At 38.1% G+C, this 57,671-nt stretch carries 47 protein-coding genes and 1 pseudogene (1 of these 48 running past the window's edge); 18 read left to right on the top strand and 30 right to left on the bottom strand.

Going from position 1 to position 57,671, the window contains the following annotated elements; translation table 11 throughout:
* The 6 genes from JWG40_RS16400 to JWG40_RS16375 form a co-directional block, all read right to left on the bottom strand.
* A protein-coding gene (locus JWG40_RS16400; RefSeq protein ID WP_205286851.1) for a TonB-dependent receptor plug domain-containing protein crosses the window boundary here: on the bottom strand, positions 1-151 show its beginning. The gene continues 2,366 nt to the left of window position 1, outside the view; the window shows 151 of its 2,517 coding nt (coding positions 1-151); it begins with the start codon at positions 149-151; the stop codon falls past the left edge of the window.
* Positions 123-464 (bottom strand): hypothetical protein, encoded by a 342-nt coding sequence (locus tag JWG40_RS16395; RefSeq protein ID WP_205286850.1) that lies wholly within the window; start codon positions 462-464, stop codon positions 123-125. Before JWG40_RS16395 ends, JWG40_RS16400 begins: the two co-directional genes overlap by 29 nt.
* Positions 461-859: a hypothetical protein gene (locus tag JWG40_RS16390; protein ID WP_232369440.1), complete on the bottom strand. Its 399-nt coding sequence runs from the start codon at positions 857-859 to the stop codon at positions 461-463. Before JWG40_RS16390 ends, JWG40_RS16395 begins: the two co-directional genes overlap by 4 nt.
* 8 nt (positions 860-867) lie before the next feature.
* On the bottom strand, positions 868-1,239 hold the full coding sequence (locus JWG40_RS16385; protein WP_205286849.1) for an LIC20211 family lipoprotein: 372 nt from the start codon (positions 1,237-1,239) through the stop codon (positions 868-870).
* A 128-nt stretch (positions 1,240-1,367) separates the two neighbouring features.
* Entirely contained in the window at positions 1,368-2,105 is a 738-nt protein-coding gene (locus JWG40_RS16380) for a LytR/AlgR family response regulator transcription factor (RefSeq protein WP_205286848.1), read from the bottom strand.
* Between the two features lie 9 nt (positions 2,106-2,114).
* On the bottom strand, positions 2,115-4,040 hold the full coding sequence (locus JWG40_RS16375) for a PP2C family protein-serine/threonine phosphatase (protein WP_205286847.1): 1,926 nt from the start codon (positions 4,038-4,040) through the stop codon (positions 2,115-2,117).
* Positions 4,041-4,132: 92 nt separating this feature from the next.
* Here JWG40_RS16375 and JWG40_RS16370 point away from each other — a divergent pair, with 92 nt between their 5' ends.
* From JWG40_RS16370 to ahpF, 3 genes are all read left to right on the top strand, one after another.
* On the top strand, positions 4,133-5,050 hold the full coding sequence (locus JWG40_RS16370; RefSeq protein WP_205286846.1) for a hydrogen peroxide-inducible genes activator: 918 nt from the start codon (positions 4,133-4,135) through the stop codon (positions 5,048-5,050).
* A 114-nt stretch (positions 5,051-5,164) separates the two neighbouring features.
* A complete protein-coding gene (ahpC, locus tag JWG40_RS16365) occupies positions 5,165-5,728 on the top strand; it encodes an alkyl hydroperoxide reductase subunit C (RefSeq protein WP_002979255.1) in 564 nt (187 codons plus the stop codon).
* A 44-nt stretch (positions 5,729-5,772) separates the two neighbouring features.
* Complete coding sequence (ahpF, locus tag JWG40_RS16360; protein ID WP_205286845.1) at positions 5,773-7,332, top strand: alkyl hydroperoxide reductase subunit F; 1,560 nt, start codon at positions 5,773-5,775, stop codon at positions 7,330-7,332.
* Here ahpF and JWG40_RS16355 read toward each other — a convergent pair.
* Together JWG40_RS16355 and JWG40_RS16350 are read right to left on the bottom strand one after the other, a co-directional pair.
* Entirely contained in the window at positions 7,318-9,696 is a 2,379-nt protein-coding gene (locus tag JWG40_RS16355; protein ID WP_205286958.1) for a PAS domain-containing protein, read from the bottom strand. The genes ahpF and JWG40_RS16355 overlap by 15 nt on opposite strands.
* A 44-nt stretch (positions 9,697-9,740) precedes the next feature.
* Positions 9,741-10,175, bottom strand: coding sequence for a hypothetical protein (locus tag JWG40_RS16350; protein WP_205286844.1), 435 nt, complete (start codon positions 10,173-10,175; stop codon positions 9,741-9,743).
* Between the two features lie 146 nt (positions 10,176-10,321).
* Between JWG40_RS16350 and JWG40_RS16345 the strand changes: the two genes are divergently transcribed.
* From JWG40_RS16345 to JWG40_RS16335, 3 genes are read left to right on the top strand one after another with little or no spacing between them, the layout of a single operon-like run.
* Complete coding sequence (locus JWG40_RS16345) at positions 10,322-15,391, top strand: alpha-2-macroglobulin family protein (RefSeq protein WP_205286843.1); 5,070 nt, start codon at positions 10,322-10,324, stop codon at positions 15,389-15,391.
* Complete coding sequence (locus JWG40_RS16340) at positions 15,388-17,577, top strand: transglycosylase domain-containing protein (RefSeq protein WP_205286842.1); 2,190 nt, start codon at positions 15,388-15,390, stop codon at positions 17,575-17,577. The genes JWG40_RS16345 and JWG40_RS16340 overlap by 4 nt, the downstream gene beginning before the upstream one ends.
* Positions 17,564-19,207: a sulfatase-like hydrolase/transferase gene (locus JWG40_RS16335; RefSeq protein ID WP_232369438.1), complete on the top strand. Its 1,644-nt coding sequence runs from the start codon at positions 17,564-17,566 to the stop codon at positions 19,205-19,207. The genes JWG40_RS16340 and JWG40_RS16335 overlap by 14 nt, the downstream gene beginning before the upstream one ends.
* On the opposite strand, the gene JWG40_RS16330 is transcribed toward JWG40_RS16335, so the two are convergent.
* Positions 19,204-19,875, bottom strand: coding sequence for a TetR/AcrR family transcriptional regulator (locus JWG40_RS16330; RefSeq protein WP_205286841.1), 672 nt, complete (start codon positions 19,873-19,875; stop codon positions 19,204-19,206). The two genes, JWG40_RS16335 and JWG40_RS16330, sit on opposite strands and share 4 nt — an antisense overlap.
* Positions 19,876-20,109: 234 nt before the next feature.
* Here JWG40_RS16330 and JWG40_RS16325 point away from each other — a divergent pair, with 234 nt between their 5' ends.
* Complete coding sequence (locus JWG40_RS16325; protein ID WP_205286840.1) at positions 20,110-20,520, top strand: DUF5329 family protein; 411 nt, start codon at positions 20,110-20,112, stop codon at positions 20,518-20,520.
* A gap of 177 nt (positions 20,521-20,697) precedes the next feature.
* A complete protein-coding gene (locus JWG40_RS16320; protein WP_205286839.1) occupies positions 20,698-21,870 on the top strand; it encodes a YncE family protein in 1,173 nt (390 codons plus the stop codon).
* A 48-nt stretch (positions 21,871-21,918) separates the two neighbouring features.
* On the opposite strand, the gene JWG40_RS16315 is transcribed toward JWG40_RS16320, so the two are convergent.
* Positions 21,919-22,767, bottom strand: a complete 849-nt coding sequence (locus tag JWG40_RS16315; RefSeq protein WP_205286838.1) for an NmrA family NAD(P)-binding protein — start codon at positions 22,765-22,767, stop codon at positions 21,919-21,921.
* Between the two features lie 147 nt (positions 22,768-22,914).
* Here JWG40_RS16315 and JWG40_RS16310 point away from each other — a divergent pair, with 147 nt between their 5' ends.
* Positions 22,915-23,811 carry an AraC family transcriptional regulator gene (locus JWG40_RS16310; RefSeq protein ID WP_205286837.1) on the top strand — a complete coding sequence of 299 codons (897 nt, stop codon included), beginning with the start codon at positions 22,915-22,917 and terminating at the stop codon, positions 23,809-23,811.
* Here JWG40_RS16310 and JWG40_RS16305 read toward each other — a convergent pair.
* From JWG40_RS16305 to JWG40_RS16280, 6 genes are all read right to left on the bottom strand, one after another.
* The gene (locus JWG40_RS16305) at positions 23,779-24,648 is read right to left on the bottom strand and encodes an RNA polymerase sigma factor (protein ID WP_205286836.1); all 870 of its coding nucleotides are present in this window, start codon (positions 24,646-24,648) and stop codon (positions 23,779-23,781) included. The genes JWG40_RS16310 and JWG40_RS16305 overlap by 33 nt on opposite strands.
* Entirely contained in the window at positions 24,645-25,022 is a 378-nt protein-coding gene (locus JWG40_RS16300; RefSeq protein ID WP_205286835.1) for a DUF1304 domain-containing protein, read from the bottom strand. Before JWG40_RS16300 ends, JWG40_RS16305 begins: the two co-directional genes overlap by 4 nt.
* A gap of 132 nt (positions 25,023-25,154) precedes the next feature.
* On the bottom strand, positions 25,155-26,762 hold the full coding sequence (locus JWG40_RS16295; RefSeq protein WP_232369437.1) for a hypothetical protein: 1,608 nt from the start codon (positions 26,760-26,762) through the stop codon (positions 25,155-25,157).
* Between the two features lie 193 nt (positions 26,763-26,955).
* Positions 26,956-28,554: a hypothetical protein gene (locus JWG40_RS16290; protein ID WP_205286834.1), complete on the bottom strand. Its 1,599-nt coding sequence runs from the start codon at positions 28,552-28,554 to the stop codon at positions 26,956-26,958.
* A gap of 247 nt (positions 28,555-28,801) precedes the next feature.
* Positions 28,802-30,316 (bottom strand): hypothetical protein, encoded by a 1,515-nt coding sequence (locus tag JWG40_RS16285; RefSeq protein ID WP_205286833.1) that lies wholly within the window; start codon positions 30,314-30,316, stop codon positions 28,802-28,804.
* Between the two features lie 55 nt (positions 30,317-30,371).
* Complete coding sequence (locus JWG40_RS16280) at positions 30,372-31,802, bottom strand: glycogen/starch synthase (RefSeq protein ID WP_205286832.1); 1,431 nt, start codon at positions 31,800-31,802, stop codon at positions 30,372-30,374.
* 70 nt (positions 31,803-31,872) lie between these two features.
* Here JWG40_RS16280 and pckA point away from each other — a divergent pair, with 70 nt between their 5' ends.
* The 3 genes from pckA (at position 31,873) to JWG40_RS16265 (ending at position 35,602) form a co-directional block, all read left to right on the top strand.
* A complete protein-coding gene (gene pckA / locus JWG40_RS16275; RefSeq protein WP_205286831.1) occupies positions 31,873-33,465 on the top strand; it encodes a phosphoenolpyruvate carboxykinase (ATP) in 1,593 nt (530 codons plus the stop codon).
* Positions 33,466-33,577: 112 nt separating this feature from the next.
* Positions 33,578-34,630 carry a Gfo/Idh/MocA family protein gene (locus JWG40_RS16270; protein ID WP_205286830.1) on the top strand — a complete coding sequence of 351 codons (1,053 nt, stop codon included), beginning with the start codon at positions 33,578-33,580 and terminating at the stop codon, positions 34,628-34,630.
* A 15-nt stretch (positions 34,631-34,645) separates the two neighbouring features.
* Complete coding sequence (locus tag JWG40_RS16265; protein WP_205286829.1) at positions 34,646-35,602, top strand: Gfo/Idh/MocA family protein; 957 nt, start codon at positions 34,646-34,648, stop codon at positions 35,600-35,602.
* A gap of 2 nt (positions 35,603-35,604) precedes the next feature.
* Here JWG40_RS16265 and JWG40_RS16260 read toward each other — a convergent pair whose 3' ends face one another.
* The 4 genes from JWG40_RS16260 to JWG40_RS16245 all read right to left on the bottom strand — a co-directional run bounded on the left by JWG40_RS16260 (position 35,605) and on the right by JWG40_RS16245 (position 38,927).
* Positions 35,605-36,306 (bottom strand): SGNH/GDSL hydrolase family protein, encoded by a 702-nt coding sequence (locus JWG40_RS16260; protein WP_205286828.1) that lies wholly within the window; start codon positions 36,304-36,306, stop codon positions 35,605-35,607.
* 154 nt (positions 36,307-36,460) lie between these two features.
* Positions 36,461-36,877, bottom strand: coding sequence for a DUF1761 domain-containing protein (locus tag JWG40_RS16255; protein ID WP_205286827.1), 417 nt, complete (start codon positions 36,875-36,877; stop codon positions 36,461-36,463).
* 89 nt (positions 36,878-36,966) lie between these two features.
* Positions 36,967-37,731, bottom strand: coding sequence for a helix-turn-helix domain-containing protein (locus tag JWG40_RS16250; protein ID WP_205286826.1), 765 nt, complete (start codon positions 37,729-37,731; stop codon positions 36,967-36,969).
* A 284-nt stretch (positions 37,732-38,015) separates the two neighbouring features.
* On the bottom strand, positions 38,016-38,927 hold the full coding sequence (locus tag JWG40_RS16245) for a hypothetical protein (RefSeq protein ID WP_205286825.1): 912 nt from the start codon (positions 38,925-38,927) through the stop codon (positions 38,016-38,018).
* Between the two features lie 221 nt (positions 38,928-39,148).
* Between JWG40_RS16245 and JWG40_RS16240 the strand changes: the two genes are divergently transcribed.
* The 5 genes from JWG40_RS16240 (at position 39,149) to JWG40_RS16220 (ending at position 44,591) form a co-directional block, all read left to right on the top strand.
* Positions 39,149-39,799 (top strand): TetR/AcrR family transcriptional regulator, encoded by a 651-nt coding sequence (locus JWG40_RS16240; protein ID WP_232369436.1) that lies wholly within the window; start codon positions 39,149-39,151, stop codon positions 39,797-39,799.
* Between the two features lie 283 nt (positions 39,800-40,082).
* A complete protein-coding gene (locus JWG40_RS16235) occupies positions 40,083-41,693 on the top strand; it encodes an FAD-dependent monooxygenase (RefSeq protein ID WP_205286824.1) in 1,611 nt (536 codons plus the stop codon).
* A complete protein-coding gene (locus JWG40_RS16230) occupies positions 41,690-42,802 on the top strand; it encodes a VOC family protein (RefSeq protein WP_205286823.1) in 1,113 nt (370 codons plus the stop codon). Before JWG40_RS16235 ends, JWG40_RS16230 begins: the two co-directional genes overlap by 4 nt.
* A 17-nt stretch (positions 42,803-42,819) precedes the next feature.
* Positions 42,820-43,770 (top strand): fumarylacetoacetate hydrolase family protein, encoded by a 951-nt coding sequence (locus tag JWG40_RS16225; protein ID WP_205286822.1) that lies wholly within the window; start codon positions 42,820-42,822, stop codon positions 43,768-43,770.
* Positions 43,767-44,591: an SDR family oxidoreductase gene (locus tag JWG40_RS16220; RefSeq protein ID WP_205286821.1), complete on the top strand. Its 825-nt coding sequence runs from the start codon at positions 43,767-43,769 to the stop codon at positions 44,589-44,591. The genes JWG40_RS16225 and JWG40_RS16220 overlap by 4 nt, the downstream gene beginning before the upstream one ends.
* Positions 44,592-44,602: 11 nt before the next feature.
* Here JWG40_RS16220 and JWG40_RS16215 read toward each other — a convergent pair whose 3' ends face one another.
* From JWG40_RS16215 to JWG40_RS16170, 10 genes are all read right to left on the bottom strand, one after another.
* Complete coding sequence (locus tag JWG40_RS16215) at positions 44,603-45,340, bottom strand: nuclear transport factor 2 family protein (RefSeq protein ID WP_205286820.1); 738 nt, start codon at positions 45,338-45,340, stop codon at positions 44,603-44,605.
* Positions 45,341-45,760: 420 nt separating this feature from the next.
* Positions 45,761-49,156 carry an FN3 associated domain-containing protein gene (locus tag JWG40_RS16210; protein WP_205286819.1) on the bottom strand — a complete coding sequence of 1,132 codons (3,396 nt, stop codon included), beginning with the start codon at positions 49,154-49,156 and terminating at the stop codon, positions 45,761-45,763.
* A 256-nt stretch (positions 49,157-49,412) separates the two neighbouring features.
* On the bottom strand, positions 49,413-49,619 hold the full coding sequence (locus JWG40_RS16205; protein WP_205286818.1) for a helix-hairpin-helix domain-containing protein: 207 nt from the start codon (positions 49,617-49,619) through the stop codon (positions 49,413-49,415).
* Between the two features lie 5 nt (positions 49,620-49,624).
* On the bottom strand, positions 49,625-50,131 hold the full coding sequence (locus JWG40_RS16200; RefSeq protein WP_408611543.1) for a DUF1993 domain-containing protein: 507 nt from the start codon (positions 50,129-50,131) through the stop codon (positions 49,625-49,627).
* Between the two features lie 145 nt (positions 50,132-50,276).
* Positions 50,277-51,215: a hypothetical protein gene (locus JWG40_RS16195; protein WP_205286816.1), complete on the bottom strand. Its 939-nt coding sequence runs from the start codon at positions 51,213-51,215 to the stop codon at positions 50,277-50,279.
* A 142-nt stretch (positions 51,216-51,357) separates the two neighbouring features.
* Positions 51,358-52,965, bottom strand: coding sequence for a TPM domain-containing protein (locus tag JWG40_RS16190; protein ID WP_205286815.1), 1,608 nt, complete (start codon positions 52,963-52,965; stop codon positions 51,358-51,360).
* Between the two features lie 150 nt (positions 52,966-53,115).
* The gene (locus JWG40_RS16185) at positions 53,116-53,631 is read right to left on the bottom strand and encodes an Ig-like domain-containing domain (protein WP_205286814.1); all 516 of its coding nucleotides are present in this window, start codon (positions 53,629-53,631) and stop codon (positions 53,116-53,118) included.
* 145 nt (positions 53,632-53,776) lie between these two features.
* Positions 53,777-54,601, bottom strand: a complete 825-nt coding sequence (locus tag JWG40_RS16180) for a carboxypeptidase-like regulatory domain-containing protein (protein ID WP_205286813.1) — start codon at positions 54,599-54,601, stop codon at positions 53,777-53,779.
* 111 nt (positions 54,602-54,712) lie between these two features.
* Positions 54,713-55,525 carry a hypothetical protein gene (locus tag JWG40_RS16175; protein WP_205286812.1) on the bottom strand — a complete coding sequence of 271 codons (813 nt, stop codon included), beginning with the start codon at positions 55,523-55,525 and terminating at the stop codon, positions 54,713-54,715.
* Positions 55,526-55,540: 15 nt separating this feature from the next.
* Complete coding sequence (locus JWG40_RS16170; RefSeq protein WP_205286811.1) at positions 55,541-56,359, bottom strand: LA_0442/LA_0875 N-terminal domain-containing protein; 819 nt, start codon at positions 56,357-56,359, stop codon at positions 55,541-55,543.
* Positions 56,360-56,630: 271 nt separating this feature from the next.
* On the opposite strand from JWG40_RS16170, the pseudogene JWG40_RS16165 reads away from it, so the two are divergent.
* Positions 56,631-57,611: pseudogene (locus JWG40_RS16165) on the top strand (amino acid permease); the annotation flags it as partial.
* Positions 57,612-57,671: the final 60 nt, after the last annotated feature.

Here is a 57,671-nt window from a genome sequence, read left to right as displayed (position 1 = left end):
AAATTAAAACGGATAGGTTCTTCTCTGCAATTTCTTTTTTTGGATTGATCAGTTTGGCACGAATACTCACTGCAAACAGTGGGGATCCAATACAAAAAAGGAAAATTCCAAATAAGATAGGGTTATTTAATTTGAATTTTACTGAGTTCATTGAAGTTTAAATACCAAGGGAGGTCTCCCGTTTCTTTTTCGAGGTAAATGAGAGTACAGGGTAAGGGATAACCGAGAAACGGACATTCCGTACGCGTAATCGCAATCGTACAAAAATCCAAATTCCTTTGGATTGGTTTATTCAATATCACCAAAGGTGGATTTGGGATGGGGTTTCCACATTTTTCAGATGCAAATTTTGCAGCAGCATACACTTGACTTTGTGCATCATTTGTTTCTACACGATCCACACCGGGCCCACAATGATAAGTTAACCCTACCGTGAGTATAAATATTCCAAACCAAAATTTCATTTGGTACCTTTTGTTCCTGGGCTTTCCGCCTCTTCCGGTTGTCCAACGACATCAGCCGTTACATTTACCACTGTAACCAATCCTAAAGGGAAATATGCTTTGTCTTCTCTTTGGATTTTGATATTGATCAAAGTTTTTCCAGTAGGATATTTTTCTAAAATTTGACTCATCGCTAATTCTACATTAGGTGCTTTTGTTACTGGAAACATTCCGAGTAAATAAAAAGCAGAGTCTTGTCCTGTCCCTTTACCTAGAATTTTATATTCTGTGGAACGTACAACTGTCGCTGAATCAAATAAATGAATATCCTTCGGAACATGTGAACCGATACAACCCATTGCCATAATTAAGGCCGACAGGAAACTGATAAAGATTTTGGGAATCGAGGTTTTCATTCGTTATTTTATCTTTTGTTTTTATTCGTTGATTGCGTCGGGAATCGTACCAAGTCACCTTTGATGGTAAATCGATAACGTGTTAATGGTCCAAAAATTGATTTATCATTCCAGTAACGAATGTTAACGAGTGCATCCCCTGCATCCTCTTCCATCACTCTTTCGTATAAGTCAGTAATAGGTGGTTCGGTGAAAGGTAGACCAAAAATAATAAAGTCTAGTGCGTACCATGTAAAGGTTTTCTCTACAGTTTTTACTGTTTCGTAAGGTGTGTTTGGGATCGGTTTATTACTAGTAGCAATTCCAACGGAAGAAGAGGCACAATTGAATGAACCTAAAGTTAAAAGGAAGATGCTTGCAGTAGCGATAAAATGTTTCATAAAAAAACTCCGTCTTTGAGTCCAGATACTATTTTTATGGCTTTGGTCAACGGAATAATTGGGCTAACGACGATTAACTACCTAACTTGGAATGAACGCTACATATTCGGGAGTGAAATCAGAATCTGTTACAGTTTGAGTGCTTCTTTGAGATTTTGAGCAAAGGACCTACCAACCGGAAGGGTGGTTTCGTCCTCATTCTTTAGTTGGATGGTATAAGATCCACCCTTATCATAGCGTAGACTTGTCACGTAATCTAAATTAACCAAAAAACCCTTATGGATTCGAATGAACTGTTCAGTAGGTAATTTTTCTTCAATTTCCTTCAGCAATTTTGAAGTTTCGTAATCTTTCTGTGTAGTATGAATCACACAACTTTTGTTATTTGCCGAAATGAATTGTATGTCTTGAAACGCTAATAAAAATACAGCAGAATCTGATTGAATTTTGAGATTAGTTATCTTTTCCTTAGAAGTGCTTTTGATTTGTTTCGATTCTTGTAGAAATCGTAAAGCTTTATCCACAGATTTTCGAAATCGATCAAAAGAAAAGGGTTTGAGCAAATAATCAGTCGCATCTAAATCAAATGCCTCTACAGCATGTTCACTATACGCAGTGGTGATTATGAAAAAAATGGATTTATTATGCTCCTTTCTTAAAATATCCATTCCATTAACTGCGGGGAGGTTGATGTCCATAAAAACTAGATCAAATTGTTTTTCTTGGAGTAAGTGCAATGCCTTATCACCACTTTCAGCAATCCCTGCAAGTTTTAACTCGGCACAGTTCATAATATAATCCATCATAAGCATCCTTGCTGGATACTCATCTTCGATGATTAGAACTGAATAAGTGGAGGAGCCCATGAATTTAATTTATGTTACATCAATAAAGAAAAAAGTGACATCGTCTTTTAGTTCTTCTTCCGAAAATTTCGAAATTTGAACAATGATTTCTTGTGACAATGTTTTTATGTCCTTGTTTTTCCCTTTTTCCAGTAGATCAAGTATTTTGCTTTCACCGAACAATTTATTTTCTGCACGAGCTTCTGTTACACCATCTGTGAAAAAAAAGTAGCGATCACCAGTTTCCATTTTATGCGTCCATTCAGCGTAAGTAAAGGAATCTCGCCATCCAATGATGGGACCTTTTACATTCATAAATTCGAATTTACCTCGGATTCGATTGTAAATGAGTGGGTTGGGATGACCCGCTGAGGAAAAGATAATATTTTTTTCTTTTGTATCAATGAGAGCACAACATGCCGTAATAAAATATCTACTGACTAGTGATGTCAATGCTTGGTTCATATGTTCTAAAACATCTTTGGGTGAATTGATATTTTTTGTAGATTCCCTAAACTGCACTTTTACCATCGAAGATACAAAAGCAGCAGGAACTCCGTGCCCGGCTACATCAGCAATTAACAAAAGCAAGCGATTGTCGTCTAACTCTACCCAATCATACAAATCACCACCCACTTGTTTCATAGGAAGGTAAGTTGTATGAATTCGAATTCCAATTGTATTTGGATGTTCTTTTGGAAGAAGGTAACTTTGTAGTTGGGAGGCAAAGAATAAGTCTTGTTCTAAGTCCTGGTTTTTTTCCCTGAGTTCAATGGTTCTTTCGCGAACACGAATTTCCAAATCCTTGGTTAGTATAGAAAGTTCTTTTTCATTTTTTGCATGTCTGTAAGAGATAGCGACTCCTGAAAGAATCATTAGAATCAAAAATCCGTATTGCGTTAAATAAATATTTTTTCCTGAAGTAACATCGATGATGATATCAATCGTAGCACCGGTGCAAATACAGATAAAACCAACAGCTAAAAAGTAAGCTTCTGCTTTTTTTGCCTTTGCCGCTCTAATGACCCCTCTAATGATAAAGAAAATAACCAATAACAAAGAAAACTCCCAAATCCGGAGTAGTAATATTCTTGTTGGTATTTCAATTTCCCATGTTTGCGCAAATGCAATACCGAGAAGGAAAAATACAAGTAACCTTTCTTTTATGTGGAATTTGGTTTGGAATAAAGAATAACTAAACAGAAAGATCGAAACAGGAAGCAAAGTTTGAGCTGTAAAAAAAACCTTTAACCAAAAGAAAAATGAGAAGTTTGTATATGTATAACTAATGTTTAATAGGGGTAATCTCCACATAACAAATATTAATGTGGATAATAAAAGATAGAAGTTTGCTTTTGCCTGTCTTTTTAATATTATCGAAAAAATTTGGTAAGCACCAATTCCGAAGAATAACATAATAAAACAAAAATCTCTCCCATCCTCTCGGATGATGAATTCCTGTAATTGTTCGTAATTTCCCAATACAGGAACTTTTCGAAACAAACCACCTTGGAATGTTTTATTCCGGAAGTGGATTTCAATTTCTAGTTCGTTCGCTTCATTGACTTTGAGAACAGAACTAGGGATAAAATATAATCGTTTGTAATACCAGTTGGGTAAATACAATCCATCTGCAGATACACTACCAGTCTCTCCTAACAATATTCCATTCACAAAAAGTTTGTCGACCTCTTGGACTCTGTCTAAATAGATGCCAAGTGGTTTGTTGTCTGGTTCGTAATAAAAACTGGTTTTGTAAGAACCGTGAACCGGTGGGTTCATTCCTTGCAAAGAGAGGCCTTTTCCGACTTGGATTGGTTTTGTTTCCCCTTGGGACGTAAAAGTCCAACCTTCCGACAAAGTCGTAAGATATTGGGAACTTACTTTCAATGGTTCCGAGGAAAGCGAAAATACCGCAGTAAGTAAAATGGGGAAAATAAATGAGAGGGATCTCATCACTATCGGCTAAAGGTAGTTCTGAACAGGGAGAATGCAAGTTGATTTTCAATCTCTTATATAGTTTAGTTAATTTTTTGGAGAGAATCTAAATGACAATCACTCAACTTCGATATATCGTCGCTTTGGATCAGTTCAAAAGTTTTGCAAAAGCCGCCGAACATTGCTTAATCGCTCAACCTACATTGAGTTTACAAATTCAAAAGGTGGAGCAGGAGCTTGGTTTCGAATTATTCGATAGAAAGAAAAATCCGGTCATTACCACAAAATTAGGTAAAGCTGTAGTTGATCAGGCAAAAAATACTTTAAAAGAAGCTGATAAGCTCTTTGAAATTGTCGGCCAATGGAAGGATGAACCTGCTGGCAATATTTCTATTGGAATCATTCCTACAGTCAGTAATTATTTAATCCCTTCTATTTATCAGAGTTTACAGACTGAGTTTTCGAAAGTGAACTTTCGGATTTCGGAATTACCAACACTTTCCATTATCGAAAAATTAGAATCGGAAGAAATTGATTTAGGGATTCTCGCAACTCCGCTAAAGATTTCAAACATCGTTGAACACCCGCTCTACTACGAGCCCTTTGTTGTTTACTATCCCAAAGATGCCAAAGAAAAATCAGCCTCTGTTTCCATGAAACATATCGAAAAATATCCTCTCCTTGTGCTTGGAGAGGAACATTGTTTTCGCCACCAGTCCTTAAAAATCTGTAATCGTAATTCGCTTGCGAAAATTGAAAGTGGAAGTGTGGAAACTCTCAAACGAATGGTCGATATGGGAATTGGGATCACTCTTTTGCCTAAATTGTCCGTGGACCAATCTTCGGAACGGATTGTTCCTTTTGATTCCCCGGAGCCTGCTCGGGAAATCAGTTTGGTTTACAAAAAGGGATTTTACAAAACCAAAATTCTAAAAAAACTCACAAGTTTGATTCTCGGTGTGATTCCTAAAGAATACCATAGTAAAGAAAAATATAAAATCATAGGGGTGTCTTTAAACCAAGATTAGAGATCTTCGCTGGATTTATGTCATAGCTTTTGTAAATCTCGTAATTTATAGTATTTATTTTACAAATGATCCGTTTGCGAGTATATTCTTCTTAACAACAAAGGAGGATATTCAATGTCCAATATCAACACTCAAATTCCTGACTTTACCACGGAAGCCTTCCATAACGGTGCTTTTAAAAAAATTAGCAAAAAAGACGTTCTTGGAAAATGGTCCGTATTTGTTTTTTACCCTGCGGATTTTACTTTTGTTTGTCCAACCGAACTTGGTGACGTAGCAGATTATTATGCAGAACTCCAAAAAATGGGAGTGGAAGTGTATTCCGTTTCTACAGATACACATTTTGTTCACAAAGCTTGGCACGAAGCAAGTGATACCATCAAAAAAATCAAATTTCCAATGTTAGGTGATGCTTCTGGGAAAATCACTCGCGGATTTGGGATTATGATTGAAGAGGATGGCCAAGCACTTCGCGGAACATTTGTAGTAAATCCAGAAGGTGTGATCAAAACTGCTGAGATCCATGACCTTGGAATAGGACGTTCTGCAGAAGAATTAGTTCGTAAAGTGCAAGCAGCACAATACGTTGCAAACAATGACGGAGAAGTTTGTCCTGCAAAATGGAAACCAGGTAATTCCACTTTGAAACCAGGTCTTGACTTGGTAGGAAAAATCTAAACTAAATTAGGCGGGATAAAACCCGCCTAAATCGGGAGGTTATTATGTTAGATGAATCAACAAAAGAACAAGTAAAACAATACTTCGAAAGAATCAAAAATCCAGTGAACATACGATTGTTTTCGGGAGATCATGAAAAACGAGAGGAGTTGATTGAGTTTTTAAATGATATCGTCTCTTTAAGTTCTCAGATTTCTTTAGAACATTCTGTGGATAATAAGGATGGTCTTCGTTTTTCCATTCTATCAGAAGGAAAACCAACCGGAATTGAATTTTCTGGAATTCCTATGGGCCATGAATTTACTTCATTGATATTAGCAATTCTGCAGTCCGGTGGAAATCCAATCAAATTGGAAGAAGGGATTCTTTCTGCTGTATCAAAACTAAAAGAAAACTTACACTTTGAAACATTTATCTCTCTTGATTGCCATAACTGTCCCGAAGTGGTTCAAACTCTTAATAGTTTTGCCCTCGTGAATCCTTCGATTTCGCATAACATGATCGACGGGGCGATGTATCCAGATCTTGTAAAAGAAAAAAATATCCAAGGAGTTCCGGCCGTTTTTCTAAATGGAAAAAGATTCCTATCAGGAAAGGCCGAAGCTTCCGTTATCTTCGATAAACTTTTGGAATTATATTCAGTTCCTAAAACAAAAGAAGAAAATTCCGATATAACGAATCCATCTGATGTTTACGATGTAACTGTGATTGGTGGTGGGCCCTCTGGTGTAACAGCAGCAGTGTATTCAGCAAGAAAAGGCCTGAAGACTCTTGTTATCGCTGATAGGTTAGGTGGTCAAGTAAAGGATACTTTGGGAATCGAAAATATTATATCCATTCCTTATACAACGGGACCTGAACTTACCCATGTATTGTCAGAACAATTGGACAAAAACCAAATTCGCAAAAAAGAAAATGTCCGCGTTTTGAAAATTGAATCTGGTGATTTAAAGACCATCCATTTGAATACTGGAGAACGGATTGTTACAAAAACAGTGATACTTTCCACAGGAGCCAAATGGCGTGAACTGAATGTTCCTGGAGAAAAAGAGTTTGTTGGAAAAGGTGTCGCCTATTGCCCGCACTGTGATGGACCTTTTTTTAAAGATAAGGATGTAGCTGTGGTTGGTGGGGGAAACTCCGGTGTGGAAGCAGCATTAGACCTTAGTGGAATCGTAAAATCGGTCACTTTAATTGAGTTTGGTGATAGATTGAATGCAGATAAGGTTTTGTTAGACAAAGTGGCCCAGTCTCCGAATATCAAAACTTTGGTCAAAACGCAAACTATGGAAATCCAGACCAATACCGAAAAAGTCACTGGGCTTACCTATAAGGACAGAAGTTCAGAAAAGTCAGAGACCATTCCCCTTGATGGAGTTTTTGTTCAGATTGGTCTTGTACCAAACAGTAGTTTTGTGAAGGATTTGGTTACTACCAATCGTTTTGGAGAGATTCTTGTCGATGAAAAATGTAAAACCAATGTAGATGGAATTTTTGCTTGTGGAGATGTAACAAACACTCCTTACAAACAAATCATCATTGCTATGGGTGAGGGAGCAAAGGCGGCCATCAGTGCTTTTGAATACCTATTACACGCGGCTTGAGGATAACCATTTTTCAAGAGTTGAATAGAGATCGGCGGCGGAAATTGGTTTGGTGAGAAAGTCATTCATTCCAGATTCCATCGCCGTATCTTTTACAGAAAAAAAAGCGCCTGCAGTTAATGCAATGATTGGAATTTTTTTGTTTGATCCTTTTTCAAGTTTTCTAATCTGAATTGTTGCCGTATAACCGTCCATTACCGGCATTTGTAAGTCCATAAAAATTAAATCGGGAATTTTTTGTTGGAATTGATCAACTGCATCAGCTCCATCGTTAGCGTATCTTAGTTTTATATTAGGATATCTTTTTAATAACATTTTTGATAATAATTTTTTGTTTAAATCATTATCTTCTACAATCAAAATTTCATTTTGAATTAGATTGTTTTCAACAATCACAGACTCATCGGGAGTCGTGTGTTTTTCTTCGAATAAATTGGACGATATTGATCCTGACGAATTTACTTTTAAGGATAGTATAAAGCTAAACGTACTCCCTGTCCCAAGTTCACTTTCGAATCGAAGGTGAGAATTCATTTTATGGACTAGTTCACTTGTGATAGTAAGACCAAGTCCTGTACCTCCATATTTTCTGGTAATTGATGTATCTGCTTGTGAAAATGAATCAAACAATTTTGTCTGTGAATTGGGATCGATTCCAATACCGGTATCGGATACAGCAAATTCGATATCTATGATATCGTCTTTTTGTTTGATTGGTTTGACTGAAACTTCTACTTTTCCTTCATGAGTAAACTTGATGGCATTCCCGATTAAATTGGAAAGTACTTGTCTCATTCGCAAGGGATCCAATGAAACAAATCGAGGTAAGTTGGGATCCAAATGAAGATTCAAAGGAATGGCTTTTGATGCTGCAGAAATTTGGAAAAGATCTACAGTCGATTGGACCAAATCATTTAAATCCGTGCTTATGAATTCAAGTTCCATCTTTCCAGAATCAATTTTTGAAAAATCTAGAATTTGATTTACTAAAGATAGTAAACTTTTCCCAGAAAGGAATATGCTTCTTAAGTATTCTTTTTGTTCCTCTGAGAGGGATGAGTGGAGTAATAGTTCTGTGAATCCAATGATGCCATTGAGTGGAGTTCTAATTTCGTGGCTCATATTGGCTAAAAAATTACCCTTAGCCATGTTTGCTGCTTCTGCCATTTCTTTTGCTTTTCGCAAAGTATATTCTATTTTTTTCGTTTCTGTAAGATCGGAATTTGACCCAACCATTCTGATTTTATTTCCAGAAGCGTCTCTTTGGATATAACATCGCGATAATACATGAGCAAAATTCCCTTTCCTCTTTTTCATTTGGAAACTGAATTCAAAGGTTTCTCTTTGTGAGAGCAAAATGTTCTCTAAAAATTCAGTTACCCAATCTACATCATCGGGATGGATTAAACTTTTCCAATAACTGATGGGAATATTATCTGGTGATTCATCATTACCAAATTCTAACCACCAGCGACGTGAATAGATGACTGTGTCATTGACTAAGTCCCAATCAAACCAACCATCGGAACTAACTTCTAAAATTAAAGCATAACGTTCATTAGATTCTTTTAGAGCATTTTCCGCACGTTTTTGTTCTGTAATGTCTTTACTGGCACCGACAATAAATTTGAATTTTCCATCAACTTCAATCGGGGTGAGAGCAGTAGTCCAAATTCTTGTACCTGCAGGCATGGGAATACTTTCTTCATAAGAGATTGTTGTTTTTGCTTTTAGGGCATTCCGGTAATTTCTGATTATGGGTGTACCCAACTCTTCACCTAATAAATCAATAGGAGTTTTTCCTTGTATGAACGATTGGGTAACTCCAGTGGATTTTTCGTATGCGGTATTGACTCGGCGGATTACAAAATCTCCATCCCCCATTACTTCTACAAGAAACATGGAATCTTGACTTCCATTAAACAAAATATTATTTTCAAGTAACAGTTCTTTGATTTCTACGGATTCGTTTTTAAAAACATCTTGTAAGGATAATAATTCGGAAATATCTGAGATGATCCCATCAAACCTAAGGATTTCTCCTGCATCGTTCCGAATCAACCTACCTTGACATTGAACATATTTAGTTTGTTTGTCTTTTGTATGGATGCGGTAACGAACTCGAATTTTACCGTCGACATTTAGAGAGGTTAATGCAAGTTCTACGATCGAGCGATCATCCAGATGGATTAGGTCCCGCCAAGCATCCCGCTCATTTGTGAAGTATTCAATCGGATATCCAGTGAGAGTTTCAGTAGAAGGGCTTATGTAGATAATTTGTAATTCTGGATAACTGGCTGAAAAAATAACCTCCTCCATGGCGGAGAGAATCTGCATTTCCAATGAAGGGGGAGGAGGGCGCATACGAACCATTGGACGAATCTTTTCGCAAGATCTAACATACTAAATTAGGTCTTTCTAATGAGAAAGGGTAGGGCCAACTGGGGAGTGAGTTTACTGTAATTCATTCCGAAGAGATCCGTCCCATTTAAAACTCGAAATTCGTCTACGAAGTAAGGCCAAGGAAAGGGGGCATTTTTTGTATACTCAAGGATTAAGCTGGGATTCCCGTCGAGTCGCGATTTTCCAATGGATAAGTTCATGGGATGGCGCATTTGGAAATCCATAGAGTGGGGAAGTAAAAAGAGATTGTAGGCAATGTCGGATCCATCAAATGATTTCCCCCACCAATGACGAAAGGACATAAAATTCAAACTAAAACGAGCACTGATTTGAAACCATTTGGGACCTAACCATTCGGCTCGGTAATTTCCAATCGGAAAGGAATCGGGTGCCTTTAATTCCAAAAATTGTTTTTTAAATTCAGATAGGGACATCGTCATCAATCAAATTTCAAAATAACAAAAGCATAGCGAAAATTCCGATCCAATCAAAAAAATATGGAAAGATTTTCCATTTCATTCAGGAAAGAGTTGGCAATAAGACATATCCGTCATAGAACAGGGAACATTCGAATTTCGGAGTCCCTATGCGTAAGTTGGTATTGGCTTTTAGTTTTTTATTTTTCCTTAGTTCCTGCAATTCTATCAGCGGCCTTTTTAAGGCCATCAAACGCACCATCTTTCCCAGCAGTTGCCGAATCGAAGTTAAATTAGACACCACCGATTTAAAATATCTAGAAGACCTTTGGGACTACCGCATTACAGTTTCAGAAGATACCAATTTACAAGAGTTTGCCTCCGCAGTTCAAATTTCTCCAAAACCTTCCAACCCTCAGACAGAATTTTCTGATTATGTAACTCGAGAATTTTCTCTAGATTCCTGGAACTTTGATCCGGGTGTCGAATACGAAATCAAAATTGGAAAGTTTTATGCAGAAAATGATTGTTTTTTAGAAACGCCTGTTAGCTTCAAACTCCCTGTGATGGCCAAAAAACCTTCCTTTTATTTATCTAGGGAAAATATATTTGAATCCAATTTAAACAAAGTACTTCCTATTTCTATTTCCAATGTTCCTGAATTTCAAATCCGATCTGCTGAATTGTCTATACCAATTCTTGTAGATGCTGTTGCAACAATGGGAAACAAATACTATGAATTTGAAAACCAATTGAATTGGAAAAAATCGGTTTGGAAGTCTGGGATCAAAATCAATTCCTTTGGAAATCAAGGGATGGATATTGACAATTATTTTGGCTCCAAACCCAATACAAAGGCTTGGATCGCATTTCAGTTAGGTGCCAATATCATCGGCGAAAATAATAAGGAAGAATTCAAAAAAGAATCCATTTTTTTACAATCTACAAACTTAGGAATCACAACAAAATTAGACCCAAATACACTTCATGTTTGGGTGCACAGTCTTTCCAAAGCAGAACCTATTGCCAATACTAATATTAGTTTGTATGAAAAAGGAAACTTACGCGGAACTTGTAAAACAGATAAAGATGGCCATTGTACCGTGCCATCTATCAGCGATACAAGGGCTTTCGATAAGTCAGTGTTAATTGCCGAGGATACCTCCGGTGATAAAGCTTTTCTTCATTTTAATGAAACACATATCGAAGGTTATAGTGACTATTACACAGAAAACCATGTAAAAGGAAAAATATACTTTGATAGAAAATTGTATCGGCCAGGGGATCGAGTAGAGATCAAAGCAGTCCTTGCAGACAGAAAAAATGGAGTGTTGGTTCCTTATTCTTCGAAAACAGTAAACGTACAAATTCGAGATTCTCGCGGAAAGGATGTATCTAATACAAACCTTACATCCACGACACAAGGGGGAGTGGCCACAGGTTATACCATTCCTTCTGATGCTCCCCTTGGGCATTATTCTGTTTCTGTTTATTTATCTGGAAAGGATGGTTCGGTCACCTATGATACTTTCCAAGTAGAAGAATTCCGACCTGTGAATTTTATGGTGAATGTGAATTTGGCCAATGTGGTGAACAAAGACCAAAATGTCAAAGGAACTGTGGAAGGTAAGTATATGTTCGGAGCTCCTATGGGAGGAGCTAAGATCAGTTATTCGGTATTAAAAAGAAAAAGATACATAAACTTTGATATTTTTTCGAATTATGATTTCTCCGACACTTGGTATGATTACGAAGACGAATATTCTGGTGGTAACTCGGACTATGTAAGTGGTTCCGAAGGTATTTTGGATAGTAAAGGTCTTTTTAACTTAGACATTCCTGTTCAGGATTTAACCCGCAAATTTGTTACCGATGGGGAAGATATCGAAATTGCTGATCCCTTTCATTTAGTGGTAGAATCATCTGTATTCGATGTGGATGGGAAGTCTGTTACAAAATCTGCCAGTATACCTTATAATCCTTCAGAAACGTATGTGGGACTAAAATGTAATGATAGATACCAGTCTTTGGACAAACCATTTCAGTTTGGTGCTGTGGCAGTCAACTTACAAGGTAAAGCTGTCGCTGGCGTAGAACTTAAGGCCTATATTATTTATAATGATTGGACTTCTGTTTTGTCTCAAGGATTAGGAAAGTTCTTTTTTAGAAGCAACCAATTAACAAAAAAAGTTGTTGAGACAAAAAAACTGATTTCGAAAACCGATGGAGTCACTTTTGATTATCGTGCTAAAGATCCTGGAAGTTATACTGTTTTAGTATTGAATCGAGACAAGGTTTTTTCTCGAGTGGATTTTTATGCTTATGAAAAAGAATCTTATTACACTTGGGACTTTCGTGGCGATGATTCCATCGAATTACGTTCTGATAAAAAAGAATATAAAATTGGTGATAAAGCAAAGATCCTAATTAAATCTCCATTACAAAATGCACGAGTCATAGTTACTGTCGAAAGAGATTCTGTGTATTTTAAAAAATCTTTTTTGATGAAAGGAAACAGTGCTCCTCTGGAAATTCCCATTGAGGAATCATATCTTCCCAATGTAGATGTCAATGTGGTGATGTTATCAGGTAGACTTCCGGTGCCTGAAGGACTTTCTGCTGATGACATTAAAGAATTTAACGAACAGGACTTAGGTGCTCCCAAAGCAAAAACGGGATCAGTAACTTTAAAAGTCAATTTAGCTTCTAGAACGGCACCCGTTGTAATTAAAACTGACAAAACGGAATACCAACCTAGGGAACAGGTGAAATTGTCGATTCAATCGAGTCCAGGTGCAGAACTCACCGTATCTGTGGCTGACCGTGGAGTTTTAGACTTGGTGGGATATTCCTTTCAAAGCCCAGTGCAAATGTTCTATCAGTATTGGTATAACATTGTTAAGACCTTTGAACTTCGTAGTATGATCATCAAACATTATATATACGAAAATAAAGGAGATAGTCCAGGAGGGGATTATGGTGAAGATTCAGGGGGAGGGTTCTCTGCTGAATCAGAATCTGGTGCGAGAAAGGACTTCCGTTATACGGCCTATTGGAATCCCGTAGTTACTGCTGATAGCAATGGAAATGCAGATCTAAGTTTTACTTTGCCAGATAATTTAACAACGTTTCGAGTTATGGTTGCCTCTTCCGCCAATGGAAAGTTTGGTGCTTCAAATTCAGAATTCACAGTCAAAAAGAATTTGGTTTTACAGAAGACAGTTGCTAGATTCATTCGAGTTGGTGATAGTTTAGAGTTAGGTGGTAGTATCACAAATAATACTAAGAAAAAAGGAAGGTTTAAATATAAAATCGCATCTAAATTTCTCTCGGAAGATAAAGGTTGGATACCGATAGAACTTGCTGCGGGTCAAACCAAAGAAGTCCTTAAAACATTCCAAATCTCAGAATCACAGTATATCAAACTAAAACTTGACCATCCAAAGGATGAAATCCAAATGTCTTATCAAGTTTCAGTAGAGCCAGAAAATTCTGCAGAATTTGCAGATCTGAAAAAAAATGATCTTTCCGATGCTTTAGTGGTTACTCTTCCGATCAAAGAATTTGATCCAGTAACATCAGTTCAATTTTCTGGTTATACTGATTCGGAACACAAAACACTAATTACTTTCCCAAAAAAAGAATCAATACTGCTTAATAAAGGTTCGTTAGACATTCGTATGTCGGGAACGGCACTTACGGCATTAAAATCTGCTTTTGACTTTTATGAATCCAATCCTTACTTTTGTATGGAACAAAGAACTTCGGCCTATCTACTCTCTTTGAGTGCTGGGGAGTTACTCAAGGAATTCCAATACAAAGCTCCTGCAAAAGATTCTTATGATTTTACTCAAATTGAAAAATTGTTTTTAGATGAAATGTCTGACTTCCAAGCTTCTGATGGAAGTTTTAAAGTTTGGAAAGGTCATGGAAGGACAGGGTATCCATATTTAACTGCCTACATTGCTTCAGTGATGCAAATTGCAAAAGAGAAAGGAAAAAGATCCAATCCGCAAGCATACCAATCGGCAATCCAATACTTACAAAATTACGTAAAAAATCCTACAGAAACTTCGATCAATTCCTACCAAACTCTAAGTTTAATTTATTCCGTACTATCGAAAGATAAAAAGGACATTCATACTTTAGAGAAAACCTTGGTAGACCATTTCGAAGAATTAAACTTAAAGTCTCGCGGAATTTTTCTAACCGCATATGCCGAGACACATAAGCTCGAATCTTATGAGTCGGACTCTGTGTTTAAAAAACTATTCGCGGAGTATACAAAATACATTGTGTATGAAAAAGAGTTATTCACCATAAAACCGGTCAAACAAAATTCGGATGAATACTATTATTACTCTTATTATAGTTCCTCAACAGTTCTTGGGAACTATTTGCGACTGTTACTCAAAGTAGATTCTAAAAACCCACGCATTGTGGATTTAGTGAAATCAATTATGATGGATCGTCAAAATCAATATTGGTCTGATAGTCATAGTGTCGGAACCATTGCACTCGCGTTGGCTGAATACAGAAATCGTTTTGAGTCAACTTCAGCGGACACAGAAGGGCAGGCCATCTTTGGCGAAAGAACATTAATTGATGAATCCTTTTCTGCTTCTTCTGATTCCATCTATAAAGAAGAAATTACCTTTGATCGTCTATTTGAAGGAAAAGATCCGTCCGGTAGACCTCTCGTTTTCAAACGCACAAGTGCGGAAGGTAGATTGTATTTCCAATCTAGATTGATGTATGTTCCTGTAAAAGACACAACCACCCAAAAGTTTAATGGTCTTGAAATTAGAAAGACCTTATACCGAATTGATGGAAGGGATTCTAGTGGAGATGCCATCCTAAAAGAAGTGACTGGCTTGCAACGCGGTTCCACTTATCTTGTCAAAGTAAAAATACTCAGTAATACCGAACATGCTTTTGTTATGGTTGTGGATCCAATACCGAGTAACACGGAAATTGTGAATACTTCATTTTTGACAGAAAAAACTTCCGATGCGGATGAAACCGAAGTCACTGAAAATTACTATGGTGGATACAAGGAGTACCGTGATGATCGAGTTATCTTTTCTGAAGATAGATTGGGAAGAGGGGAAACAGAGTTTAATTATATATTGAGGCCAGTAGCAAAAGGAAATTCAATTTTGCCAGCTTCCAAAACATTTTTAATGTATCATCCCCAGTTTTATGGAAATACTAATACGATTCGAGTGAAAGTGGAGTGATTTCGAAAAAAGATTTCATTCTCTATATCCTGTTAGGTGGAGGAGTTATCTTTCCCATAGCAGGATTTTTATTAAGACCGATATCTTTTGAAACTTTTCGAAATCAGACAACAGTTCGTATCCTTACAAAGGAAGGGACTCTAATTGGAAGAGGAAAAAATCAAAATCAAACAAGACAGGATTGGGAAAGTATCCAGGAGTATCCAACCTTTGTTCCTGAAATTTTAAAAATTGCCGAAGACAAACGATTTGATTCTCATCATGGAATTGACCTATTTGCAGGTTTCAACTCCATTCGTTCTTATCTTTTTTCCAAAGGAAAAAGAGGGGGTGCATCGACACTTACCATGCAACTTGTACGAATACAAAACCCGGAGATTCGAAGTTATCCATTTGTGCTACGTAAAGGCTTTGAAATCTTCGAGGCGCTTCGGTATGAAGTTTGGTTCACAAAGTCCGAAATTTTAGAAGCATATCTGAATTCCGTATCAATTCATTCCAATATTGTTGGGTTTCCATCCGCCTCACTTATATTATTTGGTAAACATATTCGTTTTTTATCGCTCGAAGAAACTGTATATCTTACCGTTTTGATTCGAAAGAATCACCCAGAATTAAAAGAACTCTCGATTCGTTATCACAATTTACGAGAGAGGATTCCTTACGAAATACCCGTCTTAAATGATCCAAATGAACTTACCATTGATACAAAGGTCAAAAACAAAGCTGATTTTTCTGAGCAATGGAAGGGTGAAAATCAGCACTTTCTGAATTGGATTCGAAAGTTGATTTCGATTCCTTCCGAAGAATTTGTTTCTTCTTTATCCTCTGAATTAAATTCGGAGTTACATTCGATAGTAAATTCTGAACTAGATGGGTTAGAACGATGGAATGTATCCAATGCATCTGCGATTGTTTTGGAACGTGTTCCTGGTAAAGATGACGAACTCGAACTAAAAGGAATGATTGGTTCCAAAAATTTTTTTGAAGACGGAAATGGGATGGTAAACGGTAGTTTGGCCTATAGAGATGCCGGAAGTACACTGAAACCTCTGTTATATGCACTTGCTATAGAAAAAGAAATTTATACTGTAAATTCTATCTTCTCTGATGAAAAATATTCTTTTTCTTTGGGCCAAGGAGGAAACTATCTTCCAAGAAATGCGGACCTTCGTTATTGGGGAGACTTAACTTTGGCAGAGGCACTCGGTAACTCTAGAAATATTCCTGCTGTCACAACGATTAACGAAATAGGAGTCACAACTTTTTATCGTTTTTTACAATCCGCCGGTTTTACTCACTTAAAAGAATCACCTCAATTTTATGGACCAGGTCTTGCTCTGGGGTCGGGTGGAACAAGCCTCCTTCAGCTAACGCGCGCTTACGGGTCATTCCCTTTGAACGGAATACTACCAAAAATTCGATTGGGAAAAATGGATAAAAAGCCCTTGTACTACGGCTTGCCTACACGACTTTTCTCTGGAGAAACTGCTGAAGAGTTGAAGTTTGTTTTAAAAGATCCGAAACTAAGGCAAAGAGCCTTTGGAAGGAGGAGTTATTTGGATTTTCCGTTTCCGGTATCAATTAAAACAGGTACTTCCAAAGATTATCGAAACTCTTGGACAGTTGCATTTAATGATCATTATGTGGTTGGGGCTTGGGTGGGAAACTTTTCTGGGGAAAGAACTATGGATGTTTCGGGTTCTTTTGGCGCCGGACGGATTGTTCAGAATATATTTCGAAGTTTGATGAAAGATAAACCAAGTTTGGAATTTAAATCTAGTTATACAGAAACCAAAAACTTTTGTCGCCTTACCGGGAAGTTAGCTTCGGATCAATGTTCATCCATTGCTTTGAAAGTTAGAAAAAAAATCCTTCTCTCCGAAATATGTGATAAACATAAGGCAGAATCAAATCCTTCTGTATTAGGTGTTGGTTTTGTTTATCCTTCGATGGGCCAAGTCTATTTATATCACCCATCGTATGAAAAAGAAACACAAAGTATTCCAGTAAGAGTTCGTGAGTTTAAGACATTAAAGGTTCCGAAATTGGTTTGGAACGGAAAAACTGAATTCAAACCCACTTCCAATGGAGACTTACGTTTACCCATCATTCGTGGAAAACATTCTTTAGTATTATATGATGGGGAAATAAAGAAGGCATCCGTTGAATTTGAAGTTAAATAGCTTAGGTCGTTTTAGCAACTGGTATTACTTAAAAGAATCACCCTTGTTGTTATGGTATTTGTTTGTGTATTTCTTTCACTTTCCGATTTCCATTTCCTTTAGTGTTTGGGTTTACTTTCATGGAATTATTGTTTCGACGATCACATTTTTTGGTTTAGGTTTAGAATATTATCTCAATCAAAATTCAAATCAAAGAACAAAATTAAATGCTACCAACCGTTTGCTTTTATGGACATTCTTTATAATTATCTTTAGTTACCAAGAAGTTTACCAAACTGCTTTGACGTTTGACCTTCTGATTTATTCTTTCCAACACTTATCTCTTTTGTATGCAGATTTTTTTAATTTTTTATACCACTGGAAACTAACACAGTGGATGGCATTGGGAATTGGTTTTTATTTGATTTTTGCTACGAATAGGAAAAGGATACTATTTGTCCTTTCTGTTGGTTGTTTATTATTTTTATCTTTTCGTATGTCTTCGGAATGGTTGTTCAGAAGTGAGAACCAAAATAAAATTTCTTCCTATCAGGTAAAAAAAGAAAAAACAATTTTAGAATCCATCTCTGGAAAACCAAATCTTGTTTTTGTTTTGTTGGAAGGTGTTTCTAGAAAACAACTGTCGTCTTTAGAATCACGTTATATTGATTTTTCTTTATTGGAAGGTTCTCATTTTTGGATTCCAATGCCACATACTTCCAAAAGTTTATTTACTTGGATGACAGGCGAATCACAACTTCATCATCCTAGGTTACAATTAGATGATTCGTTATTAGAATCGAGTCTTCCTTTGTTATTACAAAAAAAACACAAATACCAAACATTTATGATCTACTCCCAATCCATATACTTGGAAGGAATGGATCAGTTTTTTCCAAAGATTTTCCAAACAGTTTTAGATAAATCGAATTTGGAAAAAAGATATGGATCGCTCTATCCATCATTCAGTTGGGGAATGGATGACCGAGTCATTCTTTCCGCAATGAAACAAATTCAAGATATAGACAAGGAACCTTTGTTTTTGTTGATTGGGCTTAGCCAAACACATAGTCCCTATTTTGTATCAAAAGAAAGTTCTACCCTCCAATGGGAATCACCTTTGGTTCGTTATCAGGCATCGATAAAAGAAGATATAGAAGTATTAGATTCTATCATTGCTTATTGGAAAGAAAACTCTTCTCGTGAAACAGTGTTGATTCTTGCGGCCGACCATGGCGAATCCTTTGGAGAGGAAGGTGCTTTTGCCCACAATTATTCTTTATACAACCAAGAGACAGATGTTCCCTTCCTATTCTATTTTCTAAAATCAGGACAAGTATACATTCCGAAATTAGGAACGTCAGTAGATTTTAAAGAGACTGTTTTAAATTTATTAGAAACCAACCCAGAACAAAAGAATGAAAAACAAAAATTGAATTTTTTTAGTTTTGGTTACCAACCAAATTTAGTATTAAAAACTTGGAATTCTGAAATTCAAAAATCTTGGATCACTTCTGATACAAAATACATTTATCACAGTGACAGAGACCAATTACTTCAGATGGATCTGATGGATAAAAATAGAACTCCCATTACTGATCCTCGTAGGAAACAAAAAGTAATGAATCAAATTTATTCTGAAATTCGTTAGGAGATCTTATTGCCATTCAGGAGTGTCAGAATGGATGTTTTTAAAAAAATTTTGTAATCCAAAACAAACATTTCTAATCCATCTTCTTTTACTGCTTCTCTCACTTGGTTAGAGGGAAAACCATGAGACCAAGATCCTACAGCTAAAGCATGGCACTGCATCAGAAATAAAAATCCAGATTGTTCGTTTAAAAATGGAAAGGTCTGGATGAGAAGGGGTAGAGTTTTAGAAATTTGTTCTTTTAGACTAAGTTTGAATTCTCGAATGGTCGCAATGCTTGCATTCTTTTCTAGGATAGTGGGAACGATGGGCAACAGTTTTAAAAATCGAACATGTCTATCCATCGATTCCACAAACCACTTAGAAAACACTTCTGCATCTATACTTTTTGTTTCTGTTAAAAAAGTTTCCATGTCCAAAAACCAAGCTTCATAATCAGCATTATGTACTCGAAGGCAAAGATCTTCTTTTGTAGGAAAATATAAATACAAAGTTCCTTTTGCAATTTTTGCACGTTTGGCGACTTCATCCATGGAAAGTTCCGCCCAATCTTTTTTTTGCAAAAGAAAGGCTGCGGATTGAAGTATGGAAGTTCGTTTGGAAAGTTTGTCTTTTTCCAATACAGCTCTTTTTTTTGGCGAACGTTCTACAATCGGCGCGCGGCTCATACCTCCAGGATAGTAAAATCCTAGAAAATATGCTAGAAAAAAACATATTATTGACTGGGGGTCAATTTAGAGCAACCGCCAGTCATTTATCTCTGACTTGCGTACAACGCAGTTATTTCTATTGTAGGTTTTGTACAATTCGTCTATACAAAGTTGGTTTTTGTTTGTTATCTTTTGATAATGATGGAGGATAAGTTCAAATACTTTGAATTTATCTAAAACAAGGAGATGATTATGAAAGTTCGTGGCTTCAATTGGTTTCTCTTGGCAATTTTATTTTTATTTGTTACTGAGTTATCACTTTTATATGGAAAAACTGATTCTTGTCAGCCATCGACTGAAGAACAAAAAATTGAAAAACTTTTAAAGCGAGTGGGGAAACTCCAAGGTAGTTTTATTCGTAACGGAGAAACTCATACTGCCGAAGAAGCAGAAAAACACCTTCGTTATAAATTACAAGAAGCAAAGAACTCGATATTTGCACCTGACCCCAAAGAATGGACTGCCAAACTATTCATAGAGAAAATTGCATCGAAATCTTTTTTATCAGGAACTCCCTATTTAATCAAAACTTCTGATGGAAAAGAATTTAAATCCTCTGATTGGCTTCTTGCAGAATTAAGAAAAATAGAATCATGTCTGTAGACTAATATGAATTAGTTTCTATTTAGGCTTCTCATTAGTCGAAACATGATCTATCTACTTTTCCGTTTCTTTTTCTGAAGTTTATGGTTTTAGGAAAAAAATTATAAACATTGGTTGTAAATTATTGGAACTATTGTAGTGTATTCCACCATACCAAAAAGGTAATAGGGGATGACCATGCAGTTGCAAATTCTTTCTATTTTTATATTTATTCTCAGTGTTTCATTAGCAGCACAAAAAGTAGAATCTGAGTATTCATTCAATACGGATTTCAATGTTCGACCTACCTTCGTCGAGGGAAACTCTCCTTTTTTTGTCAACGGTGGGAAATGGATTTATTTAGGAAGGACGGCTGATTTTGATGAACCTGGGTTGTATTTTTACGATACTCTTTCTAAGGAACGAATTTATAAATCGGTTCCCTTAGAAGCTTATTACATTAGGCACGCAATAGAGTTTGTTGGCCAAATTGAGACAAAAGGTAAACGATTGCCTTTAACTGTTTACGAGTTTTTGTTTTATGATGAAACAACAAACCGTGCAGGTATTGTAATCGAAAATAAACATAAATCGGTAAATTCCAAACGGTATTTTTTTGTGGGCTGGGATCTCGCAACCAATACTATTGATGTAGTCGAACCAATTTATGAAATTGCAGAAGATGATAAAAAATCTTTTGCACAAAGTTCTCCGATTGGATACTCACAAGAAGACAATACCGGTTACTTTAGTTTTGCTGTGGATGCAGATCTAAAAGATGATGAATCAGAGGATGTTACCGCTTTTATTTACAAAATTCAAAACCAGAATTTGATTAAGTTAAAAGAATACAAATCGAAATTTTATCCTTACACACCAGAGTTTCATCCAGAATCAAAACAAATACTGATTGCTTGTTATACGGAAGCTTTTCAAAAAAGAAATCCAATGGGATATTTATATAAAATAAAATCAAACTCATTCCAAGAGTTCTCCATCCCATCAACTCCTTACGGAATCAGTTTTTCGAAAGATGGAAAGTATTTGTATATGGCGGCAGCTGATACAGGTGAAGTTCGAATGTACAATACGGACAATCTCTCTGACGTAAAAAAAACAAAATGGGGAACTCATGGTCATAAGTTGGGGTTTTGGAAAGAAGGAGAACTGGTTTGGGTTCGTAACTCTGGTTTACATATCTTTGATCCCATAACTTTGAAACAGAAGAAAGTCATTCCAACAAAAAAATTTTACAAGAACCATGTCAATGTAAGTGGTTCAGCATTTTTACCATTCCGTAAATTGCTTTTAAGGAATATATTAGAAGACCCGGCAGGCGGAGCTGCCAACCGGGTTTTAGTTGCGGATTAAAAATCAATCCTCTCCGAATGAAAAAAAATCATATGTTGATGTTTGGAATTATTTCCAAGCATCCGCATTGTCTTTTGCATACTGACTAAAGGAGATTGGGTCTTTCCCCGTCAGAGTTTTCACTGTATCTAGAATAGGAGATGCAAATCCCTCTTTTAAGGCACCCGCAATCATTACCAAAAAAGCAGCATAGTCTTTTGTGAGTCCTGCCGATACAAGAGAAGATTCAAATACTTTTGGATCTACGTCTACATACCCAATTGTTTTTCCACTTACTTTTGTTAAATGATTTGCAACTTCATTATGATCTATGGATTCAGGTCCAGTCAATGTGAATGCTTGGTTATCATTTTTGGAAGATGTGAGAAGAATAGCTGCGACCGAAGCAATGTCTCTAGCATCAATGAAACTTGTTTTTGCATTTCCACCTGGGAAATAAATTTTACCATCTTGTTTGATTCCTGCAATCCAAAAGGTATGGAAGTTTTGCATAAACCAGTTTGGACGAATGATATTCCAAGGAATTCCCGCTCCTTCGAGCATTATCTCTGTTTTGCGAAAGGGGGCTTCCGGTGGGGCGTGTTCTACACCCATAGCTGTCATCAAAACGAATTTTTTTAAACTCACTTGTTTTGCCTTTTCTATCCAAGGGGAAAGAATTTCATATTGGTTGGTTTGGCCAGGAGGGCTTAAAAAATAAGCTGCATCCACTTTTTCCAAAACTTCCAAGCCTTTAGTGAGTTCACTAGAATCGGCAAACACCCAATGTAAGTTAGAGGCACTTTTTTGGGATTCTGGTTTTCTGGATCCGGCAAAGACTTCATGTCCTTGTTTTAATAATTCGGTGACTAGGTGGCCGCCTACGAGTCCTGAGCCGCCATATACAAATACTTTCATAGTTAATCCTTGAATTCGGAAATGAATCCGTTATTATTCCTTTAATATACTCTGAAAAATCTAGACCGTCTATGTCGAAAAATATTAAAAATATATCCAATCGTATAAAATACTAGACATTCGGTAATTCTTTTCCAAAAAAGACCTATGGATCTACTTTCCGATATTCTTTCTTCTGCGGGTTGGAAAAACGACCTTCTTTCCAAAGGGCAAATTTTTGATAGTTTTGGGTTTCACTTCCCTTGTGAAAAGAGTGGTGGTTTCCATGTGGTAACACAAGGCAGTTGTTATGCGAGACTGAACGGAACCACAATTCCTCTTCATAAGGGTGATCTTATCTTTATCACCAGAGGAACCAATCACGAGTTATTATCAGACCCGAAAGCAAAAGTTGTGACCATTGAGCGGTTCTTAGGTGACAAAGAGATTCGGATCAAAAAAGAAAATCCCGTGACGACCTTTGTTTCCGTTCGTTATGAAGTCCCACCGGGTCCCATTCACCCACTTTTTTTGGAATTACCTGATTATATCCATATACCTTATGAAACCATACAAGCACACCATGCCCTCGGAGATATCATTCAAATCCTTTCCCGTGAATTGGAATTAAACCTTGGTACTGACTTAATCGTACAAAGGTTAACAGATATTTTATTATACTATATGTTAAGAATGTGGTTAAATAATCGTGTGGATTCACAAGCAGGATGGGTGAAAGCTTTCCACGACACACAAGTGTTGTATGCCTTGGAAAAATTACACAATGGATTTAGTAAGGATTGGACGATTGAATCTTTGGCCAAAGAAACTGGAGTTTCTCGTGCCAATTTAGCCAACCGGTTTCGTGATGTACTCGGGATTCCTCCTATGGAATATTTGGCTAAACTCAGAATGGAAAAAGCCAAAGAAATGTTTCAAAAAGGGAATATGGGTCTGGAGGAAATTGCACAAAATGTCGGTTATGCGTCCGCATTTTCTTTTTCGAAAGCTTATAAACGAATTTTTGGGAATTCACCGAGTCGTGAGTGGAAACGAGTTGTGTAATAAAGTTCGAATGTTTTCCAATTGGTTTTTTTTTGGTAAGTATTCCGGGTGGCTTCGGAATACCTCGGCGGCCTTCCGAATTTTGGAAGTATCTGCCATCATTGGTTTAATCTCTTTCCATCTGCCATCTAATTTCATTTGTTCTGAAAGTTTAAGATAGGATTTGATCCTGCCCGCTCTTTTGGCATATGTGATTCGATTTTCACAATGGCAAGGATTCTCTGCATTTGTTAAGCTACATTCCTTCCCAAGAAAGGCCTCCATTTGTTTTCTTGATCTTGATAACTTTTGGCGGAAGGCCTCTGGGCGAACCCCCATCACGGAGGCGCCTTCTTCACTTGAAGTTTGAAATACTTCTCCTAAAAGATAAGCCATCCTATAGGGCCTTGTAAGACCTTGTAACATGGCATAGGTGCAAGCAACTTGGACATGCAAAACCAATTCAGAAACTTTGGGCGAAGTTTCTTCTTCCATTGGGGATAAAGGGAAATGGGAATGAGAATTGTGGGGGGCTTGCGTTCGGTGTAATTCTTCGCGCACGGCTCTTAAATGCACTTTACGGCGTTCCATTTTTGATTTTTGTATGTTGATCAAATGGTTACTTGCAATCCGGTAGATCCAAGTGGAGAGTTTACTTTCTTTTCGAAAACCACCTAAGTTGGTGATCACTTTCACCAAAATTTCTTGAGTGGCATCTTCCGCATCCTCTGGATTCCATAAAAATTTCAATGCAAGAGAAAAAACTTTTGGTTGGAAGATTTGAATTAATTCTTCTAACGCATTTGTTTTTCCAGCAAGAGAACTTTCTAATAGAGAAAGATGCGGATCCTCAATCATTTATTTTTATTTGCGACCCAATGTACAACCAGTGCCAGTAAAGCAGGCAAACCTTGTGAAAATAAAATGGAAAACTTAGCTGTTGCCGAACCATAAATCCCTGCGACTACAACACATATAAGAAAAAATAAAATGGTTTGGAATTGTTGTTTTTGATCTTTGATAAAAATGAGAGCCCAAAAAAGTCCCGCAGCTAAAAATCCATTGTAAAGACCTTGGTTTTTTGCTAATTTAGATGTGATCTCCGCGGTTTCTGGTGTCAGTTGGAATACTTTCATTCCAAATTCAGTTTTCCATAGAAACATTTCCAATACTAAGATGAACACATGTTCTACGGCCACAAAGCCAGTGAGGATGAGAGAAGTGAGTTTCATAAAATTCTCCTAAAGAATTGTTTTCTTCTTGGGACAATTGATTTTACCGTTTGTGACAGAATTACTAGAAAAAAATAGAAAAATTCTCTTCGTTTTGTTTGGGAAAAGGAATTTTATACATTTTTACTAACTTTATGGTTCTTCGATAGCTGGCCTCGTTGCCACTTCCAGAACACCCACCTCAGTGCTAAGATCTAAGATATTTTGTAATTTCACCATCCGGCCTCCGCAGGCCTCTGCCGATGCGATTGTATAGTGCAGAGGTTCACCAGTAGGAGGATAATTGGTAAAACTAGTTTCGTAATGGATGGATTGGTAAAGTCCGTTGGAACCAGCTATATTTAGAGTAGTTCTCTGGTAAGGGTTAATTCCTCGACCTGTTGTAGGAACGGTGAACCCAGTATATAGACTTCCGTCAGCTAAAGAGAATGCAAATGCTTTTATTGTATTTGTGTCGGTAATATAACTGATCGTAGGTGGAATTTCTAAGGTATCAGTGGTAGTGGAACCAAGGAATTGATTCCAAAGTAGATTTCCATTCCAATCAAATTTAGAAAAAATATTATTTCGAAAATTTGATGATCCTGAATATAACTGGTATTGGTGGAAAGAGGTTCCAAAATCTCCGGCATTAATTCCCGTTGTATAAATACCATCGGAAGCTGGCGCAATTCCATAGATGGTTCCCAAAGTATGGCTTGCACTAATGGATCCAAGATACGTTCGATTTATCATTGAAAAATCAGAAATGGAAAGCTTTGTTACCATGGGTCTTTGGTAATTATAGGAAGGTAATGGATGGCCTGTGTAGCCTATATAATTATCGTCTGCAGATCCGAATAATAGGATGGAGTTGTCTGGGCCAAGAGTCGCGTTTAACACTCTGACACTGCCATTAGATTGTAAGTATCTTTGTCTAATAGGATTTCCTTGCGCGGAAATCATTGCCCAACCAATTTCTTCTGTATTCAGATAGGGAGCATAAGATGCAACTTCTAAAATTGGAAATTCGCTGAAACCGTAAATGTCTGAAGTCGGTGATCCTGTTGCTCTGCCATTGAAAAATAAATGTAGATTGTCTACTCCATCGGTAATCAGTGCAAACCTGGATTCGACAATAGAGGTATCTGTTTTATCTAAATAGGTGCTCCAAACACGAGTGCCATTCCCATTAAAACGAATCATAACCAATGAATTTGTATTCGATTTTGAAGAAATTGGTGTACCTTGTTCTACACTTTTAATGTATGCGGCAGCAACTACATCACCATTTGATAATTCTGTAATCGGGGAGACTTCTTTGTTATCTGAGGCTGCGACAAGTTGACCGATATAATCCAACCATTCAATTTGGAATGTCTTTCCATTGACTAAAAAAACAATCAAATTCATGTCTGTGCCGGTTGTTCCAGAAAACGAAAAATTCTTTCCTGCAGTTTTGCCATTCCAAACAACTTCTTCAAAAACTCCAGCGGTGATGGCAAAATTTCCATTTTTCAGTTTGAGTAATTTATAAGGATAGACTCTGTAATTCCCCGTTCCTAAGCGGACAGAAGCTCGCAAATTTGGATTACATAATCCACGAAGGTATTCCTCCCAGAGCCAGGTCTGCCAATAGCTGAGTGACTGAGGGTCTCTGGGATTGTTGAAATTCAACTTACAAAAGTTAAACTGTTGAATGAGAATGGTCAGAATGAAAATTGAAGAAAACTTTTTTAAGGAGATCGCTTTTTGCTGCATGTTCAAAATAATTTCTCTTTCTGCTACGAAAGTTGTTAAGCTTTTTGGACATTTAACGAGAGGGTTTTAATTTCTCAACCCTTTGTCTAAATCCCTAAAAGAGAGTTTTTTTCAATAAATCATATGTAACTGAAAATCGACTGGCCATGGATTAGGATATTTAACGAAGGATTGTAGTAAATTTTTCTACCACTTATGGTTCTTCGATTCCCGGTTTGGTGGAGACTTCTAAAAATCCATTTTCTGCAGGAAAGTTCAAGTAACGACGTAGGGATAACAACCTCCCATTACAAACATCTTGGACACTGATATTAAATCCGATCAGTCCGGAAACTGGTGTTGTGACAAAGATATTGGTTTCATATCGAATGGATTCATAGCGACCTGCCCTTCCGTTAATTCGTAAAGTGATATCCTGGTATGGATTGATTCCCGCACCATAACTAATAAGATCGAGTCCTGTCATTCGATCCCCACTTGCATTTCCTAGAAGTTTCACACGTATTTCATCGAAGTATGATAAATAAGCAATTCTTGGAGTTTGTTCCATTACATTTGTGATTGTAGACCCAAGAAATTGGTTCCATATAAGATTTCCAAACAAATCAAACTTTAAGAAAAAGTAGTTTCGAGTGTTTCCTGATGGGAAATATTGATAATCGTATGTAGGTGAACCAAAGGATCCGGCACTTGTTCCTGTCGCATAATATCCGTCATAACCTACTTTCATCTCTTCAATACTCCCAAGGTTAAATGCAGAATTTGTAGATCCAGGATAGGAGATGTTTAGCACTTCTTGAGTATTTGGAGCAAGTAAAGCAGCATAACTTCTTTGATAATTGACCGCTGGGTGAGATAAAAAGTTATCGAAATTGTTGTTTGTGCTACCACCTAACAATATATATCCGTTTTTTTGATAAGACGCTGAAATTACTTCTGCATCACCTGACGTGCGAATGAAACGCTGTTGTTTTGGTAATCCATCACCTTTTAGAATTGCCCAACCAATTTCACGTTGCCCCGCATAAATTCCATTAGATGAAAATGTTGGTAGGGGGAATTCTGTAATTCCAACTGTGTTTGGCGTGTTAGTCCCTGTGCTAATAGAGGTAAAAAATAAATGCATTTGATCGTTGACATCTACTATGTGATTTAAACTACCAATGGAAAATGATCCGATGGCCATATCTAAATATGTAAACCAAACGCGAGATCCAGAGCTTGAATAACGTGCGACCATAAAGGCTTCTGAATTTAGTTTTGGTGAAATGGCTCCTATTTGTTCGGTTCCAGTGACTTGAGTAAAAACGCCAATATCACCATTTGAAAATTCGGAGAGTGTTGAAAAGTTAGAGTTCTCGGTGTTGGAAGCAGGTACACCTAAATAATCCAACCACTCAATTTCAAAGGATCGACCATTGACCTGAAAAATAACGATGGCAGGATCGGTTCCTGTTGCTCCCGTATAACTAAAATTAAAACCATTAGTTCTGCCTGCCCAAACAATTGGTTCGATCACGATTGCTGTGACTACAAAGTTTCCATTTTTTAAGGGAAGTAAAGAGTGGGGATATACTTTATAATTACCACTTCCAATTCTTACGTTTCCTCTAATAAATGGACTGCAGATAGAACTTAAATAGGTATTCATGACTGCTGTTTCAAAAAAACTTCTGGAAGTAGGATCACTTGGATTGTTTAAATTTAATTTACAATGGTCGAAGGAAAAACTGAACCAAATTAGATAAAAAAAGATGATAAGAGTTTTCTGAGTTTGCGAATAAGATACCATTGGGTTTTCCAAGTCCATTGATCCAGAAGGAATAATGGAAATTAATTATTTCAATTTAGATTCTAAAAAGAGAACAGAAATAAGATGGTTTCTCAAGTCATTTGCAGAATTTTATTAGAAAATAAGTTTATGGCTTGTGGATAGTCCTAGCTTAGGTCCCTTTCTTTGCCAAGACTTCCGCCAATCTAAGTAAGAGGTCATGGACAATCTGATAAAATCTCCGAGAAAGGCCGCAAAGTAAAATCAGCTAAGGTAAACTCACATTCTCTATGGAAATTTGAGTCGGATTGGGAGAAGGTGTCGCAGAAAATTTTGTATAATTCAAACGAGCCAATTTTCCGAAACAAACCTCTCGCATCACTTCCGTTCGTTCCTGCTTGGGTGATACCAAGTTGGAAGAATAATGAAAGCGATTGAAAGTTCCAGTCTGTGGGTTGATCAAAACATCAGCGAGTGTATAGGGACCAGTTCCCTCGCCAGTGGTGGCATCGGGTGAGGAGGTAAAACGACCGCTGGTTTCTGTGGTTTGTGTCCTAAATAAAAGCTGGTTTGAGGAAAGGAAGATAGGATCTGCTTCTGTCATCGCTAACACATCTTCAGTCGCATTTCCTAAAAAGGAATTCCATTGGACTGCACCGCTCGTGTTTAATTTGGAAAAAACAAAATGTTTTCTCACTCCATCTGCTGCTACGATGGGTTCGGCGGGACTTCCATAAGTGAATCGAGCTGATCCGATAGTATATATCAAATCATCCTTCACTAGGAAACGATTGGGATCTCCATAGTCACCTTCCGCTGCGATTCCCAAGTAAGTATACCAGAGAATAGTTCCATCTGCTTCATTCAATTTCATCACAAAAGGAACCACCAAACCAGCATTAGGATGTGTCGTTCCACTGACACTTTGGTTTGATGCACCGGTGATAAAGAGTCCAGACAAGTTGGTTTCTGCTCCAAATACAAAATCATTTCCTGAGCTAGAAAAGTATCTTTGGTATGCCATGGTACCATTTTCATTGACGGCTACATGAATGAAATCGGAGTCAGTACCTCCGCCGAGAGTAGAGTTGCTAATGCCAGGCCCATCTACAAAAGCTAAATGGCTCCCAACATTCTCAATAAATACATGCAAGCGATTGGATAGGTCTAAGGCAGAGACAACATAAACTCCAATGCTGTCTGAATCAAAGTAGGTATACCAAACGCGTGTTCCATCCTCTCTAATCCTTCCGACAAATAAAGAAGGAATTCCAATTCCTGATTTTGCATTGAGGGGGGTTGGTTGCGATGCTCCTGTCACAATGAAAGCAACGGAGATATCTCCGTTGGGATACTTTCTTAATTTAGGTTTATAACTTCTTTCGTCCACGGCTTCCCCAAGATAATCTACCCAGAGAATCGCACCGTCCGTATGTGAGACTCTCATTAAGAATGTATTCAGAGTAATTCCTGCACTTCCGGTGAAACTGTTGGTGACTCCAGAAGAAGAACCTGGAATCAAATATTCTTGTGTGATTCCAGAAACCAAATAGTCTCCATTCGAAAGAACGATTAAATCGGATCCTGTTGTTTTATAGATTCCTGTTCCATATGTTTTTTTCCAAGTTTGAAATCCAGGGCAGGGATCAAATAACGAATACGCTCTCAGAAGTTGGGTCAGGAAAAAATCTTGCGAGTTGGGGTCACTCGGGTTGTTGAGTCTTAATTTGCAGGATGTTGAAAAAGTTAAAATTACAAATAACGATAAATAGAAAAACTTCATATACGAATGATAACAATCGAAACCAGAACCCTTCTTGATGAATAGAAGAAATTGACTAAATATTAAATTCGATGGCTTTAAAATAGACTGATTGGTATTCTATTTTTCTTTTTTCCCAACTCCAATCCAATTTCATAATGTTTTTCACTACAATGTCTCTTTCTTTTGATCGAAACAAATCATTGGCTCTTTCTAAAGCATACCCCAGCGAACCCGTGTCATTCGGCTCAAAGACAATTCCCGTTTTGTATTCTAAAAAACTGGATTCTTCTACCGTATCACGCAAACCCCCCACACGAGAAACAATGGGAATGGTTCCATAGGTATGGCTGTACATTTGGTTTAGGCCACATGGTTCAAAGAGGGATGGCATCAGAAAAAAATCACTGGCTGCTTCAATTTTATGAGCCAGACTTTCGTTGTATCCTTTGTAAAAATAAAATACATCGGGGAAAGTTTCCGAAAGATGAAAGAAAGTATTTTCAGTTTCTGGATCGCCAGAACCAAGGACCACATAACGATGTGGTAGATGGCGTCTCTCAAGAAACGCTTTTAAAAATGTGGGAAATCCTTTTTGGTAGGTGAGCCGACCAATGAGCCCCACCAAAGGAAGATCCAAAGGTAAAGATGGTCTTCCAATTTCCTTGTACAGCTCTTGTTTGTTTTTTAGTTTCCCTTCTTTCCAATTCGATTTGGTAAAGGTTTTGAAAATTCGTTTGTCTCTCTCTGGATTCCATTCCTCTGTATCAATTCCATTCAGAATCCCCGAATATTCAGAGGCTCTTTGGTTCAAACAGTAACTGAGGCCAAACCCATTGGGTTCGATGAGTGTTTCTTCCCTGTACCCAGGGCTTACTGTGGTGATTTGCCCAGCCGATAGAATCCCGGCCTTCATATAATTGCATTTGCCATCGTGGTCAAACGGGCTTGTGACCAGACGAAAGGGTTCTTCTTTTAAAAACCCAGTCATCCAAAACGGATGATCTCCCTGGTAGGCCAAATTATGGATGGTAAACACACTCGGAATGGCGAAGGCGGAATCTTTTTGTAAGGCAAGAGATAGGGCTGTATGCCAATCATGTGCATGAAAGATATCTACTTTCAGAATTTGACTTAACGCATAACAAGCGTAAGAGAACATAGCAAATCGAAAGTGTTCTTCGGCATGTCCGTAGATGGAATCCAGTGACCGGAAAAGGTCCGATTGGAAAAAGTACAACTTGACCCCAGATTCTTCGGCTTCCAAAAACCGAGAGGCCTTCAGTACCGAAACCACAAGAGAATCCGTTTTGGCATCTCTGGGGAGAAGGGCAGGATGTTCTTTGCCCGTCCAAAGCGGCTCTTTCCCCAATCCACCAATGAATGGTAATGCGACATAAACTTCTTCCGATTTTGCCTGTTCTTTGGTGAGGGAAGCAAGCATATCGGCAAGGCCTCCCATCTTGATGTAGGGAAAATATTCTGCAGATGCGTGTAGAATCTTCATTTTCTGTTATTGACACCGACTCGCAAAGTAAGAAGCTAGAAAAACACAAAGTGAAATCGAGGAGAGATCCATGTCAGTATCTACTAATCTGCGCGGCCTTGCTGAATTAGGCCTTAAACCATCCGAAGTCTTCCATAACTTATCTTACGAAGAAATTTACCAGCACGAATTGAACAACAAAGAAGGCGTAACTTCTGATAATGGAACGATGATGGTAGATACCGGGATTTTTACGGGACGCTCCCCTAAAGACAAATACTTTGTCGATGAACCTTCTTCCACAAACAACATTTGGTGGGGTCCGGTCAACACAAAGGTTTCTGAAGCGATCTTCAACGAACTCTATACAGAAGTAACCAAATTCCTCGATAACAAAAAACTTTATGTTTTTGATGGTCACGCAGGAACGAACGATGACACACGAATCTCTCTCCGTGTAGTCACGGAAAGAGCTTGGCAACACCATTTTTGCACGAACATGTTCCTTCGCCCAACTAAGGAAGAATTAGAAAAACTCCATCCAGAATTTACCATCATCAACGCTTCTGGTTACAAAAACGCAAAATACAAAGAACACGGACTTAACTCTGAAGTCTTCGTAATCTTCCACTTAGCAAAAAAAATCTGTATCATCGGTGGAACTGAATACGGTGGAGAGATGAAAAAAGGTATCTTCTCTGTCATGAACTACTACTTGCCACTCAAAAACGTGCTTACTATGCATTGTTCAGCGAACGTTGGCAAAGATGGAGATAGCGCTCTTTTCTTTGGTCTTTCAGGAACAGGAAAAACCACTCTTTCCACAGACCCACACCGCCGCCTTATCGGTGATGATGAACATGGTTGGGACAATAATGGTATCTTCAATATTGAAGGTGGATGTTATGCAAAAACCATCAACCTAGATCCAAAAACAGAACCAGAAATCTATGCAGCGATTCGTCGTGATGCCCTTCTTGAAAACGTAGTCTTTGATGCAACTTCTAAGAAAGTAGATTATTCTTCTGCAGCAAAAACAGAAAACACTCGAGTATCCTATCCCATTTTTCACATCGATAACATCCAACCAGGATCCAAAGCAGGTCACCCAAACACTGTGATCTTCCTTACTTACGATGCTTACGGTGTTCTTCCTGCAGTTTCTAAACTTTCTATCGAACAAGCAATGTATCACTTCCTTTCTGGTTACACAGCAAAGGTTGCGGGCACAGAGCGCGGTGTAAAAGAACCACAAGCCACTTTCTCTGCTTGTTTTGGTCAGGCCTTCATGACTCTTCACCCAACATACTACGCAAAGTTACTTGGTGAAAAAATGAAAACTCACAAAGTAAACGCGTATCTAATCAACACAGGACTTGTGGGTGGAAAGTATGGTGTAGGAAAACGTATGAACCTTCCTGCAACTCGCCAAATCATCAATGAAATCCTAAACGGGAACATTGAAAAATCCGAGTTCGAAAAACACCCGGTATTCCAAGTTTCTTTCCCTAAAACGGTAGAAGGTGTGGATTCTCATATCCTAAACCCACGTAACGCTTGGGAAAACAAAGAAGACTACGACAAAACCGCAGCTGACCTCGCAAAACAATTCGTTGAGAACTACAAAAAATACCTCACTGGTTCCAAAGAATTTGACTACAGCCAATACGGCCCAGTAGCCTAAGTTGCATTAGCCTATAATTGAGTTATACTTAGTTAAAGGTTAAAATGTTGAAAAGCCGTCTGTCTTTTGATAGGCGGCTTTTTTATTATATTGAACAAAATAAGAGATTAAAATGAGCAACGAAGGTATTAAAAAAACAAAGGGTATGCGTGTCGCAGTGATTGGACTTGGTCGTATGGGCGTTCGACACTTGCAAGCGGTCACAAACCTAGAAATGGAGGTTTGTGGTATTGCGGATGTATCTGAAGAAGTCATTGCTTCAGTTTCAAAAGAATACAAATTAGCGGACTCTATAGGTTTTACTGATGCAAATGTGATGTTGAAAAATGTAAAACCAACAGCCCTTGTTATTGCAACAACCGCACCTTTTCATTGTGACTATGTCTGTGCAGCTGCAGAATTGGGCGTAAAATATATTCTCTGTGAGAAACCGATGGCAGTTTCATTGGAGGAAGTTGAGCGAATGAGATCTTCCTGCGATAAAGCTGGATCCATCTTGGCAATCAATCATCAGATGCGATTTATGCCACAGTATACCCAGGTGAAAGCTTTGATTCAAGATGGTGATCGCCTTGGTCCGCTATCGAGTATCATTGTTGCTGGTTCTAACTTTGGGCTTGCCATGAATGCGAGTCATTATTTTGAAATGTTCCGATATATGACCGATACAAATGTGGAAACCATTCAAGCTTGGTTTGAAGAAGGTCAGTTGCCAAACCCGCGAGGGCCACAATTTGAAGATCGTTCTGGCAGATTACTTGCGAAAAATCATTTGGGCACTTCTATGTACATTGATTTTTCATCTAATTCAGGTTATGGTCTGCAACTTGTTTATATTTGTCGTAATGGGCAAATCCTTGTGGATGAACTGACTGGGGATTTAAGAATATCAGCTCGTAAAGCCGAATTTCGCGAATTGCCAACTAGTCGTTATGGAATGCCTGTAGATATTATAAATACACAAATTGAGCCCGCGGACACAGTTGTGCCAACGGTTCGTGTGTGGAACGCATTATTGGATGGGCAACCTTTTCCAGATGGGGAAGCTGGAGCACATGCAATTGCATGTTTAGTCGCTGCTCATTCATCTCATGAAAATGGTGGAACTCCTGTTGCTATCAATAGTTCAGCGATTTCAAAAGATAAAAAATTTAACTGGGCATAATCAAGAGAGTTTATCGTGAAAAAATGGAAAGTTGCAATCATCGGCGCCGGTTATATGGCTGCAGAACATGCGAAGGCATTCGCTTCTTTATCTTCGATTCAGATTGTTGGAGTTTATAGCAGAACCAAGTCACGTGCTGAAGCACTCGCTTTAACATACGGTGCAGAGGCATTTGATAGTATTGATGCTATGTATCAAAAAACAAAAGCTGATGTAGTTGTTGTAACGGTTACCGAATTATCAATGCCAGAAATTTGTTTCAATTGTTTTCAATACCCATGGATTTGTTTTTTAGAAAAGCCAGTTGGGGTGAATCTACCGATTGCAAAATCTATTTTAGAAAAAGCACAAGAAACCAAAACAAAAGCATTCGTTGCACTAAATCGAAGATCATACGCATCAACGCGGCAAGCATTGGTAGAAATCGCTAATGATGATAGCCCGAGACTAATATCAATTCTTGATCAACAAGATATGGTGTCTGCAAGGGAAATGGGTCAACCCGAACTTGTTGTTAGTAATTATATGTATGCGAACTCCATACATTTGATTGATTATTTTACTGTGTTTGGTCGCGGAGATATTATTTCTGTCGATTCTGTTTCACCTTGGAATCCAGAACATCCTGGAAATGTTGTATCGGTAGTTCGATTTTCAAGTGGGGATGTCGGTGTTTACCAAGCTGTTTGGGATGGACCTGGACCTTGGGTTGTTACAGTTTCAAATCGTCAAACAAGACTTGAAATGAGACCACTTGAAAAACTAGGAATCCAACGTCGAGGGGAACGCAGATTAACTGAAGTGGAACCAGATTCAATCGATAGTGATTATAAACCTGGGTTACGTTACCAGGCCGAACAAATTGTGAATCTATTGGAAGGTAAAAGTTATTCTTTAGCAACTCTTGAAGCAGCGACAGCGTCAATGGATCTTTGTGCCTCTATCTATGGCTTACAGGATTCCAAAAGCTAGGTTTATTCATTATGATTTTTTGTTAGATTAAATATTGAATCATTGATTTTTCTAAAAACTAAATCATGTCCGTTTTCAGAGAGATGGTGTCCGTCATAGTCCACAACAACTTCCTTAGCAACCTTTCCCTCATATGGATTAATAAAGGTTACATTGTTGTTGCAGTTGGCTAATTCGCTCAGAACGGCATTAAAGGTTTTTACGTCTTCTTCAATATTAAAAACATTTTCAATCATATGGTCACCGGGCGGAGCAATCGCAATGATTAACATTGATGATTTTATTTCTGTGATGCGGTTAATCGAAGTTTGGATATTTTCTTTGAATTGATCCATAGAGATATATCTATAATCGAAGATTTTAGTGAATTTAAAATTGTTCTCTTTTATGTATTTAAGTAAAAATCTGCGTAAATAAGGGATCATTCGAATCCACTTTTCTATCTTAGGTGGAACACCTCTTCTTGTACAATCACAGATTCCCAACTGTAAAATTGTAATATTGGGCTTTAGAAACGTGATTTCGTCGAGTTCGTATAATAGATTATTTGAAGTATACCCTCGACCATTTTTAAAATAAATTAGGCTTTTATTTTTCCAATGAGAAAGTAATCGATCGGTCCAAGTGGATTCTACTGGTGTTCCTCTTCTTGGCATTCCTAAGGAATCTGTAAAAACTAGAATTCTATTGATTGATTGTTCCAATGTAAAAAACTTTTCCTATATGGTTTATGTAATCGTATTTGAGATTGATTATTTAAGGAAATAAGTCTATACTTTTTCTTGAACACACCCGGTTTCTTGTTGGGAATATATAGCCGTTCATCAGAAAGATGACGGCTTTTTTGATTTTGTAACCTTAGAATTTTTGAATTAAAATCAAAGAGGCGATGTTGATCCCTACAAGATGGTAAACACTAGAAATGGTACCATATAGAATGGGTTTTGGAATATTCGGATTGATGGCAATATTAAAGGTATTCGCCGACAAATATCCAATTCCAATCAAACTTCCCCAAATTAGTGCATCTATAGTTTGATGGATCTGTAAATAAGAAAATAAAATGGCTGTTGTTAGAATGATCAGAATTGTGCAAACAGCTGGGCCAACCACAAAAATCATCGCTAACGTTTGTTCTACTTCGTTTTCTTTTCCGAGAGAAATTTGATACGGTCTTTTAAACAAAATCGTAAACCAAAGATAACCTAAGAAAAAATATACAAAGAATGCCAATAACACTGCAACCCAGTTCAAACTAAAAAAAATCTCTAACATAAACAATCTTCCTCTAATAAATAAGTATTAGAACTTTATAGCGGATTTTTCAAAAGAACGATTGTAAAAAATCAGGGAGAATGAATTTTTTAAGCCAAAAATTGTGTTGGTGTTTGCCCAGTAAAGGATTTGAATTCCTTAATGAAATGCGATTGGTCGAAATATCCAAGATCATAAGCTAGTCTAGTAAAAGAAGTGTAATTTGGAATTGCTCGAATCGCAGAACTCATGCGAATGATTGATGAAATTCTTTTGGGAGTAACTCCCGTAATTTCTCTAAATTTTTTTTCGAAAGTATCTATACTTAAATTTACAGAAGAGGCAATCTCTTGGATTTTGATTTTACCTTGGGTTAAATTCATTTGTGAAATCGCTTCGATGATCCTCAGGTCAATTGTTTGATTTTTAATGGCCTTCAATAGAAAATTTTCAAGTTGTTCTATCTTGGAACAATTGTCCTTTGTTTCCTGTAACCGTGAATGTATTTCATCTAGATCTGTTTTGTTAAATAAGTCATATCCGGAAATGCCGATCTCATTCAATTCATACATCGGTCTATTGAGAAACGAAAAAGCACCCCATGGTTGAAACTTAACAATTATGATTTCAGTCCCTCTTGATAGTGTGTTGTGTTTTACCGTTTTACGAAGTCCTGATAAAGAGATTGTTGGCAAATGATTCCGATCGGAATGGGTATGATAGTCATGACTTCCTTTGAGTTTGATTGTCAGCACAAAAGAATGGTGCGGAACGATCGATTTACTAAAACTTTCGTCACATTGAATAAAAAGATAACTCTCCACATAACGAATTAATTGCGGCCCAGGTTTGTATTCGATGACAATCGGCTTCATGAGAATTGATTCCAATGAAACTCATTCGGATCCCTTGTAAAGGATTTTCCTGTGAATTGTTTCGAAGAGCCATGGCCTGAACTTTAAAAGTATGTGCGCCTCGAATTGGTTAGGTGAAGATTATTTTTTCAAAACCGACCGGGCTCCTCCGGGGTGCGCTGACGCTCCCGCCTGCCTTCGGCAGGCCAGGCCCTACAGATCCCATGGCGCAGGGAAAGATTTTGAACAAATCAAATTCTTCCTGTATTAAATGGTAAATTGGCTCTATCGATGAATGAATTTCTTTAGTGTATATTCGAAATTCCAAAATAGATAGAACTGTGTGTATCAATTAATCTTTCAAAAGAATATTCACTCGTTACGATTAGTTGATTTATCGCACCTATATAAGAATAGTTCGTTTGGTTAAAGTTAATGGATCGAATTTTTGATTGGTTTCTACTGAAGCCAACATAAAGTTTGAAATTTTCATAAAATTGATAAGAGAGTGAGATCTCTGCTTGGAACCCTAAAATTTCTGTTATGTTATTTGGATTTGTTTTGGAAAGATAAAAGTATGGGCCAGGTCTATTTTCATAATATGTTATGCTACTGACTCGTTGATTTACAAAATTCCTGTTTCCATAGGTCACATAAGGATCAAAACCTAAATTTAACTCCAACCCTTCAACAAATTTGATTTTACTTCGGAGTGGCAATAAAATTCCGTAGGAATTGATTTTGTCAGAGTAAATATTTGAAAACTCATCATAGTTTTGGTTTTTATACAATCGATCAATCTTTAATATTCCCAGACCGAAATAGAATAATTCATTCTCTAAAGGTAAGTAGAAAAAATTAAACCGGAATTCTTGTCTTTGCACATTTCCATATGTGAATGTGGTTGGTGAGGCATTTGGACCGAAAAAGACACCTTTGTAATATGGGTTGTTGAGCTTTACATCGATCATATCAAACTCAAAACCAATTTTATTACTTGTATTTCTATATTTAAAGAATGGCAAATATGCCAAGTCCTTGTTGTTTTTTAAATTCGTTTGTGATTGTCTCAGACTGGAGTTTGTTTCATAAGGAAAATAAGTTATGTTTTGAGCTTTTAACCCATATTCAAAAGTGGCCAGTTTGGATTTGGTTTCTTCTGCATTTAGGATGGCGGTGGATACTAGAAAGATACAGACTACGGATTTTAGCTTCATAAGTATTTTTGAAATCTAAGACATTGCCTTTTTCATTGGCTTAATCTTATAACACGTATTATCCTTTTAAAATATTACATAACCTAAAAAAGATACTATAACGAAGGCTAGTTTAAGTGTCAACCTTTCAATTCGATAACAATTTCCTTCACAAGGGCCCTCTGCGCGGTCCACAAAAAATGAGTTATCTCTCAATAATGTAGTTGTTGATTACATCTCGGATGAAATTCATAGAGAAGATGGTGACTCTGAAATCTAGAAAACCCTTACTTCCTAAAAAGGAAAGAACCCGCGCCCAAATTATGAATGCAGCGTTACGTTTGTTTGCTGTAAAAGATGCAGGCGAAACTTCTATTGCTGAAGTGGCTGCAGAGGCGGAGGTTGCAAACGGAACATTCTATAATTATTTTAAAACGAAAGATGAGTTGTTGGATGCTTCTGCGTTAGTTTTGGCAGAAAGGATGGTAGCGGAAGCAGAAGGATTGATGTCTGATATTCAGAATGAAGTAGACCGATTGGCATTTGGTGCTATCCTTTTTCTTCAAAGGGCCCGCAAAGATTCCGACTGGGCTTGGGCTTTGATTCGAGTTGCCTCCGTGGCTCCCCGGATGAGTGAAATTCTTCGCACATACCCCTTAAGAGATTTGAAGAAAGCAGTTAAATCTGGAAAATTTACAATTGATTCAGAAGACTCGGCATTAGGGTTGTATGTGGGTGCAATTCATTATGGAATTCGAAATATCTTGGAAGGAAGAGCCAATCATAAGTCACATGATGTTGATATGATTGTATTAGTTTTAAAAGCCTTTGGCATTTCCCAAACTTCCGCCAAAAATATTAGCCAAAGAGCCTATGAGAAAGCCTGGAAATAAGAATAGAATCAAAATCGAATCGGGAAAATTCACCTGTAAACAGTTCCGATCGAATTGGAATTTATCCGCAGATCCCTTCTCGTTCCTGTAAAACACAATCTCTCTAATCATACAAACTTCCATATTCACAAAATACGGGCTGACTTCGACCCTTTATCCAGGACATACCATCAAAAATTGCAAATTAATGGAATTACCTTAAATCGTGTGGCATTCTAGAGAAATGTAATTGACAATATATTCATAATTGATAAATCTCTCAAAATAAGTATATTTTTCATTTATGGAAAGAGACATCAATTTAGAGAATATAGGGACTCCTGATGTAGTAATCATTGGTGCAGGGCCAGTGGGAGTGCTTACTGCCAACCTCCTCGGTTTACAAGGGATTCCTGTTCTTTTGGTGGATCAAAATCCTGAAATTTTGGAGATCCCTAGAGCCATTTCATTGGATCAGGATGCCCTACGAATTTTGCAGGCAGCGGGTTTTGGAGAAGTGATTTCGAAATGTATGCCGTCGATTTCCTCCATCGAAATGATTTCTCCTTTTGGCGGAATTTTTGCAAAAATCAATTCAGCTGGATCGTTTGATGGTCATCCAAATCTTGTTTCTATTTACCAACCCGAACTGGAGAGAATTTTAAGAAACGGTTTAAAACGTTTTCCTCATGTCCGTCTCTTATCAGAATGCACATATAATTCTCATACCGAATCAGAATCAAAAGTAATAATTGATGTTAGTTGGAAAGGAGTTGGTTGTAAGGTAACAACGGGTTATCTTCTTGGCTGTGATGGAGCTCATAGCAGGGTAAGAGAAAAACAAGGTTGGAGTTTGAAGGGTTCTTCCTATAAGGAAGACTGGCTCATTTTGGATGTGGCAAAAACTCCTAAAACATTGGATAAAGTTGAATTTATTTGTGATCCGAAAAGGCCAGTGGCCCATGTGCCAGGTCCGAATGGTTCGCAGAGGTGGGAATTTCTTCTTCGGAATGGTGAGAGAAGAGAAGATATGGAAAAGCCAAGTAAGGTTCGGGAACTAATGAAACCATGGGGAGATGTTTCTACCATGGAAGTGCAAAGGATCGCAGTGTATCGATTTCAAGCAAAAGTTGTAGACTGTATGGGTAAGGAGAGAGTATTTTTACTTGGAGATGCTGCTCACCTAACACCTCCTTTTGCAGGACAAGGTTTGGTGAGTGGAATGAGAGATAGTTTTAATCTTTCTTGGAAGGTAGCTGCTGTATTAAAGAATTCTGCATCATCTAAAATACTTTCCAGTTATCATATAGAAAGAAAACCACATACGATCAAAACAATACGATTAGCAGTTCTTTTAGGTTCTGTCATTATGACAAGAAGTAAGTTGAAAGCGATCTTTCGTGATATTGTTTTTAAATTTTTATATTATACACCGCTTAAACGTTTTCTATTGGATTTAAGGATTAGACCAAAAAATTCGTTCAACCATGGTCTTTTTTTAAAAAGGTTCAAACTCTCAAAAAGTGTCTTAACACCAGGGACTATTTTTCCGCAAACACCGGTTAAATTAAATGATGGGTCTTGGAAGCTATCAGACGACTTGTTTGAGCCAACTCTCTATTTGGTTGGGTTTGGCAAACACCCTAGTTCTATTTTAGATTCTCACTCCTTATCACTATGGAAACAAATGGGTGGAAAAATGTTATACATGGCAACGCAACAAACTGCCTTAGAATCGGATTCCTTGATACCTGATGCGGAAGATGTAACTTCCGTCTTTTTCTCTGCTTTCGGTGGTATGGAAAGGTTTGCGATCGTTCGCCCCGATCGAATTGTAGTTTCTGTTTTTTCTTCTGAAAATGCAAACAAGGCCATTCAAGATTTTTCGCAAATATACTTAGGTTCCAAGTTATGAAAAAAAAACAATTTCCTTCTGCCTGTCCTGTGCGAGCCGACAGTCCTTTGAGTAAAGCAAAAGATATCGCATACATTCGATTAGGCAGAAGAAACCTAAAGTCTTCCCTCCGCTACTATCTTGATTTTGGCCTTTCATTGTTGGAAAAAACAGAAGAAAGAATTTTGTTCCATGGCCATAGTTCAAGATTTCCTTGTTGGTCGATTGAAAAAAATAAACGAGATGTTTTACTTGGCTTGGGTTTTTATATTTCTTCGAAGGAAGAATTTGAAAGACTTAAAACTTTAGAAGGTGCCAAGTTTTTTCCATCGGGAAGATTCGGAGATTTTCCGTATGTCAATCTAAGCGATCCATCCGGCCTTTCTGTGGACGCAGTATTCTCTGAGGCTTTTGAAGAGTTAAAGAGTTCGGAATTGTATGGGCAAAAATTTTGGAACGCACCGGGTAAAACAGAAAGGATTAATTTGCCACATCCCTTTGAGTCAGGGCCAGCAAAGGTTATTCGATTAGGACATGCCGTATTACTAAAACAGGAATTTTTAAAAAATGCTCAGTGGTATTGTGATACGTTTGGCCTTATTCCTTCCGACATTCAAATTCTTCCTGGATTCAAAGAACCTGTAATCGTTTTTTTACGATGTAACTTAGGAGACAAACTTACTGACCACCATACAATCGTTATTGCTAATGGAATTGATGATCGATTGGAACATTGTGCTTTTGAATTGGAAGATTTAGATGAAGTTGCGAAAGGAAGAGAATGGTTACTGGGAAAAGGTTGGAAATCTGCATGGGGAATTGGAAGGCATCTTTTAGGAAGTCAGATTTTTGATTACCACAGAGATCCTACCGGAATGCTCGTAGAACATTATTCAGACGGAGATAAGTTTGATGAAACAGTTCCCGTAGGATATCATTGGATTAACCGCAAAAGTTTGTACCAATGGGGGGAAGACATGCCAAAAAACTTTCTGGATTTAACTTTATCTTTTCATAAATTAAAAGAACTATTAAAAGGGATTTTTTCTGGAAAAGAAATTAGCATGGATACTTTACTGTCACTCCAAAAAACGATGAAAATTTCTCCTAGAAATTGGATTAAATACTAATACTAAAGGAATCTTATATGGCTAAGAATTATATACGTTTTGAGAAGGATCAAAAAATCGATTGGGCTAAGTCTGAACATGGGAAAGCGATTCCACTGGGTATTGGAGATTTGACCACAAGTGAATTTTTAGAATTCATAAAGGCAAAACCTGTTTTGCCAGATTCTCCTGTGTATCAACTGAAAGAAGTTCAGATCCTCTCACCAATCACAGCCCCGTGCCAAATCATTTGCCAAGGGGCCAATTACAGACAACATTTGATTGAATCAGGATTGGATCCTGACGAAAAATCATATAATTTATTTTTCACAAAATCCGATGCCTCTCTTTCTCCACCAATAGGAGAAGTGATCCGCCCAAAGCAGGTTCGACTATTAGATTATGAAATCGAACTAGGGTTAGTATTTGGTAAAACAATCAATCGTCCTGTGGAGATTCATTCTGGGAATATTTCTGAATATGTATCTGCCTTGTTTATGGCAAATGATGTTTCGGCAAGAGATATACAACTCCCGCAATTACAATGGTACAAAGGAAAATCATACCGTAGTTTTTTACCGGCAGGACCAGTCCTTGCCGTTTTAGAGGAAGGCGATTTTTCACTTTTAGGAAGTTTAGAACTTACCTTACTCGTAAACGATAGGGTCAGACAACATGATACCATTTCAAGTTTGGTTTTTCCACCGGCTGAATCGATCCAAGAGTTATCTCGTTTTTGCAATTTAAATCCAGGAGATGTACTCCTTACGGGAACACCTTCTGGTTGTGCACTCCGAGCCCCTGGAAAGTTATTACAAAAAATTGGGGCCCTCCTTCCGGAGAAAAAGAAATGGCAATTGTTTATTACTGGGCAATTGAAACGATCAGAGTATCTAAAACCTGGAGATAAAATTAAATCTTCCATCCGAACTGCAGATCGCAGAATTGATTTAGGTGATCAGGAATTACTGGTGGTTCAAGAATCATGAAATTTCAAGAAGGAAAAACATATCCTTTTTGGAAAGACAAAGTGGTTTGGATCACGGGAGCCTCATCAGGAATCGGTGAGGCTTTGGTTCATTCGCTAAAGAATTCCGGTGCAAACTTGGTTCTATCCGCTAGACGAAAAGATGAATTAATCCGAGTAAGAGATGAGTCTGAATGGAAAGAAGAAAACTCTTTGGTTCTTCCTCTTGATTTAGAAAATTATAATATGTTAAATGAATTACCTTCTTTGGTAATTCAAAAATTTGGACGGATTGATATTCTAATCAATAATGGAGGAATTAGCCAAAGGTCTCTGGCACATGAAACTACTGTTTCCACCTACCAATCACTCATGAATATTAATTTTTTTGGTAATATCGCATTGTCTTTGGCAGTTCTACCCTATTTTAGAGATAAAAAAGAAAGTCATATCGTAAGTATTGCAAGTATTGCTGGAAAATTCGGTGTTCCCTTTCGAACGGGTTACTCTTCTTCTAAATTTGCATTAACTGGTTTTTATGAAGCACTCAGAGCAGAAAACATAAATGAAAATCTAAAAGTAACATTGATTTATCCTGGATTCATCAAAACAAAAATTTCAGAAAACGCTTTTTCGGGAGATGGTTCCAAACATGGAAAGATTGATCCAGGGATCGAGGAGGGGATCGATGTTCAAACTTGTGCCAATCAAATTCTTTCAGCCATTGTTTCTGGCAAACTGGAATCGGTGATAGCAAGGCCCAAGGAAAAATTTGCCATCTTTTTGCATAAAAATTTCCCTAGATTTTTTTCTAAGGTGATCGCTAAAGCAAAAGTGGTTTGACCCTTTTTTATTTATGGTTGTCTTGCATCTAAGGTCGCAGAACAACCGCTCCACTCCCAGGCTTTTTGTTTCAGAGTCCGCTCCCTTTCGCTACCAGACGTGACAACGTTCGGCATAATCGAAAGGCCATTACGTTCCAATCCAAAGGCTAAATGGCGAAACTCTTTCGGGTATTTGCCGAGAGGCATAAAGAGGTAAGTAACCCAAAATAAAAAAGAGGGACTAACACTATCGATACGATCTTTTTCGTAGATGCCGGTTCTTTTGTGTATCCGCCAAATACCATCATCTCCCAACTCAAATTGGTCGTAAAACCTTGTGTATGAGGTTACATCCAGATCGATCGGTCCCGCACTGCTACGTATCATGATGATGACATCGGCTTCGCTTAAGGCACGGTTGCCACAAACGGTGATTCTTGGTGAGGAGATCCAGTGTTTGGTGGCAGGTGCACCTTCTTCTACCATGCGACGTGATCGCTCTACAAAACCATCCACGGTTCCCTCATACCAACTGATCGATATCTTTGCATCCTGAGTGAAGAGGTCTCGCAGCTCGGCCCACCTGGCTTGGTCTCGATAAGAAAACGAGGAAACATTTGTGGCAATTTCAGATTTCGCCAAAACAGAAGTGAAATTTTCACTCTGGGAGAAGATTGATGTGTTAAGGATTAGTGTTAGAAACAAAGCCGTGAGGAGGAACCCTCTTTTTCTATATTGGTTTAAAATATCCATAACAGTCTTATCCATATTTTTTATGAGAAATTAACAATAGAATCCAAGGACTAGGTAGTGGTTATCCGAGGCAAAACCTAAATCCACTTGTTAGCGGATTATAGAAATAAAATCCTATAATTGAACGTTTTTCATTATTGATAGTTCTCTCAATAATGAAAATAAAGTCAACATGATAAAGGTGGGATCGGAAGGATGAATGGGATTTTTGGTTCTTGAATCGAGTTGAAAGGGATAATTTGGTTAATCTAATTTTTGGCTTTTCATTCACTGAATCAGTTTTGCTCTAAGACAGGATCAAAAGTTCTGTGCGCCTCGAATCAGTTAGGTGATCGACATTGAATCCAAAACCGATTGGGCTCCTCCGGGGTGCGCTGTCCTGTCTCACCCAAGTCGTGTGAGACCAAGCCCTACCGATCCCTGGTGTGGAATTGGTTACCAAATGAAGAGGGAGGGTTTGCTGGAATTGGCATTGTTGCGTGTAACGATTAAGAGTTTTCCACTAAATGGATCGATTACTGGACTTAAATATTGTCCAGAATAACTGCCTTGCCCTGCGGAAATATCTGAGTGCGTACAATTAGTGCCATCTAGATTACAACGGAATAGACTTAGGTTGTTGTTATTTGGAATGCTTCGAGTCACAATTAGAAGTTTCCTATTTACCATATCAATCACCACATGAGGAAATAAACCAGAATCACTTCCTTGCCCTGCGGAAATATCTGAGTACGTACAATTTGTTCCGTCCAAATTACAGCGAATCAGACTAGGTTTATTGTTATTTAAAGCATTGCGTGTAACAACGAGCAACTTTTTATTAATAGTATCGACAATTGCATGTGAGCCATGTTGGGGATCAGTTACCTGTCCTTCCGAGATATTTGAGTAATTACAATTTGTTCCATCTAAGTTGCATCGAAATAATCCTGGTTCATTATTATTTGCATTATTACGAGTGATTACTAGTAACTTTTTATTTATAGCATCAATCACTGCATAGGGATTATAACCAGAACCAGTACCTTGTCCTGCTGATATATCAGTATGAGAGCAATTAGTACCATCTAGGTTACAACGGAATAGACTAGATTTAGAATTGCTGGTATTGTTTCGAGTGACTACAAGTAACTTGTTATCGAAAGGATCGATTACAGCATGAGGAGTACCTCCGGAACCACTTCCTTGTCCTGCCGAGATATCAATATGCGAACAATCTGATCCATCCAAATTACATCGGAATAGACTAGATTTATTATTATTGTTTTGATAGTTTTGAACCACGACCAAAAGTTTTTCGTTTACAGCATCAACTACCCCAACTGGGTAATGAGGAAAACTAGCCGAACCATTCCCCTGGGCTGCGGAAACATCAGAATGACTACAGTTTGTGCCGTCTAGGTTGCATCTAAATAGACTAGGTTTATAGTTATTAAAATTATTCCAAGTCACTGCAAGTAGTTTTCGGTTTTTCCTATCGATATATGCATTCGGAAAATCTCCTGATGCAAATCCTTGCCCCGCCGAAATATCGACATGTAACCCTGTCGAATTTGTCCCCGGCGGGATCGCACTCGTATATGCAAATGATTCTAATAAAGAAATCGGACTATTGCCTATCAAATTACTCGCCACCACCCTAAAGTAATATAGTGTTTCACCACTTAGTCCTGTAACAGTCGCATAAGGATCTGTCACTGGCCCAAAACTTGTTGACTCCGTCGTCACACCTGGACTTGTTCCGTAGTACACTGTGTACGTTTTAGCACCCGTAACCGGCCACCACTGAACCACTGCACTGGTTCCGCCAGCTTGTGCTTCTACAAAGGTAGGGGCATCCGGTGGACCAATATGGAAACTTTGGTTCCCAACTGTGCTTAAGTTTCCTGCCAAGTCGCGTGCCAAATACTTTACTTGGTTGCTTCCATTGGAAAGTGCTACTGGCGAGGAATATAAAGTTCCATTAGTTATCGCACCACTTCCATCAAACGCTGGTTCTGTGCCATTGAGAGTGTAGATGACTTTATCGCATCCAGATCCGCCAGTGTCCGAACAACTGAGTTGGAGTTGGGTTCCCGAAGCAAAGGGCCCTGATCCAGAGGGTGAGGCCATGGCTAAGACGGGAGCTGTTGTATCTTTCTTGGTAGTGCGAGTGGTGGATCCAAAACTATCAATTAAATTTGCCACACAAATGCGGACGGTATTGTCACCTTCGACAAAGTGGGTATTGGCAATCGTAGTGGATGTGTCGGTGGTTGCTACAATGCTTCCGGTTACATTGGCATTGGAGCCAGTATTTGTGAGGGTAGTTCCATTCGCACAGCTAGTTCCGCCCAATCGGATTTGATAGGTTCCTGCCTTAGAACTTTGCCAACTGAGGGAAACATTTGAAACTCCATTTATGGAAGCGGTATGCGAGTTGACCGTGATTGTGGCGACTTGAGTATCCACTGTATAGTTTGCCGTATCGACATTCGAAACGTTTCCTGCTTTGTCACGAGCCACAAACTTTGTATAGGTGACAGAGCCATCGGTCATTGCAATGGCGGCTGTGTATAAAGTTCCACTGGAAACAGTTCCCGTAGTTCCTTGGATGGCCGGGTTTGCAGGCGTTGAACCAGCTTGTACAGCATAGGCGATCTGATCACAACCTGATCCGCCAGTATCAGAACAAGAAAGAGAAACCGAAGTTGTCGTTTCATAATTTCCTGCACCTGGATTTGCAGTCACTATAGGTGCTGTATCGTCTCTTTGTAAAGTGACTGAGGCAAATCCCGTCAGTCCATTGCTTCCTGTGACACAGATGCGGTAGGTCTTTGTACCTTCGCCAGTAAAATGGGTATGAGAACGAACAAACCCTTGGTCTAAACTCGCAGTGACCGATCCCGTAGTCGCAATAGTCCCCGTATCACAAGAACTTCCTTCTCGAACCGTAAAAGATCCTGATCTGTCAGATCTCCAAGTAGCCGTGGAACTGGCTATGGCATTGGCTTGGGAACTAATCGCTAATGAAGACTGACTTACAATTGCAAGCGCTGGGATTTTGGTATCGATCGTATAAACAATGTTAATTGGTGCAGATAGATTTCCCGCTAAGTCCCGACAAATTGCATTCAAAGTATGGGATCCTTCCGTGGATAAAGAAATGGCTTTGGAAGAGGTGGCAATCACCACACCATTCTTTGGAGAGAAAGCGGGAGTCGATGTATCTAGAGTATACACAATGGAACCCGGTGCTTTATTGTCAGCACAAGCGAGGGTTGTGGTTTGTGTTGTTGAGTAAATACCAGTTAACAAAGAACTAGTGATGGTTGGAGGAGTGGTATCACTTAAGATTGAGACAATCGCAATGTCATTCGGAGTTCCGTCTCCATCGGTATCAAATCCAATTGGCTTGCCGCTGCCATCGACGATGATGACAACGGGATTTCCTGTTCCGCCAGGCCCCGTGGTCAGAAAACCTGGTGGGTTCAGACTGATATAATAGTCTGGTAATCCGTCTCCATTAGAATCGACCGCATCAGGAATTCCATCTCCGTTGGTATCGATTAAGAGAAGGTTCGGTGTTGTGCCACCGGTGAGATTGATTCCATCGGAGACCCCGTCCCCATCGGAATCTACTAAGGTCCCATCCGGCTTTCCATCACCTGACAGGTCGACTGCGGTACCTGGAGTTAAATTCTGTGAAGAACTAGGCGAACCGCCAACTAATCCGAATAAGAAGGCAAAGAGACTAAAGTCTTGCCCAGAGTTTCCTGGAGCAAATAAGGTACAATGGCTTGTGAAGAGGGTTAGAAAAGAAAGAAGGTAAAGTTGTTTTTGGATTCGCATGTATGTGCCTAAAATTTCGCATTAATATTCAAAAATATTAATGTAGATGGTTTCATCCAACAAGGACAACTAATTTTCATTAGTTTGTGCAAAAAGCAGCAGTGCACCGCTAAAAGTGTTTTAAAATCTAGTTTCCGCCGTTTTTAACGGTTCAGAAAAGATAACAGTTGTGATGGAAAGAGAGGCTTTAGGGAAATCCTGGGAAAGGAATTCGCAAGTTAGGTGTGCGCGGAACCAACAATAGTTGGCTTTTATATTAATCTTTTAGTTTTTTTCCCACTTTCTTTAAGGTCTCTTCGATTTTAGGAATCGAACTCGGGCCAAATCCATGCAAACGAAGAAGGTCTTTTTTAGAATAACGAGTGAGATCTTCTAATCGTGAAATTCCTAGTTCATTCAAAAGAGCCCTCTGTGCGGGGGCTCCCAGGAAATCCAAAAAATGTGATTCATTCTTCTGATTCATATTTTCTATTTTTTAAATGGCATCTCCCCTAAATAATCTTTTTTTCCAATTTCAATTCCGTTGTGTCGAAGGATCGCATAGGCAGTGGTTATGTGAAAGTAAAAATTCGGAATGGCATGATTGGTGAGGTATTCAAAGCCTGTTAGGTATTTTCCTTCCCATCTTGGCTGAGATACTTTGATTTCAGAAACTTGTTTAAAATCTTCTGCTTTGTAAGTTTCTAAATATTGGATCACGGAACCAATTCTAAGTTTTAATTCCTCTAAATTAGTTTCGGAATCTTCTTGAACGGGAGCCTCTTTACCGGAAATACGAGACACACAAAGTTTCGCAGTATCACAAGCGATTTGAATTTGTTTTGTTAAATGGAATTGGTCAGGGAAGAGACGTGAGTTGAGTAAGTTCTCAAAGGCAAATTTTTTGGCAACGGAATGGGCTTCTGCTTTTTCTAAAATTTTAGTTAAATTCCCGAGCCCTCTTTTAAACGATTGGACGGAGATTTCATATACGATCGATTCATTCATTCTTCTATTCAAATCGATGACAATGTAGAATCAATCTAATAAATTGAAGGAGAATTGGGTTCTTGTGGATTTGGTAAGATATAAAAATGATCAAACTTTGGCCGCTAAGACCAAAGTCAATATTGGGAAAATTCTAAATGGAAACTCCGCCAGACAAAACTAATTCTAAAAATCCAAAATTTTGAGAGGCACGATTGGAACCACCACTTGTGAGGACATCTGTTAGGTCAATATATCCACCTTTACCACCTAATTCTAAAAAGTAAGTTCTAGAAAATTCATAACGAGTGGCAACATATCCAGACACTCCATATCCCGAGAGATGAAAGTTATTATTTTGACCTTTGCCTAACACGCGTACATCGCTTCGGCATACAACTGGCCCTCCGCCGATGGTAGATACCAAACTAACACCACTTAATCCATCAGATGAAGTATAAAGAGGGGTGATCCATCCGAAATCTAAAAAAAGGTAATTTAAACCATCGGTATGTTCATACTTTAAAATATCGGGAGTTAGCGAAATAGTTTGGTCTCCACCATGGTAACCAGCCATCTCTTGTACATGGTTCGGAAACAGAAGGATAAAAAGTGCAGCTTCAGGTGATAAAGCCAGTTGGTTTTTTGCAATGACACCTGGATCAATATAACCGGAATACTTTACCGGTTGGCCCGGGGTGACTACATACTTCATATGGTCTTGACCGAATGCCAAAAAGAATCGATCTGTAAAGAAATAACTAACCTTCAAATTGTATTGCGGAATCTCAAATTTGGAGGGATTTAAGTATACATCAGCCCTAAAAGACTCTGGTTTGTCTTTTGCGTTTACTGATTTGAGTGTGTACTCGTAACCAGGACCACGAAAATTAATATCACTTTGCGTATAGTAACTTCTGTTATAACCCCACTGGATAGTCCAGTTTCCTTTTTTATCAAGAATCGTGAGCGGAGCACTATTTTCATTGGGCCAAAGTGATGGGCTTACAAGGAAACAAAGCAAAAAAAAGTAAAAATTATGCTTTTTAGAAACAAACGAATGTTTGTTTTTGCGGTTATGCAAATGGAACATAAACCATATTCTAAATTGGTATCAAAATCGAATAGGCGAATGTATGTTTGGTTCCGAAAAAGAAGAAATTTTTAAGTAGGGATAAATACTATATTTTTTCTTCAAATTCGGTTGTAATCGAAACTCTTGGTTTTAGTTCTCTTTAGTAACTGCCACCACTTCCCCCTCCTCCAGAGGACCCACCACCAAAACTTCCGCCACCACCACCTCCTCCAGAAGAACCACCGGAACTACTTTTTTGTTTTTTGGGAATGGTTTCGTATTCAACTGCACTGTGTTTGCAATGGGCACATGTTCTTTTCACTTCTACTGATCCAGAACTACTATAGGTAGCTTCACTGATGATTCTACTTGATTTACAAACAAAGGTTTCAAACTTACATTCGGGGCAGGCCTTAATTTTTCGAAAGGATGTACCTTTGTAAATATATTCAGGATTGATGCTCGGGAATTTTAGGATGGCATTGGCCGCGCATCCTGGACAGACCCATACATCATAGTCTATGGAATTTACGATTTCTTCTGAGACTTGACCCTTCGACAAATGGACGTTATCTTCTTCTTCCGAAAGTTTTGTCATCTTCGTTCCGCATTTTTTGCAATTTCTCGGAATGTTTCTAATTTTCAAAAGTCTTTCGCTTAACTTACGTAATCGTAAGTCACCCCAAAAGATTGCATAAATCACGATAAAGGCAATGGTTAAGAAAATGGAGACTGGGAAAATAGCATCATCTAGAAATTGCGAGAGTATGGTAATGGAAAAGACCACAGGAGCTATGATCAGACCATAAAATAAGGGGAAGTCTGTATTGTGAACTATATGGTATTTTGCGGTCGGTGAGGGAATGATCCATACAACGATTCTTTGCAAAAGATGTAATAGAATAAAAATCGAGATATAGGCAAAAATAAAATACTGTCTGTATCGGATGCTCTGTTCTTTTTCGATTCTTTCTAATTCGCTAGTTTTTTCAGCCCACAATCTAGATTCTTCATCATTTAAAAAATAATTGGATGTTGTATTGTAAGTATCAATGGTTCTGTCCAAAGTTTGTTTTTCTTCTTCACTAAGTTGGGTGTATGTTTTACCTTGATAATCGTAATAATCGGTTCTTTCGACTGTAGTTTGTTGGTTTGTATCTTCAGTCGCAGCCTCTGCGACATCTACAGTGTTTGTTTCTGAAAGGAGTTTGTCTACTTCTAGTTCCGGGTGGTTCAATTTCTTGATCAGTGCTGCTACTGTGTCCCAATGCCCTTTTTGAAAATTGTCTGCTTTGAAGGCAGGGATTGTATAAGTATCAATGATTCTTTTGACAGTTACATCGGGAAGGTCACCTTCTAACCCATATCCGATTTCAATTTCCACACGTCTTTGGTCGATCACATGTAAAATGAGGATTCCATTATCTTTATCTTTTTTCCCGATTTTCCAGTGGTTAAAGAGTGCCACAGCAAAATCTTTGGGCACATAACTTTCGATTGTTGGTAATGTGACCACGGCGATTTCCACTCCCGAGGAAGCTTCTTCTGTGTTGATCATTTGATCGATGCTTGCGATGTCTGTTAAAACTCCCGCACTGTCTTCTACCCAACTATTCCTAAGTTCTTTGGGATTGGGAACCTGGGCCACTCGTGAGTCGATCCCTTCTTGGGAAGGAGAACAGGAAAAAGTAAATAGGGAAGAGCTTACTGTTAGCGTCAGTAAAAATTTAAGGATGTAGATTTGTCTTAGTTTTAAAGGTGCATTCACGACCGCTAAACAGTAGGAGACCTAATTTCTTTGTCAAGTCGGAGTTAAGGAGGACGTTACCATGTAGAAAATGGTTCGAGGCGTGAGAGGGATAAACGATAGGGAACTGATACAGATGAAATTATATTATTCAATAAGAAAGCAATTCCTTTATGCTCCCCCACATGTAGTGCATGTAAAAGTGATCTTTGTTTCGGGAGCTAATGTTTTGCCTGATTTGACTTTGATTCCAGGTCCAAATAAAATAATGTAGGTTCTGCCAGTATACAAACCGAAATTAACATTAAGATCAAATTTTCGATCACTAATATTTACGGTTGTGTCAAAGTTAATCGATTCATTTTGAATGATGTTTTCGCTGATCCATGCACTTCCATTTGATGCATTATTTTCCAATTCCTCAGAAAAGGTAAAAGAAAATTGGGTCAAGGTATTAGGAATATCTTGTCCATCAGCAGGACTCGAACTTACCAGAAAAAAATACGGTGATGGGGGTATTGCAGGCGTTGCAAGGGCGGCAATGAATCCAGCACCTGCTGAATCTGGTTCTTCTTCCACTCCTGGATTCACTAAGGGTTGCACCAAGGGGTTAAAATAGCAATTCCCCAATAAAAACCATAAACATGCTAAAACAAGTGAAGTTGGTAATTTAGAATGTCGGTTCATAAGAATGGGCTCCACAAGTTGGGGTGAGGGTTTTAGAAAATGAAACTTAATGTCTTGGGGAAAAGAACCAAGACATTAATACTATCGAATTCCCTATTGTTTGGCAAGAAATTTCTGTAGTAATGGGAGCCTATTGATGTCCAAATTAAGGATTATATTGATAATCAAATCGAATTGTCCTTTCTGTTAATGGCTTCCCGGTTGCAGAAAAGATTCCTGGCTTTAAGGTTATCTCGTAAACAGTCATACCGGGTATAGTCAATGGAGCTATCGTTAAGGTATTTTCTGAAACATTCATAAAATTATCAAAGGAAATCGGTGAAGACACAACAAGATTTTGAGATATCCAAGCTGTGACTAAGGGGCCAGTTGGCAACGCAGGCATCGGTGCTTCTGAAAATCTAAAAACAAATTGATTGAAATAGTTGGTTACAGTTGCATTATGCAAACTCACCTCATTCATTTCGCCATCGAGATAAAATACCTTTACCAACTCAAAAAAGTTAAATGCTTCATTTATGTTGATAGTCCCTAGGTTTATTATCTCCAGTCCCGGTGGTGCGTCTGTAGTTGTCGCAGTGACTTGGCTAGGGCTAGATACATTCAGAGTCAGAATAAAAAATGATAGGCCATCACGAATTACTGTAAATGTAAAGCTACCCGTTTGGTAAGGGATATAAAACCTTCCTCCCGCATCAGTAGCGTAAGGTGGTAGTGTTGATTTGGCTTGAATCAATGTTGGCGATGGAACCAAAACAAGACCTTCCAAGGCTACCCCATTGGGATCAAGAATCTGACCAGTGATAAGAAGGTTTGATTCCCCTGACAATCCTAAGAGTGCTAAAAACGGATTTGTTTTTTCTGTCACTTCTGGATTGACTATGGGTTGCACCAAGGGATTGAAGTAGCAGTTAGAAAATAGGAGAAGGAAGAATATTCGGAAAAGGATCTTGAGGTTTCGCGTTTTCATAGATGACTCTCCTTTTATTTTTAGAATATTTTTCCTACATAAATGAAACAACAACCCAAGGCATTTTGTTTTTTCAATGGATGGGCCAGATCTTGCATTGGAATACTTATCTTATAATCCTAAAGGGCCAACTACAAATTGGATCGTTGTTGGTCTGACCGATTTCCCTGTCGCTGTTTTGATCCCAGAATTCAATGTGATGGTATAAGGCAATGGACTTAGCGAGCTACTGAGCATGATGGTTACATCGTTTTTGGAAATACTGGGAGATTCAAAAGTCATGGGTGGATAGGTTATAAAATTTTCGGCAACCCAAAGGGGTGGATTAGATGGATACTCCAAATCTTCAGAGAATTTAAACTTAAAACTACCGCCAATCAGATTGTTATAGTTACTATCATCAATCAGCAAACCTTCATACGGCACAGAAGACACCAATTCCAAATAAACGGGAGGTTCTACCCCAATGAAAAACACATCCAGACTTTGTATTTGGTAACCCAGATTATCACTAGAGATCACCGTTGCAGAGAAGGGAGTAATCCCTAATTGGACATTTACAATCGTACCTGCATCAGAAAATTGTAAAGTAGGTGATCCCGTTGGAATATTTAGATAGAACCTACCTGCCGCATTAGTAATTGAAGAATTGGTTTGGTTTTTTGTTGAAAAAGAGGAATTCGCTAACTTGATCTCTACACCTTCAAGAGCAACTCCTAATCTTTTGATTTGGCCTGTGATGCTAACAGTGATTCCTAAGTCACCAGATCCGCCAGCTAATCCAAGCAATGCGGACAAGTCAGATTCTTCTACCTTGGGATTGAGTAAGTCATTCACTAAAGGGTTGAAGTAACAGTTCGTCGTCGAAAACAGAAAGACGAAGGTTATTAGAATGAGTTTTAGTAAGCGATGGAGATGTTTCATTGGATCTCTACTCTATTACTTCTTCTTCTTTAAAGATTCTAAATCTTTTTCTAGCTGTTCTAATTCGTATTTTTCTTCAGCTTCTCTCAGTTCTTGTTCGGTTTTGATTTGTTCTACTGCTTCATCTTTGATGCGTTTGATTTCTGAGTCAGAAACCATACGGTATCCACTTCCATCACAAACATCGACTACAATCGTTTTACGAGTGACTGTGATGAGAAATCCACCGAGTAGGGTAACAGCCATGTCTGTCCAAGTAGAAGTTTGTTTGATTCTTACGGGACGATTGTCTTTTGGAAGGAGAACATTCCAATCAGGTTCTTTGAATCTTAGACCACCAAACAACCAAAAGTATTCTGGATACTCTTGGAAGGGTTGGCATTTTGCAGAGTCGGGAGCAAGGGTGATCATATTTCCATCGGCAACGGAACCAAGGACAAAGGAATCACGAAGGCTATGAGTGACTACTTCACCACCTTCTTGTTTTGCTTTTCTTTCTGACTCTTGTCGTGTCAATTCTTCTCTTCGTTTTCGAATCTCTTCTTGTTTGGCTGCTATGGCTTTTTCTTTTTCAAGTTTTCGTTTTTCATCTTCTTCTTTACGAATCGTTTCTTCCTCGGATTCCGCTAAATCTTTGTAAATAATTTTCAAAACGGATTTTTTGGAAATGACCATATGTTTTCCGTTTTGTGTGTCCACTTCGACACTATCTACGTTTTGGTTGGTCACAATCCCTTTGATGGATTTGCCTTGTTTGAGAAGAATGGTTTGTACTGCACTTAAAGGAAAAATTACAAATAATAGTATGATTAGGCTAGAATAGATGTTTCGCATTTTTTAGGTCCGTTCTTAGTATTTACCCTATAATATTAGGAATTAGAATCATTTGCAATACCGAATTTTCTTGTTTTGTGGAAATACTTCAATAAATGTTCGGTGATCAAGATCTGGTCAGGCTTTAAGTCCGCCAAACATCCTTCAATCGAGGCTGCAAAGTTCTTGCCTATGACAGGGCAAAGAAATTAGTATATTGCATTTTTTATAGGGATTCTATTTGCTGATGTTTTTATTTTTATAATGACCATTGATGTTACAAAGAGGTAGGATGAAAGAGGATCAAAAAATGCATAAAGTTCTGCATTCTGTCCATTTATGGGGCATTGCTGTGGGGTTAGTAATCTCTGGCGACTACTTTGGATGGAACTTCGGTTGGTCCAAGGCCAGTTTTTGGGAGTTCAGTTTTGCCGTCGGTTGGATTGCCACTTTCTATGTATTATTTGCCCTTTGTTTTACCGAACTTGCGGCAAGCATTCCTCAGTCTGGTGGTCCATCTGCTTATGCAAAGAGGGCACTTGGTGATTTGTTTGGACTGATCACTGGGTATCTAGTCCTTGTGGAATTTTTACTCGCACCACCTGCCATTGCTTCGGCCCTTGGAGGTTACATCCATTTTCTTTTTCCCGTTATACCAGCATTTGGTGCTGGTATCGTTATGTTCTGTTTGTTGTTATTAATTAATCTAACCGGAATCAAACAAACGGCTCGGTTTGAACTTTTAGTTACGATTGTCGCTGTATTTGGACTTTTGTTTTATCTGGCCTTTCTTTGGCCTCATGTAACCTTTGAACGCATTCCAAAATTTCCTGAAGTCAGTTCTATGTCCTTTCATTCTATTTTTCTTTCGATCCCCTTTGCTATCTGGTTTTTTTTGGCAGTAGAGGGAGTGGCGTTAGCAGCAGAGGAAGTTCGTAATCCAGCACGCGACATACCCATTGGATATACCGCCGGGATTTTTACTTTACTCTGTTTGGCGGGCCTCATTTTTGTTTTTACAGCTTCCGTTGTTGATATTAAAGAAATTGCTGAATTGGATTATCCATTGTCTTATGTGTTGCAGAAGTTATATGGTAGTGATTTGATTTGGCCTTTTGTATTTACTTTTATTGGTTTATTTGGGCTTGTAGCATCACTCTTCGGAATCATTTTGGGAAACTCCCGGTTGATTTACGCCATGTCGAAAGAAGGATATTTACCAACCTATCTTTCTAAACTGAGTTATGGTTCTTTGGTTCCGCAAAACAAAATAAGAAACAAGACTTAAAAGATACATCCCACAGGCACCTAATGCGGATATGGTGATAAGTTC

The organism is Leptospira abararensis (assembly GCF_016918735.1).
In the GTDB taxonomy this organism is placed as follows: domain Bacteria; phylum Spirochaetota; class Leptospiria; order Leptospirales; family Leptospiraceae; genus Leptospira_A; species Leptospira_A abararensis.
This window is presented reverse-complemented; position numbering and strand designations above follow the sequence as displayed.

Excerpts from the sequence above, each read along its gene's own strand:
- JWG40_RS16395 (WP_205286850.1), bottom strand. The coding sequence starts at position 464 with ATGAAATTTTGGTTTGGAATATTTATACTCACGGTAGGGTTAACTTAT.
- JWG40_RS16390 (WP_232369440.1), bottom strand. The coding sequence starts at position 859 with ATGAAAACCTCGATTCCCAAAATCTTTATCAGTTTCCTGTCGGCCTTA.
- JWG40_RS16385 (WP_205286849.1), bottom strand. The coding sequence starts at position 1,239 with ATGAAACATTTTATCGCTACTGCAAGCATCTTCCTTTTAACTTTAGGT.
- JWG40_RS16380 (WP_205286848.1), bottom strand. The coding sequence starts at position 2,105 with ATGGGCTCCTCCACTTATTCAGTTCTAATCATCGAAGATGAGTATCCA.
- JWG40_RS16375 (WP_205286847.1), bottom strand. The coding sequence starts at position 4,040 with ATGAGATCCCTCTCATTTATTTTCCCCATTTTACTTACTGCGGTATTT.
- JWG40_RS16370 (WP_205286846.1), top strand. The coding sequence starts at position 4,133 with ATGACAATCACTCAACTTCGATATATCGTCGCTTTGGATCAGTTCAAA.
- ahpC (WP_002979255.1), top strand. The coding sequence starts at position 5,165 with ATGTCCAATATCAACACTCAAATTCCTGACTTTACCACGGAAGCCTTC.
- ahpF (WP_205286845.1), top strand. The coding sequence starts at position 5,773 with ATGTTAGATGAATCAACAAAAGAACAAGTAAAACAATACTTCGAAAGA.
- JWG40_RS16355 (WP_205286958.1), bottom strand. The coding sequence starts at position 9,696 with ATGCGCCCTCCTCCCCCTTCATTGGAAATGCAGATTCTCTCCGCCATG.
- JWG40_RS16350 (WP_205286844.1), bottom strand. The coding sequence starts at position 10,175 with ATGACGATGTCCCTATCTGAATTTAAAAAACAATTTTTGGAATTAAAG.
- JWG40_RS16345 (WP_205286843.1), top strand. The coding sequence starts at position 10,322 with ATGCGTAAGTTGGTATTGGCTTTTAGTTTTTTATTTTTCCTTAGTTCC.
- JWG40_RS16330 (WP_205286841.1), bottom strand. The coding sequence starts at position 19,875 with ATGAGCCGCGCGCCGATTGTAGAACGTTCGCCAAAAAAAAGAGCTGTA.
- JWG40_RS16325 (WP_205286840.1), top strand. The coding sequence starts at position 20,110 with ATGAAAGTTCGTGGCTTCAATTGGTTTCTCTTGGCAATTTTATTTTTA.
- JWG40_RS16320 (WP_205286839.1), top strand. The coding sequence starts at position 20,698 with ATGCAGTTGCAAATTCTTTCTATTTTTATATTTATTCTCAGTGTTTCA.
- JWG40_RS16315 (WP_205286838.1), bottom strand. The coding sequence starts at position 22,767 with ATGAAAGTATTTGTATATGGCGGCTCAGGACTCGTAGGCGGCCACCTA.
- JWG40_RS16310 (WP_205286837.1), top strand. The coding sequence starts at position 22,915 with ATGGATCTACTTTCCGATATTCTTTCTTCTGCGGGTTGGAAAAACGAC.
- JWG40_RS16305 (WP_205286836.1), bottom strand. The coding sequence starts at position 24,648 with ATGATTGAGGATCCGCATCTTTCTCTATTAGAAAGTTCTCTTGCTGGA.
- JWG40_RS16300 (WP_205286835.1), bottom strand. The coding sequence starts at position 25,022 with ATGAAACTCACTTCTCTCATCCTCACTGGCTTTGTGGCCGTAGAACAT.
- JWG40_RS16295 (WP_232369437.1), bottom strand. The coding sequence starts at position 26,762 with ATGCAGCAAAAAGCGATCTCCTTAAAAAAGTTTTCTTCAATTTTCATT.
- JWG40_RS16290 (WP_205286834.1), bottom strand. The coding sequence starts at position 28,554 with ATGGTATCTTATTCGCAAACTCAGAAAACTCTTATCATCTTTTTTTAT.
- JWG40_RS16285 (WP_205286833.1), bottom strand. The coding sequence starts at position 30,316 with ATGAAGTTTTTCTATTTATCGTTATTTGTAATTTTAACTTTTTCAACA.
- JWG40_RS16280 (WP_205286832.1), bottom strand. The coding sequence starts at position 31,802 with ATGAAGATTCTACACGCATCTGCAGAATATTTTCCCTACATCAAGATG.
- pckA (WP_205286831.1), top strand. The coding sequence starts at position 31,873 with ATGTCAGTATCTACTAATCTGCGCGGCCTTGCTGAATTAGGCCTTAAA.
- JWG40_RS16270 (WP_205286830.1), top strand. The coding sequence starts at position 33,578 with ATGAGCAACGAAGGTATTAAAAAAACAAAGGGTATGCGTGTCGCAGTG.
- JWG40_RS16255 (WP_205286827.1), bottom strand. The coding sequence starts at position 36,877 with ATGTTAGAGATTTTTTTTAGTTTGAACTGGGTTGCAGTGTTATTGGCA.
- JWG40_RS16250 (WP_205286826.1), bottom strand. The coding sequence starts at position 37,731 with ATGAAGCCGATTGTCATCGAATACAAACCTGGGCCGCAATTAATTCGT.
- JWG40_RS16245 (WP_205286825.1), bottom strand. The coding sequence starts at position 38,927 with ATGAAGCTAAAATCCGTAGTCTGTATCTTTCTAGTATCCACCGCCATC.
- JWG40_RS16240 (WP_232369436.1), top strand. The coding sequence starts at position 39,149 with ATGAAATTCATAGAGAAGATGGTGACTCTGAAATCTAGAAAACCCTTA.
- JWG40_RS16235 (WP_205286824.1), top strand. The coding sequence starts at position 40,083 with ATGGAAAGAGACATCAATTTAGAGAATATAGGGACTCCTGATGTAGTA.
- JWG40_RS16230 (WP_205286823.1), top strand. The coding sequence starts at position 41,690 with ATGAAAAAAAAACAATTTCCTTCTGCCTGTCCTGTGCGAGCCGACAGT.
- JWG40_RS16225 (WP_205286822.1), top strand. The coding sequence starts at position 42,820 with ATGGCTAAGAATTATATACGTTTTGAGAAGGATCAAAAAATCGATTGG.
- JWG40_RS16220 (WP_205286821.1), top strand. The coding sequence starts at position 43,767 with ATGAAATTTCAAGAAGGAAAAACATATCCTTTTTGGAAAGACAAAGTG.
- JWG40_RS16215 (WP_205286820.1), bottom strand. The coding sequence starts at position 45,340 with ATGGATAAGACTGTTATGGATATTTTAAACCAATATAGAAAAAGAGGG.
- JWG40_RS16210 (WP_205286819.1), bottom strand. The coding sequence starts at position 49,156 with ATGCGAATCCAAAAACAACTTTACCTTCTTTCTTTTCTAACCCTCTTC.
- JWG40_RS16205 (WP_205286818.1), bottom strand. The coding sequence starts at position 49,619 with ATGAATCAGAAGAATGAATCACATTTTTTGGATTTCCTGGGAGCCCCC.
- JWG40_RS16195 (WP_205286816.1), bottom strand. The coding sequence starts at position 51,215 with ATGTTCCATTTGCATAACCGCAAAAACAAACATTCGTTTGTTTCTAAA.
- JWG40_RS16185 (WP_205286814.1), bottom strand. The coding sequence starts at position 53,631 with ATGAACCGACATTCTAAATTACCAACTTCACTTGTTTTAGCATGTTTA.
- JWG40_RS16180 (WP_205286813.1), bottom strand. The coding sequence starts at position 54,601 with ATGAAAACGCGAAACCTCAAGATCCTTTTCCGAATATTCTTCCTTCTC.
- JWG40_RS16175 (WP_205286812.1), bottom strand. The coding sequence starts at position 55,525 with ATGAAACATCTCCATCGCTTACTAAAACTCATTCTAATAACCTTCGTC.
- JWG40_RS16170 (WP_205286811.1), bottom strand. The coding sequence starts at position 56,359 with ATGCGAAACATCTATTCTAGCCTAATCATACTATTATTTGTAATTTTT.